The 56,934-nt window shown below is 58.5% G+C and carries 50 protein-coding genes and 1 pseudogene (1 of these 51 running past the window's edge); 16 read left to right on the top strand and 35 right to left on the bottom strand.

Translation table 11 applies throughout. The features are described 5' to 3' along the window. Positions 1 to 44: 44 nt before the first annotated feature. Positions 45 to 1,601 carry an alkyl hydroperoxide reductase subunit F gene (ahpF, locus tag VCA57_RS22000; RefSeq protein WP_411187648.1) on the top strand — a complete coding sequence of 519 codons (1,557 nt, stop codon included), beginning with the start codon at positions 45 to 47 and terminating at the stop codon, positions 1,599 to 1,601. Between the two features lie 292 nt (positions 1,602 to 1,893). Further along, positions 1,894 to 2,688: an SDR family NAD(P)-dependent oxidoreductase gene (locus VCA57_RS21995; RefSeq protein ID WP_411187646.1), complete on the top strand. Its 795-nt coding sequence runs from the start codon at positions 1,894 to 1,896 to the stop codon at positions 2,686 to 2,688. Positions 2,689 to 2,763: 75 nt separating this feature from the next. Here the strand turns inward: VCA57_RS21995 and VCA57_RS21990 are convergent, their stop codons facing one another. The 3 genes from VCA57_RS21990 to VCA57_RS21980 form a co-directional block, all read right to left on the bottom strand. Then, positions 2,764 to 3,333 carry a TetR/AcrR family transcriptional regulator gene (locus VCA57_RS21990; protein ID WP_411187644.1) on the bottom strand — a complete coding sequence of 190 codons (570 nt, stop codon included), beginning with the start codon at positions 3,331 to 3,333 and terminating at the stop codon, positions 2,764 to 2,766. A 117-nt stretch (positions 3,334 to 3,450) separates the two neighbouring features. After that, positions 3,451 to 4,587, bottom strand: a complete 1,137-nt coding sequence (locus tag VCA57_RS21985; protein ID WP_411187642.1) for a thiolase family protein — start codon at positions 4,585 to 4,587, stop codon at positions 3,451 to 3,453. A gap of 85 nt (positions 4,588 to 4,672) precedes the next feature. Then, on the bottom strand, positions 4,673 to 5,212 hold the full coding sequence (locus tag VCA57_RS21980) for a PaaI family thioesterase (RefSeq protein WP_411187640.1): 540 nt from the start codon (positions 5,210 to 5,212) through the stop codon (positions 4,673 to 4,675). Positions 5,213 to 5,330: 118 nt separating this feature from the next. Here VCA57_RS21980 and VCA57_RS21975 point away from each other — a divergent pair, with 118 nt between their 5' ends. Beyond that, positions 5,331 to 6,539, top strand: a complete 1,209-nt coding sequence (locus VCA57_RS21975; RefSeq protein WP_411187638.1) for an MFS transporter — start codon at positions 5,331 to 5,333, stop codon at positions 6,537 to 6,539. 25 nt (positions 6,540 to 6,564) lie between these two features. After that, the gene (lpdA, locus tag VCA57_RS21970; protein WP_411187636.1) at positions 6,565 to 7,965 is read left to right on the top strand and encodes a dihydrolipoyl dehydrogenase; all 1,401 of its coding nucleotides are present in this window, start codon (positions 6,565 to 6,567) and stop codon (positions 7,963 to 7,965) included. A gap of 130 nt (positions 7,966 to 8,095) precedes the next feature. On the opposite strand, the gene cobA is transcribed toward lpdA, so the two are convergent. The 5 genes from cobA to VCA57_RS21945 form a co-directional block, all read right to left on the bottom strand. Beyond that, positions 8,096 to 8,833 carry a uroporphyrinogen-III C-methyltransferase gene (gene cobA / locus VCA57_RS21965; RefSeq protein WP_411187634.1) on the bottom strand — a complete coding sequence of 246 codons (738 nt, stop codon included), beginning with the start codon at positions 8,831 to 8,833 and terminating at the stop codon, positions 8,096 to 8,098. Positions 8,834 to 8,877: 44 nt separating this feature from the next. Next, positions 8,878 to 11,592 (bottom strand): molybdopterin-dependent oxidoreductase, encoded by a 2,715-nt coding sequence (locus VCA57_RS21960; protein ID WP_411187632.1) that lies wholly within the window; start codon positions 11,590 to 11,592, stop codon positions 8,878 to 8,880. 80 nt (positions 11,593 to 11,672) lie between these two features. Further along, positions 11,673 to 11,981: a nitrite reductase small subunit NirD gene (gene nirD / locus VCA57_RS21955; protein ID WP_411187630.1), complete on the bottom strand. Its 309-nt coding sequence runs from the start codon at positions 11,979 to 11,981 to the stop codon at positions 11,673 to 11,675. Further along, a complete protein-coding gene (nirB, locus tag VCA57_RS21950) occupies positions 11,978 to 14,434 on the bottom strand; it encodes a nitrite reductase large subunit NirB (protein ID WP_411187811.1) in 2,457 nt (818 codons plus the stop codon). Before nirB ends, nirD begins: the two co-directional genes overlap by 4 nt. 340 nt (positions 14,435 to 14,774) lie before the next feature. After that, positions 14,775 to 15,224: a thioesterase family protein gene (locus VCA57_RS21945; protein ID WP_411187628.1), complete on the bottom strand. Its 450-nt coding sequence runs from the start codon at positions 15,222 to 15,224 to the stop codon at positions 14,775 to 14,777. A 130-nt stretch (positions 15,225 to 15,354) separates the two neighbouring features. Here VCA57_RS21945 and VCA57_RS21940 point away from each other — a divergent pair, with 130 nt between their 5' ends. After that, positions 15,355 to 16,242, top strand: a complete 888-nt coding sequence (locus VCA57_RS21940) for an alpha/beta hydrolase (protein WP_411187626.1) — start codon at positions 15,355 to 15,357, stop codon at positions 16,240 to 16,242. Here the strand turns inward: VCA57_RS21940 and VCA57_RS21935 are convergent. The 4 genes from VCA57_RS21935 to VCA57_RS21920 all read right to left on the bottom strand — a co-directional run bounded on the left by VCA57_RS21935 (position 16,239) and on the right by VCA57_RS21920 (position 20,312). Next, a complete protein-coding gene (locus tag VCA57_RS21935; protein ID WP_411187624.1) occupies positions 16,239 to 16,928 on the bottom strand; it encodes a polysaccharide lyase family 7 protein in 690 nt (229 codons plus the stop codon). The genes VCA57_RS21940 and VCA57_RS21935 overlap by 4 nt on opposite strands. A gap of 142 nt (positions 16,929 to 17,070) precedes the next feature. Beyond that, entirely contained in the window at positions 17,071 to 17,865 is a 795-nt protein-coding gene (locus tag VCA57_RS21930; protein ID WP_411187622.1) for an ABC transporter ATP-binding protein, read from the bottom strand. A 14-nt stretch (positions 17,866 to 17,879) separates the two neighbouring features. Beyond that, positions 17,880 to 18,872 (bottom strand): ABC transporter permease, encoded by a 993-nt coding sequence (locus VCA57_RS21925; protein ID WP_411187620.1) that lies wholly within the window; start codon positions 18,870 to 18,872, stop codon positions 17,880 to 17,882. 51 nt (positions 18,873 to 18,923) lie between these two features. After that, entirely contained in the window at positions 18,924 to 20,312 is a 1,389-nt protein-coding gene (locus VCA57_RS21920) for a CmpA/NrtA family ABC transporter substrate-binding protein (RefSeq protein WP_411187618.1), read from the bottom strand. A 224-nt stretch (positions 20,313 to 20,536) separates the two neighbouring features. Between VCA57_RS21920 and VCA57_RS21915 the strand changes: the two genes are divergently transcribed. After that, entirely contained in the window at positions 20,537 to 20,692 is a 156-nt protein-coding gene (locus VCA57_RS21915; protein ID WP_411187616.1) for a hypothetical protein, read from the top strand. A gap of 60 nt (positions 20,693 to 20,752) precedes the next feature. On the opposite strand, the gene VCA57_RS21910 is transcribed toward VCA57_RS21915, so the two are convergent. Then, entirely contained in the window at positions 20,753 to 21,070 is a 318-nt protein-coding gene (locus VCA57_RS21910; RefSeq protein ID WP_411187614.1) for a transcriptional regulator, read from the bottom strand. Positions 21,071 to 21,279: 209 nt separating this feature from the next. Here VCA57_RS21910 and VCA57_RS21905 point away from each other — a divergent pair, with 209 nt between their 5' ends. Further along, positions 21,280 to 21,672 carry a hypothetical protein gene (locus tag VCA57_RS21905; RefSeq protein WP_411187612.1) on the top strand — a complete coding sequence of 131 codons (393 nt, stop codon included), beginning with the start codon at positions 21,280 to 21,282 and terminating at the stop codon, positions 21,670 to 21,672. A gap of 36 nt (positions 21,673 to 21,708) precedes the next feature. On the opposite strand, the gene alaC is transcribed toward VCA57_RS21905, so the two are convergent. The 4 genes from alaC to acnB form a co-directional block, all read right to left on the bottom strand. Further along, entirely contained in the window at positions 21,709 to 22,938 is a 1,230-nt protein-coding gene (alaC, locus tag VCA57_RS21900) for an alanine transaminase (protein WP_411187610.1), read from the bottom strand. A 222-nt stretch (positions 22,939 to 23,160) separates the two neighbouring features. Further along, positions 23,161 to 23,739 (bottom strand): ANTAR domain-containing response regulator, encoded by a 579-nt coding sequence (locus VCA57_RS21895; protein WP_411187608.1) that lies wholly within the window; start codon positions 23,737 to 23,739, stop codon positions 23,161 to 23,163. 1 nt (position 23,740) lies between these two features. After that, positions 23,741 to 24,925 (bottom strand): CmpA/NrtA family ABC transporter substrate-binding protein, encoded by a 1,185-nt coding sequence (locus tag VCA57_RS21890; protein WP_411187606.1) that lies wholly within the window; start codon positions 24,923 to 24,925, stop codon positions 23,741 to 23,743. Between the two features lie 320 nt (positions 24,926 to 25,245). Beyond that, the gene (acnB, locus tag VCA57_RS21885) at positions 25,246 to 27,855 is read right to left on the bottom strand and encodes a bifunctional aconitate hydratase 2/2-methylisocitrate dehydratase (protein ID WP_411187810.1); all 2,610 of its coding nucleotides are present in this window, start codon (positions 27,853 to 27,855) and stop codon (positions 25,246 to 25,248) included. 406 nt (positions 27,856 to 28,261) lie between these two features. Between acnB and VCA57_RS21880 the strand changes: the two genes are divergently transcribed. Beyond that, on the top strand, positions 28,262 to 28,738 hold the full coding sequence (locus tag VCA57_RS21880; RefSeq protein ID WP_411187604.1) for a DUF1289 domain-containing protein: 477 nt from the start codon (positions 28,262 to 28,264) through the stop codon (positions 28,736 to 28,738). A gap of 60 nt (positions 28,739 to 28,798) precedes the next feature. Here VCA57_RS21880 and VCA57_RS21875 read toward each other — a convergent pair whose 3' ends face one another. Continuing rightward, positions 28,799 to 29,662 carry a universal stress protein gene (locus VCA57_RS21875; RefSeq protein WP_411187602.1) on the bottom strand — a complete coding sequence of 288 codons (864 nt, stop codon included), beginning with the start codon at positions 29,660 to 29,662 and terminating at the stop codon, positions 28,799 to 28,801. A 232-nt stretch (positions 29,663 to 29,894) separates the two neighbouring features. Between VCA57_RS21875 and VCA57_RS21870 the strand changes: the two genes are divergently transcribed. Further along, the gene (locus tag VCA57_RS21870) at positions 29,895 to 30,500 is read left to right on the top strand and encodes a tRNA-(ms[2]io[6]A)-hydroxylase (protein ID WP_411187600.1); all 606 of its coding nucleotides are present in this window, start codon (positions 29,895 to 29,897) and stop codon (positions 30,498 to 30,500) included. Positions 30,501 to 30,549: 49 nt separating this feature from the next. Here VCA57_RS21870 and VCA57_RS21865 read toward each other — a convergent pair whose 3' ends face one another. The 3 genes from VCA57_RS21865 to VCA57_RS21855 form a co-directional block, all read right to left on the bottom strand. After that, on the bottom strand, positions 30,550 to 31,884 hold the full coding sequence (locus VCA57_RS21865) for an SPFH domain-containing protein (protein WP_411187598.1): 1,335 nt from the start codon (positions 31,882 to 31,884) through the stop codon (positions 30,550 to 30,552). Positions 31,885 to 31,983: 99 nt separating this feature from the next. Next, on the bottom strand, positions 31,984 to 32,715 hold the full coding sequence (gene lpxH / locus VCA57_RS21860; RefSeq protein ID WP_411187597.1) for a UDP-2,3-diacylglucosamine diphosphatase: 732 nt from the start codon (positions 32,713 to 32,715) through the stop codon (positions 31,984 to 31,986). Between the two features lie 6 nt (positions 32,716 to 32,721). Further along, entirely contained in the window at positions 32,722 to 33,216 is a 495-nt protein-coding gene (locus tag VCA57_RS21855; RefSeq protein ID WP_411187595.1) for a peptidylprolyl isomerase, read from the bottom strand. Positions 33,217 to 33,523: 307 nt separating this feature from the next. Here VCA57_RS21855 and VCA57_RS21850 point away from each other — a divergent pair, with 307 nt between their 5' ends. Both VCA57_RS21850 and cysS read left to right on the top strand, forming a co-directional pair. Further along, positions 33,524 to 35,188, top strand: coding sequence for a glutamine--tRNA ligase/YqeY domain fusion protein (locus VCA57_RS21850; RefSeq protein WP_411187593.1), 1,665 nt, complete (start codon positions 33,524 to 33,526; stop codon positions 35,186 to 35,188). 144 nt (positions 35,189 to 35,332) lie between these two features. Continuing rightward, entirely contained in the window at positions 35,333 to 36,715 is a 1,383-nt protein-coding gene (gene cysS / locus VCA57_RS21845; RefSeq protein ID WP_411187591.1) for a cysteine--tRNA ligase, read from the top strand. 105 nt (positions 36,716 to 36,820) lie between these two features. Here cysS and VCA57_RS21840 read toward each other — a convergent pair whose 3' ends face one another. The 9 genes from VCA57_RS21840 to VCA57_RS21800 all read right to left on the bottom strand — a co-directional run bounded on the left by VCA57_RS21840 (position 36,821) and on the right by VCA57_RS21800 (position 47,221). After that, complete coding sequence (locus VCA57_RS21840) at positions 36,821 to 39,094, bottom strand: ATP-dependent DNA helicase (RefSeq protein ID WP_411187589.1); 2,274 nt, start codon at positions 39,092 to 39,094, stop codon at positions 36,821 to 36,823. After that, entirely contained in the window at positions 39,091 to 40,731 is a 1,641-nt protein-coding gene (locus tag VCA57_RS21835) for a VRR-NUC domain-containing protein (RefSeq protein WP_411187586.1), read from the bottom strand. Before VCA57_RS21835 ends, VCA57_RS21840 begins: the two co-directional genes overlap by 4 nt. A 100-nt stretch (positions 40,732 to 40,831) precedes the next feature. Then, positions 40,832 to 41,953: a cell division protein ZapE gene (zapE, locus tag VCA57_RS21830; protein WP_411187584.1), complete on the bottom strand. Its 1,122-nt coding sequence runs from the start codon at positions 41,951 to 41,953 to the stop codon at positions 40,832 to 40,834. A gap of 75 nt (positions 41,954 to 42,028) precedes the next feature. Beyond that, positions 42,029 to 42,682, bottom strand: a complete 654-nt coding sequence (locus tag VCA57_RS21825) for an HAD family hydrolase (RefSeq protein ID WP_411187582.1) — start codon at positions 42,680 to 42,682, stop codon at positions 42,029 to 42,031. After that, positions 42,682 to 43,671, bottom strand: a complete 990-nt coding sequence (locus tag VCA57_RS21820) for an ABC transporter ATP-binding protein (protein ID WP_411187580.1) — start codon at positions 43,669 to 43,671, stop codon at positions 42,682 to 42,684. The genes VCA57_RS21825 and VCA57_RS21820 overlap by 1 nt, the downstream gene beginning before the upstream one ends. Then, entirely contained in the window at positions 43,668 to 44,462 is a 795-nt protein-coding gene (locus tag VCA57_RS21815) for an ABC transporter permease (protein ID WP_411187578.1), read from the bottom strand. Before VCA57_RS21815 ends, VCA57_RS21820 begins: the two co-directional genes overlap by 4 nt. Then, entirely contained in the window at positions 44,449 to 45,288 is an 840-nt protein-coding gene (locus VCA57_RS21810; protein WP_411187808.1) for an ABC transporter permease, read from the bottom strand. The genes VCA57_RS21815 and VCA57_RS21810 overlap by 14 nt, the downstream gene beginning before the upstream one ends. After that, the gene (locus VCA57_RS21805; protein WP_411187576.1) at positions 45,288 to 46,094 is read right to left on the bottom strand and encodes an alkaline phosphatase family protein; all 807 of its coding nucleotides are present in this window, start codon (positions 46,092 to 46,094) and stop codon (positions 45,288 to 45,290) included. Before VCA57_RS21805 ends, VCA57_RS21810 begins: the two co-directional genes overlap by 1 nt. A 68-nt stretch (positions 46,095 to 46,162) precedes the next feature. After that, entirely contained in the window at positions 46,163 to 47,221 is a 1,059-nt protein-coding gene (locus VCA57_RS21800; protein ID WP_411187574.1) for an ABC transporter substrate-binding protein, read from the bottom strand. A gap of 330 nt (positions 47,222 to 47,551) precedes the next feature. Here VCA57_RS21800 and VCA57_RS21795 point away from each other — a divergent pair, with 330 nt between their 5' ends. Further along, positions 47,552 to 48,268 (top strand): UTRA domain-containing protein, encoded by a 717-nt coding sequence (locus tag VCA57_RS21795; RefSeq protein WP_411187571.1) that lies wholly within the window; start codon positions 47,552 to 47,554, stop codon positions 48,266 to 48,268. A gap of 132 nt (positions 48,269 to 48,400) precedes the next feature. Here VCA57_RS21795 and VCA57_RS21790 read toward each other — a convergent pair whose 3' ends face one another. Next, positions 48,401 to 49,690: a M18 family aminopeptidase gene (locus VCA57_RS21790; protein WP_411187569.1), complete on the bottom strand. Its 1,290-nt coding sequence runs from the start codon at positions 49,688 to 49,690 to the stop codon at positions 48,401 to 48,403. A gap of 71 nt (positions 49,691 to 49,761) precedes the next feature. Next, positions 49,762 to 50,481: a 4'-phosphopantetheinyl transferase family protein gene (locus tag VCA57_RS21785; protein WP_411187567.1), complete on the bottom strand. Its 720-nt coding sequence runs from the start codon at positions 50,479 to 50,481 to the stop codon at positions 49,762 to 49,764. Positions 50,482 to 50,881: 400 nt separating this feature from the next. Here VCA57_RS21785 and VCA57_RS21780 point away from each other — a divergent pair, with 400 nt between their 5' ends. The 3 genes and pseudogenes from VCA57_RS21780 to VCA57_RS21770 all read left to right on the top strand — a co-directional run bounded on the left by VCA57_RS21780 (position 50,882) and on the right by VCA57_RS21770 (position 53,575). Continuing rightward, on the top strand, positions 50,882 to 52,066 hold the full coding sequence (locus VCA57_RS21780) for an MFS transporter (protein ID WP_411187565.1): 1,185 nt from the start codon (positions 50,882 to 50,884) through the stop codon (positions 52,064 to 52,066). A 198-nt stretch (positions 52,067 to 52,264) separates the two neighbouring features. Further along, positions 52,265 to 53,038, top strand: a pseudogene (locus VCA57_RS21775) (PAS domain-containing protein); the annotation flags it as partial. An 84-nt stretch (positions 53,039 to 53,122) separates the two neighbouring features. After that, positions 53,123 to 53,575 carry a methyl-accepting chemotaxis protein gene (locus VCA57_RS21770; RefSeq protein ID WP_411187806.1) on the top strand — a complete coding sequence of 151 codons (453 nt, stop codon included), beginning with the start codon at positions 53,123 to 53,125 and terminating at the stop codon, positions 53,573 to 53,575. Positions 53,576 to 53,676: 101 nt separating this feature from the next. Here VCA57_RS21770 and VCA57_RS21765 read toward each other — a convergent pair whose 3' ends face one another. The 3 genes from VCA57_RS21765 to VCA57_RS21755 all read right to left on the bottom strand — a co-directional run bounded on the left by VCA57_RS21765 (position 53,677) and on the right by VCA57_RS21755 (position 56,269). Further along, the gene (locus tag VCA57_RS21765; RefSeq protein ID WP_411187804.1) at positions 53,677 to 54,900 is read right to left on the bottom strand and encodes a PrpF domain-containing protein; all 1,224 of its coding nucleotides are present in this window, start codon (positions 54,898 to 54,900) and stop codon (positions 53,677 to 53,679) included. A gap of 64 nt (positions 54,901 to 54,964) precedes the next feature. After that, positions 54,965 to 55,171 (bottom strand): hypothetical protein, encoded by a 207-nt coding sequence (locus tag VCA57_RS21760; protein ID WP_411187563.1) that lies wholly within the window; start codon positions 55,169 to 55,171, stop codon positions 54,965 to 54,967. 99 nt (positions 55,172 to 55,270) lie between these two features. Further along, positions 55,271 to 56,269, bottom strand: coding sequence for an AraC family transcriptional regulator (locus VCA57_RS21755; protein ID WP_411187561.1), 999 nt, complete (start codon positions 56,267 to 56,269; stop codon positions 55,271 to 55,273). 364 nt (positions 56,270 to 56,633) lie between these two features. Here VCA57_RS21755 and VCA57_RS21750 point away from each other — a divergent pair, with 364 nt between their 5' ends. Next, positions 56,634 to 56,934, top strand: partial view of a dicarboxylate/amino acid:cation symporter gene (locus VCA57_RS21750; RefSeq protein ID WP_411187559.1) — the start only. 1,022 nt of this gene lie beyond the right edge of the window; only the first 301 of its 1,323 coding nucleotides appear in the window; it begins with the start codon at positions 56,634 to 56,636; its stop codon lies off the right edge, out of view.

The raw sequence follows: 56,934 nt of genomic DNA, 5'->3' as shown, positions 1-56,934 counted from the left end.
CGGGCGTTTTTGTTCCTGAATTTTGTCAAAGGGATACCTGAATCATGTTGGACGCCACGCTTAAAGCCCAATTGAAGGCCTATCTGGAAAAGGTCACTCAACCGTTCGAGATTGTCGCGTCCATCGATGACAGCGAAAAATCCCGTGAACTGAGTGCTTTGTTACATGACATCGTCAGCCTGACTGACAAGATCACGTTGCGTGAAGATGGCAGCGACAGCCGTGTGCCGTCCTTTGCGCTGAACCGCCCCGGTGCGGACATCGGCCTGACTTTTGCCGGTATTCCGATGGGCCACGAGTTCACCTCGCTGGTGTTAGCGTTGCTGCAGGTGGGCGGTCATCCGTCCAAGTTGGATGCCGAGACCATTGAGCAGATCAAAAGCATCGAAGGCAAGTTCGAGTTCGAGACCTACTTCTCGCTGTCCTGCCAGAACTGCCCTGATGTGGTTCAGGCGCTTAACCTGATGGCCGTGCTCAACCCGAATATTCGCAACGTCTCGATTGACGGCGCGTTGTTCCAGGACGAGGTCGAGCGTCGCCAGGTTATGGCCGTGCCGAGCATCTACCTGAATGGTGAAATATTTGCCTCCGGCCGCATGGACGTGAAGGAAATCCTTGCCAAAATCGACACCGGTGCAGCCAGCCGTGACGCCGAGAAAATGAGCAGCAAAGAAGCTTTCGATGTGCTGGTTATCGGCGGTGGCCCCGCCGGTGCTGCGGCCGCTATCTACGCTGCGCGTAAAGGCATCCGTACCGGTGTCGCGGCCGAGCGTTTCGGCGGCCAGGTGCTGGATACTATGTCCATCGAAAACTTCATCTCGGTACAGGAAACCGAAGGCCCGAAACTGGCTCGCGCCTTGGAAGAGCACGTTAAGCAGTACGAAGTCGATATCATGAATCTGCAGCGTGCCAGCGCGCTTATCCCGGCTGCCAGCGAAGGCGGCCTGCATGAAGTGAAGTTCGAGAGCGGTGCCAGCCTCAAGGCCAAAACCGTGATTCTGTCCACCGGCGCACGCTGGAGAGAGATGAACGTGCCGGGCGAGAAGGAATACCGCAACAAGGGCGTGGCTTACTGCCCGCACTGCGACGGTCCGCTGTTCAAGGGCAAGCGCGTAGCGGTAGTCGGCGGCGGCAACTCCGGTGTGGAAGCGGCCATCGACCTGGCCGGGATTGTTGCTCAGGTCACTCTGCTGGAGTTCGACAGTAAGCTACGTGCCGATGCGGTGTTGCAGAAGAAGCTGTACAGCCTACCGAACGTCAACGTGATCACCAGTGCCCTGACCAGCGAAGTGAAAGGCGATGGCCAGAAAGTGAGTGGCCTGGTCTACAAGGATCGCAACTCCGATGAGTTCGTCTCGGTAGAACTGGAAGGTATTTTCGTACAGATCGGCCTGTTGCCGAACTCTGAGTGGCTTAAAGGCTCGGTAGAGTTGTCGAACCGTGGCGAAATCATTGTCGATGCCCGTGGCGAAACCTCGCTGCCTGGCATCTTCGCCGCCGGTGACGTGACCACCGTGCCGTACAAGCAGATCGTCATCGCGGTGGGTGAGGGGGCCAAGGCATCGCTGAGTGCCTTTGATCACCTGATCCGTACGACCTAATCGCGCAGGCCAGCAGACTGGCCTGAGTTACGGGCGTTAAACGAAGCGGGCAACCTGCAAAGGTTGTCCGCTTTTTTGTGCTCTGTTGACCCTAGCGATCAGCTTCTTGCCCATTGCTGTGCGTTTTTTGAACTGAATTTTGGTGAATTTTCCGCCTGGCGCATGGTAAGGCAGAGCCTTAAAATTTTTTATTATGGTCGACATATGATATTTATATTGTGGTCGTAATATTATTCGCCGCGCTATACCTCCCGACAGCCCAGCGTCCCACACCCCCCCCAGGAGATACGTAATGAGCACAGAAAATGAGAAAGGCACTGCACTGATTACTGGCGCTTCATCAGGCATTGGTGCCACCTATGCCGAGCGCCTGGCACAGCGGGGCTATGACCTGCTGCTGGTTGCTCGCGATTTACCGCGCTTGCAGGCCCTCTCTGTGCGTTTGACCGAGCAATACGGGGTAAAGGCTGACGTTATGAAAGCCGACCTGACCGATAAGGCTGACCTGCAGGCTGTAACCCAACGCCTGCGCACTGACAACGCCATCAGCCTGTTGGTCAACAATGCTGGCATGGCCATGAATGGCCAACTAGCCGAGGCCGATCTCAATACCGTGGATCGGATGATCTTGCTCAATGTTGTCTCACTGACTCATCTGTCCACTGCTGCTGCCGCCAACTTCACGGCTGCTCGGCGCGGCGCAATTATCAACATTGCATCGGTGGTGGCTCTGGCCCCGGAAATGTTCAATGCCGTGTATAGCGCCACCAAGGCTTATGTGCTGAGCCTAACCCAGACGCTCAGCAGCGAGGTCAAGGCGCAGGGTGTGCAAGTGCAGGCTGTATTACCCGGCATCACCCGCACCGAGATCTGGGAGCGTAGCGGCATGGATGACTCGGCATTACCGCCGAGCATGATCATGGACGTGGGCGAGATGGTCGATGCGGCGCTGGCCGGTTTCGACCAAGGCGAACTGATTACCATCCCATCGCTGCCGGACGCTGCCGATTGGCGGGCGTTTACCGACGCTCGCGGCAAGCTCGGGCCGAACCTTTCGCACAGCAGTGCAGCCGCTCGCTATAAGTAAATCACTGACTGCAACGAAAAAGCCCTGAGAGGTAACGCTCAGGGCTTTTGCTTTGGGTTACTTGGATGTTGTGGCTCAGGGTTTTGTCACCGCATCGCCAGTGTTCTGCTCGATCAGCAGGCGGCGGGTGGTTTTCAGCAGGCGGTCGGAAAGTTCTGCGTCGCTGACGCTGCGTGACAGAAGCAGGGCACCGACCATGGCGCTAAGAATCAACACGCTCTGGTCATCGGCATGTTCACTGCCAAGGCCAGTCTCGATGGTTTTTAGACGCTCACGAACCATCTCATCAGTAGTCGGACTTGGTGAGCCGCGTTGGCCAAGTTCGGCGGACATGGTCGGCAGTGGGCAGCCTTCGCCGGGATTAGCACGGTGGGCGGACGACAGGTAAGCGCTGATAAGTTTTGCCAATGGCTTATCGCCGCTGCTGATTTCAGCGTTGAGTTTTTCTACGCTGTGACGCAGCGCGGTCTCCACCAGTTGGTCTTTCGATTTGAAGTGAGCGTAGAAGCCGCCATGGGTCAGCCCGAGGGTTTTCATTAGCGGTTGCAGGCCTGTCGCACCTACACCGGCACTGCGGAACAGGCGCGCAGCTTCTTCGATGATGCGTTGGTGAGTCTGGGCTTTATGGTCTTCAGAGTAACGCATGCACTACCTGGCTGCTGGTTTCAAATGTTGGGTGCCATGTTACTCGCTTCGTCTTGGGCTTTCAGCGCCAGATGCATAGGTGCACCTGGCGGCGAAACTCATGACGACGTGAGCCTGTTAGTTATCGACGGCTTCCAGCAAAGTCGCCACACCCTGGCCGCCGGCGATGCATTGCGTTGCGATGGCATAACGGCGGCCAGTGCGCTGCAGCAGACTGGCCGCCTTGCCAGTGATTCGCGCACCGGTAGCGCCAAGTGGGTGGCCGAGAGCCAATGCACCGCCATCAAGGTTGACCCGGGCCATGTCCAGACCCAACTCGCGTACGCAGGCAATCGACTGGCTGGCAAAGGCTTCGTTGATCTCCAGCAGATCAATATCTTCGATACGCAGCCCGGCACGCTGTAGCACTTTACGTGTTGCCACAACGGGGCCCATGCCCATGATTTCTGGGGCGCAGCCCCCCACGGCCACCGCTTTGATGCGCGCAAATATGTTCAACCCGTGGCGGCGGGCAAAGCTTTCGCTGCATACCAACACTGCCGCGCTGCCGTCTGTCAGAGGGGAAGCCGTACCGGCTGTCACCGTACCGCCGAAGGCTGGCTTGAGTTGCGACAGGGCCTCAAGGTTGGTGCCAGGGCGGATACAACCATCGCTATCAATCGAGCCTTCTGGGGTGGTGATGGCAATAATTTCGTCGTTCAACAGGCCGTTATCACGGGCGAAACTGGCTTTGGCATGGGAGTGAACGGCCATGGTGTCTTGGTCGTTGCGGCTGACCGTGAATCGCTCGGCCACTTGCTCGGCGGTATGTCCCATGCTCATGTAAACCTGCGGGAAGCTCTCGAGTAGGGTGGGGTTGGGGGAAAGATTGAAGCCGCCCATCGGTACACGCGTCATCGACTCGACACCGGCGCAGATAAAAGCCTCGCCGGCCCCGAGCATGATCTGCCCGGCGGCAAAGTGCACCGCTGTCATGGACGAACCGCAGAAACGATTAACCGTGGCCCCGCCGAGGGTCTCCGGAAATCCTGCGCGAAAGCTGGCAATCCGGGCGATGTTCATGCCTTGCTCGGCTTCTGGATAGGCACAACCCATGATCACGTCTTCAATTTCCGCTGGGTCTAGATTGAGTTTGTCTACCAGGCCCCTTAACGTTTGCGCGGCCAGATCATCCGGGCGAATGTTGACCAGGGCGCCTTTCTTGGCGAAGTGGAAAGGTGAGCGAGCAAAACCGGCGATAACAATGGATTGCATGGCGGTGTTCCTACGGATCAAGTAAATGGGCGATGTATGAGGCCTGCTAGGGCAGGGCTACATCCTTGACTGACAGGTGACTGGCTTAGCCCGGCATATTGAGAATCAGGCAGGTGGTTGAGCCCACGGCATACAAGCGGTCGTCGACATCGTAAATACGCCCTTCGGCCAGTGCGGTGGTACGTCCGACATGCACGATGCGGCCTTCGGCACGAATCGGTCCGACCTTGGCGCTAAGGGCGCGAATGTAGCTGATGCGCAGGTCAGTGGTGGTGTAGCCCTGGCCGCGCTGCAACTGGGTATGGATTGCGCAACCCATGCAGGAGTCGAGCAGGGTCGCTGCATAACCGCCGTGCACACTGCCCAGCGGGTTGTAGTGGCGTGCATCGGGTGTGCCTTGAAAGACGAAACGCCCTGATGACCATTCCAGCGGAATGAAATCCAGCAAATGCCCCATCGGCGCAGAGGGCAGCTCACCACGGCCAATGCCATCAAAGAACTCCTGCGGTAACAGTTCACTTACTTGAGCCAGGCTCATGCTGCCGGGCTCGCCAAGGCTGGCTCGCATGGTTTGCTCGGCAGCGATCCAGGCGCTGAGTTTTTCTTCACGGGATTGACTGGTCATGTAGCGGCCTCTGCTGTGTTTGATTAATTAAATTATGGTCGTAATCTAATTTGTTATATTGTGGTCGAAATATCAATAGCTGGCGAGCGACCCAGCCTGAAACCACAGGACTCCGATCATGCACCGCTATCCTTTGCCGTCCCGCAGCTTGCTTTTGCTTCTGGTGGCGCTGACCGCCCTTGGAGAGATTTCCACCCAGCTGATCATCCCTAGCTTGGGTGTTCTCGAGCTGATCATGAACGCGCGTCACGGCAGCAGCCTGGTGGCTTTGTCGGCGTTTGTTGCGGCCTTTGGCTTGGGCCAGTTGTTGCTCGGCCCGTTGTCGGACCGCATTGGGCGACGTCCGGTGCTGATCGCCGGGTTGCTGGTCTATCTGCTCGCCACATCATGGATGTTGATGGCCAGCAGCATGGGTGAATTTATTGCGGCTCGCGTACTGCAAGGGCTTGGTGCTTGCACTGCCTTGGTATTGGCGCGGGCCATCGTCCGCGATGTGTGGCAGGCACAGGCAGGGCCGGCCCTTGCGCTAACGGTGATTGGCATGCTCTGCGCCATTGTTCTGTCGCCGATGCTGGGCGGTGTGCTGACCCTGTATGGCGGTTGGCGTGCGCCGATTGCTTTGGCGCTGCTGATCGGTGTTGGCATTGTGTGTGCGGTAATCGCTTTGTACCGCGAGAGCAATCAGCAACTCGACCCGCAAGCCGGGCAGTTGAGCCGTTTGGCGGGTAACTATGCCGATCTGCTGCGCGCTGCCTCGTTCCGCGCGTTGGCTTTGACGCTGGCCTGTACCTATGGCGCGATGTTCGCCGTGATTGCGGGCTCTTCAGCGGTGTACATCGGCCTGCTCGGGCTGAGCCCGGCGCAATATGGTCTGACCTTTGCGGCGATTGTTTCGGCGCTGATCGCTGGTGCGTTGTTCACCCAGCGGCGCATCACGCAGCTGGGCCCCGAGAAGATCGTCAGCATAGGCGCGGCGCTGGTAGCGACCGGCGCGCTGATCACGCTGGCGATCTACTGGTTGTTTGGGCTTTCGCTGCTCGGCCTGTCGTTACCGCAAGTACTGGTCACTCTGGGCGGCGGCATGCTGTTACCGGCGTCGGTGGCTGGCGCGGTGATCCCTAATGCGCACCGTGCGGGTTTGGCCGCAGGTTTTATGGGCTTTGCGCAAATGGCTGGCGCAACCGCCAGCGGCATATTGCTGAGCGTGCTGGCGGACGGCACCGCCAGGCCGATGGTGTTGCTGAACACGCTATTCGCGGTCGCAGCGTTTAGCGCCTTTTATCTCCTGCGCCCACGGCCAACAGCGAGCGCGGCCCTGGCTCGTTAATCCTCTGCAACTTAGGAGCAATTCCATGAGTAACTATGACGTGCTGATCATCGGTGGCGGCCCCGGCGGCTACAACGCGGCCATTCGCGCCGGACAACTGGGCCTCAAGGTCGCCTGTATCGAAGGTCGTGAGACCCTTGGCGGCACCTGCCTGAATGTTGGTTGTATGCCCTCGAAGGCCTTGCTGCATGCATCGGAATTGTACGAAGCAGCCGCCAGCGGCGAACTTAATAACCTTGGTGTCGAGGTTACGCCGACGCTCAATCTGACACAGATGATGAAGCAGAAGGATGAGAGCGTAACGGCCCTGACCAAGGGCATCGAGTTTTTGTTTCGCAAGAACAAGGTCGAGTGGATCAAAGGTTGGGGCCGGTTGAACGGGCCGGGCAAGGTCACGGTTACCCAGGCCGATGGCAGCGTACGCGAACTGCAAGCCAAGGACATCGTCATCGCCACCGGCTCAGAACCGTCGCCGTTGCCAGGGGTGACAGTTGATAACCAGCGCATTCTTGATTCCACCGGTGCGCTGGCCTTGCCCAAGGTGCCTAAGCATCTGGTAGTGATCGGGGCAGGGGTGATCGGCCTGGAGCTAGGTTCGGTTTGGCGGCGTTTGGGCAGCGAAGTTACGGTGGTGGAGTACCTCGACCGCATTTGCCCCGGCCTGGATGATGAAACCGCGAAAACCTTGCAACGTACCCTGAGCAAGCAGGGCATGCGCTTCAAACTGGCAACCAAGGTAAGTGCCGCCAAGGCGGATGCAGACGGCGTCAGTCTCAGCTTGGAACCTGCGGCCGGTGGCGAAATCGAGCAGCTGCAAGCGGATTATGTGCTGGTGGCCATTGGTCGCCGGCCCTATACCGCCGGTTTGGGCCTGGAAACCGTTGGCCTGACTACCGATAAACGCGGCATGCTGGAAAACCAGCAGCACCGCAGTAGCGTGCCAGACATCTGGATTATTGGTGACGTGACTTCCGGGCCGATGCTCGCGCATAAAGCCGAAGACGAAGCCATCGCCTGTATCGAGCGCATCGCTGGGCATGCGGCTGAGGTTAATTACGGCGCGATTCCTGGGGTGATTTACACCAAGCCGGAAGTCGCCACTGTGGGTAAAACCGAGGAGCAACTGAAAGCAGAAGGGCGCGCCTATAAAGTCGGCAAATTTCCCTTCACCGCCAATAGCCGGGCGAAGATTAACCATGAGGCAGAAGGCTTCGTCAAAGTGCTGGCCGATGAGCGCACCGACCAGATTCTTGGCGTGCATATCATTGGCCCCAGCGCGGGTGAACTGATCGGCGAATACTGCGTTGCTCTGGAGTTCAGCGCCTCGGCCGAAGACATCGCACTAATCTGCCACCCCCATCCCACGCGCTCCGAGGCCCTGCGTCAGGCGGCGATGAATGTGCATGGCTGGGCCATGCAGGCTTAGCACTCACTCAGCGTCTGCTGGCTGTTCTTTGCTGTGTCTTCGCGCGATCAAGTAGCTGGCCCATCGTGTCGCCTGGGTACAGGCGACAAACGTATGGGCAGGGATTGTGCTGGGCTAGGGTACGAAGTGCTTAGGCGCTAAGCGCGGCGAGTTGCATGGTGGCTTGTGCGGCTACTTCGCCGATCACCAGGATGGCCGGGCTTTGCAAGCGGAAGTCCTGCGCGGCGTGTTGCATGCCCGCCAGGCTGCTGCGGCATTCGCGTTGATTGGGCAGTGAGGCGTTTTCGATCAAGGCCACTGGCATGTCGGCGCGCATGCCGCCTGCCAGCAGGCTTTCGCGGATTTCTGCCAGCTTGGCCACACCCATATAAACCACCAGGGTGGTGCCGCTCTGGGCTAGGGCCGGCCAGTTCAGGCTGCTGTCATCCTGGGTGTGGGCGGTGACCAGGGTTACGCCACGGGCTACGCCGCGCAAGGTCAGCGGAATACCGCAATTGGTCGCTCCGGCGAGGCCTGCGGTGATGCCGTTGACCATTTCCACCTCGATACCGTGCTGCTTGAGCCAGTCGGCTTCCTCGCTGCCACGGCCGAAGATGCACGGGTCGCCGCCTTTAAGACGCACCACGCATTTGCCTTGGCGAGCGTAACGCAGCATCAGCCGGTGAATAAACGCCTGTGGCGTGGAGCGGCAGCCACCGCGCTTGCCCACCGACATAACGCGGGCGTTGCTGCAGTGTTCCAGTACGGCCGGGTTGACCAGGTCATCGATCATGACAATTTCGGCCTGTTGCAGGGCTTTTACCGCTTTGAGGGTTAGCAGTTCCGGGTCACCGGGGCCTGCGCCTACCAGCCAGACTTTTGCGCTCATGTGCTTCTCCTCAGGTGGGTTGAACCCACCCTCGCTATGCAAAGTTATACGTTGGTTAACGCCGGTTGTTGGCTCAGCAGTCGTTTGATTTCCGGTACGCAGGAGCCGCAGCTGGTGCCGCATTTGAGTTGCTGTTGCAGGCCGTTGAGGTCCAGGCCACGGGCAATGCCGGCGCAGATCGCGTTTTGACTGACATTCAGGCAGTTGCACAATATTTTGCTAGCCGCGCTGGCAGGGTTGCCACCTGGCGGCGTGGACAGCGGCGCGAGCAACCAGCGACGCAGCTCGGCATCTGCGCTGCCGGTTTCCCAGAGCCCTTTGAGCCAGTCGCGGGCGGCGGTTTCGCCAGCCAGGCGAATCGCGGTAATGCGTTCGTCCTCGATGCGTACGCGCTTGCCAACCGCTTTGCGCGGGTCGTCATAGGCCAGCACGGGGCCTTCGCTCAGGCCGATCAGCTGATCTATCTGCGCCAGCAGTTCGGCCGGCGGTGCTACTGCGCAGGCGGCGTGGATCAGCAGAGCAGGGCGCTCGCGGCCGGTGAGGGTCAGGTTGGCGTAAGCGAACTGTTCAAACAGTGGGCGCAATGCCTCAAAGCGCTGTTGTACTTGGCCTTCGACCAGGGCAAAGAAGCTCCAGGGCAGCTCGATTTTCTCCACCTCAATGGCGGCATGTTTGAGTTCTGGCTGCTTGGACAGCGGGTCAAACGCCGGCTGGGTCAGCACATTGGTGCCCAACCCCTTGAGAAACCGATCACCCCAATGCATGGGCAGATACGCCTGACCGCTGCGCACGCTGTCATCCGCCTGCACGGGCACGATCAGGCTGCCGCGACGGCTGCGAACTTTGAGCAGGTCGCCATTTTCTAGGCGTCGCCGGCGCAGTTCGTCCGGGTGCATGCTTAGTAGCGCTTGCGGGGCATGGCCAAACAAGCGTGCGGCCGAACCAGTGCGGCTCATGCCGTGCCATTGATCGCGCAGGCGGCCGGTGTTGAGGGTCAGCGAATAACGCGTGTCACGCTTCTCTTGGGCGGCGCGAAACGGCTCGGCGAGAAACTGCGCGCGGCGGCTGGCTGTTGGAAATTGCCCATCAGCATACAGGCGCGGTGTGCCCTGGCTTGCGCCGGCCGGGAAGGGCCATTGCTGTGGGCCTTGCTGATCGAGAAGCGCGTAGCTCAGCCCCGACAGGTCAAGGTCACGCTTGGCGGTCAGGTGTTTGTATTCCTCAAACAGCGCGTGCGGGCTGTCGAAGTCGAACAGGCTAGGCAGGCCAGGGCGCAGGTACGTTTCTAAACGACGGGCGAAGTCAGTGGTGATCGCCCAATCCGGCCGAGCTTCAAAGGGTGCTGGCACGGCGCGACGCACATGGCTGATACGGCGCTCGGAGTTGGTGACGCTGCCTTCTTTCTCGCCCCAACTGGCGGCTGGCAACAGTAGGTCGGCGTAGTGGCAGGTTTCAGTGGTGAAGAAGGCTTCTTGCACCACCACAAACGGGCAGGTGGCGAGGGCTTCATGCACCTTGGTCTGGTCCGGCAGGGACTGCGCCGGGTTAGTGCAGGCAATCCACAACGCCTTGATCTTGCCGACGCGTACCGCTTCAAACAGCTCGACAGCGGTTAGGCCAGTGCTGTCGGGCAGCGCGTCGACCTGCCAATACTCGGCGACTTCGGCGCGGTGCTCGGCGTTTGCGGCTTCACGATGGCCAGGCAGCAGGTTACTCAGGCTACCGGTTTCACGGCCGCCCATGGCGTTAGGCTGGCCGGTCAGGGAGAACGGGCCGCTGCCGACTTTGCCGATTTGCCCTGTGGCCAGGTGCAGGTTGATCAGGGCACTGTTTTTGGCGCTGCCGCTGCTTGACTGATTGAGGCCCATGCACCACAGCGAGAGAAAACTGGGGGCCTGGCCAATCAGTTTTGCGCACTGTTGCAGGCTTTCTACGCTGATGCCGCACAGTTCGCTGACCATCTGCGGGTTGTAGGCCTGTACCAGGGTTTTCAGTGCAGCGAAGCCTTCGGTGTGGGCGTCGATATAACGGCGATCAATCCAGCCTTCCCACATCAGGATATGCAGAATGCCGTGGAACAGCGCGACATCGCTGCCTGGCAGAATTGCCAGGTGCAGGTCGGCCAGCTCGCAGGTGTCGGTGCGCCGTGGGTCGATGACGATGACGCGCATCTGTGGGCGCTCGGCTTTAGCTGCTTCCAACCGACGGAACAGTACCGGGTGGGCGTAGGCCATATTGCTGCCGGCGATCAGCACGCAATCGCTCTGCTCGATGTCCTCGTAGTTGCACGGCGGTGCGTCGCTGCCCAGGCTGCGCTTGTAGCCGACCACCGCGCTGGACATGCACAGGCGTGAATTGCTGTCGATGTTATTGGTGCCAACCAGCGCCCGGGCCAGCTTGTTGAAGGCGTAGTAGTCCTCGGTCAATAACTGCCCCGATATGTAGAACGCCACACTGTCTGGGCCGTGTTCGCGGATGGTCTGGGCAAACACGTTGGCGGCGTGCTCCAGGGCGCTGCCCCAGTCCGTGCGGCTGCGCGCCAGGCCTTTGCCTAGGCGCAACTCTGGGTAGGCGGCGCGGGCGTCGAGGTCGCCGGTTAGGTGCAGGCTCGCGCCTTTGCTGCAGAGTTTGCCAAAGTTGGCCGGGTGGCTTGGGTCGCCCGCAACGCCAAGAATCTTCTCGCCGTCGTGTTCGATCAGCACGCCGCAGCCGACGCCGCAGTAACAGCAGGTTGAGGCGGTAATTTGCGTGGAGTCCATGTTCTTGGTTCCTGCAGGGAGGGAGGGGCTTTAGCCGCGACAGTCGCCGCTGAAGCGCCTCCCATAGCGGGCTCGTTGCGTTATGCGAAGGACAGCAGCACGCGACCGTTCTCTACCTTGGCTTCGTGCTTGTGTGCGCAGCCGATATCGGGCGCTACGGCGCTGCCGCTATCGAGCTCGATCTGCCAGTTGTGCAGCGGGCAGGACACGCGTTTGCCGTAGATCAGCCCCTGAGACAGCGGCCCGCCTTTGTGCGGGCAGCGGTCATCGAGGGCGAAGACCTCATCGTCGGAGGTGCGAAAGATCGCAATATCACCCTTCGGACCATTGATGATGCGTGAGCCGAGCACGTTGATTTCTTCCAGGGCGCAGATATCCAGCCAGCTCATACGGTGGCCTCCTCAATGTTTACCACGGCGATTCGCTCGAACTCTTTCTTCAGGTGCGGCGTTTCGATGCGCTGTTTCCACGGGTCTTGCTCGAACGACAGGGCGAACTGCAGGCGCGCGTTCAGTGCTTTGCGGTTTTCTGCACTTTCCAGCACGGCCTTCTTGATGTGCTCCATGCCGACGCGCTGCAGGTAGTGCACGGTGCGTTCGAGGTAGAAGGCTTCTTCGCGGTACAACTGCAGGAACGCGCCGTTGTACTCGCGTACTTCTTCGGCGGTTTTCACCTTGACGAAGAACTCGGCGACTTCTGTTTTGATCCCACCGTTACCGCCGATGTACATCTCAAAGCCCGAGTCCACACCGATGATGCCGACGTCCTTGATGCCCGCCTCGGCGCAGTTGCGCGGGCAGCCGGACACCGCCAACTTGACCTTGTGCGGTGCCCACATGTTGAACAGGTCATGTTCGAGATCAATACCCAGTTGGGTCGAATTCTGTGTGCCGAAACGGCAGAACTCGCTGCCAACACAGGTTTTTACCGTGCGGATGGATTTGCCATAAGCGTGGCCGGAGGGCATGTCCAGCTCCTGCCACACCGCTGGCAGGTCTTCCTTCTTGATGCCCAGCAGGTCGATGCGTTGGCCGCCCGTGACCTTGACCATCGGTACGTTGTACTTGTCGGCCACATCGGCGATGCGGCGCAGTTCGGACGGGTTGGTAACGCCGCCCCACATGCGCGGCACCACTGAATAGGTGCCGTCTTTCTGGATATTGGCGTGGGCACGCTCGTTGATCAGACGCGATTGCGGGTCGTCCTTGGCTTCGCCAGGCCAGGTGGCAATCAGGTAGTAGTTCAGCGCTGGGCGGCAGGTGGCGCAGCCGTTTGGCGAGCTCCAATTCAGCAACTGCATGGTCTGCGCCATGCTGGTCAGGTGCTCCTCGCGGATCGCTTTACGGATCTGCCCGTGGTTCATTTCGCTGCAGCCGCAGATGGCTTTTTCGCTTTTTGGCTTCACATCGGCAGCACCGCCGACGGTGCTGATCAAAATCTGTTCAACCAGGCCCGCGCAGGAGCCGCAGGAGCTGGCAGCCTTGGTGTGCTTTTTCACGTCGTCGACGCTGAACAGGCCGTTTTCCTGAATCGCCTTGACGATGCTGCCTTTGCACACGCCGTTGCAGCCGCACACTTCCATGCTGTCGGGCATATTGGCGGCGCTGCTCTGGCCCTGGTGGCCGACATCGCCGAGGGCGCTTTCACCGAACATCAGGTGATCACGAATCTGGCTGATGTTGGCGTTCTCTTTGACCTGGCGGAAATACCAGCCGCCGTCGGCAGTGTCGCCATACAGGCAGGCACCGACCAGCACGTCGTCCTTTACCACAAGCTTTTTGTACACGCCGCCAATGGGGTCGGAGAGGGTGATGGTCTCGGTGCCGTCGCTGCCCATAAAGTCGCCGGCAGAGAACAGGTCGATGCCGGTGACTTTCAGCTTGGTCGAGGTCACGGAACCTTGATAACGGGCGAAGCCGAGCTGGGCCAGATGATTGGCGCAGACCTTGGCCTGCTCGAACAGCGGCGCGACTAGACCGTAAGCGATGCCTCGGTGGTTGGCGCATTCGCCAATCGAATACACGCGCGGGTCGAAGGTCTGCATGGTGTCGTTGACCAGGATGCCGCGATTACACGGAATGCCGGCCTGTTCAGCCAGTTCGGTGTTGGGGCGGATACCCGCTGCCATCACCACCAGGTCGGCCGGTAGTACGTCAGCATTCTTGAACTGTACGGCGCAAACGCGGCCTTCGCCGTTGTCCATCAACGCTTCGGTCTGCTCGTTGAGGCGGAAGTGGATGCCGCGTGCTTCCAGTGCGCTTTGCAGCAACTTACCGGCGGTTTTGTCCAGCTGGCGATCCAGCAACCAGTCGCCCAGGTGCACCACGGTCACCTCCATGCCGCGCATCTTCAGGCCATTGGCCGCCTCAAGACCGAGCAGGCCGCCGCCGATTACCACCGCATGGCGGTGAGTCTTGGCGGTGGCCATCATCATTTCGGTGTCGGCGATGTCGCGATAGCCGATCACGCCTTCCAGCGTGTTGCCCGGTATCGGCAAGATAAACGGGTTGGAGCCCGTGGCGATCAGCAGGCGGTCGTATTCGGCCGTGCTGCCGTCATCGGCGGTTACCAAGCGCTTCTTGCGGTCAATGCTGAGCACCTTGCGGTTGAGCATCAGCTGGATGTTGTTGTCGGCATACCAGTTGAGGTCGTTGAGGATGATCTCCTCGAAGGTCTGTTCGCCGGCCAACACCGGGGACAGCAGGATGCGGTTGTAATTGGGGTGCGGTTCGGCACCGAACACCGTGATGTCATAAAGGTCGGGGGCGAGCTTGAGCAGCTCTTCAAGGGTGCGTACACCCGCCATGCCGTTACCGATCATTACCAGCTTGAGCTTTTTCATGCCGGCCATCTCCTGAATAAGAGTCACGGAAAACTCACGTGAGTAATTTTTAGCGGCCAGCGCGACGGGCCAATAAAGCTCACCGCCACAAATTGCAGGCCCAAAAAAAAGGCGTCCCGCTAGTCACCTAGCGAGGACGCCTTTGTCCAGTCCCGTTCTCTCGGGAAGTACGGCCCTCGTCGTTGAAGGCCGTGCTTTATTCAATTCTGCAATCGTTCATGCAGAGCTTGTGCCAACTGCGGTTACCTTGATTGGCGTGGCTTGTAGCGCTGTGCGCGTGAGGTCCGGCGCTATTGCTGCACCTTTTCAAGACGCTGCGCGCTGCATTGGTGCGCGACTTTTAGTCAGGGCTGAGCCAATTGACCTTGCTGAATTTGTCGCTAAAGCTGGCCGACATCGGCACCACTTTGCCTAGTTTGTAGTTGAAGAATACAAAGCCGGATTTGGCCATGGCCACCAAGGTGCCGTCAGCCGGGCGGCTGATACGGAAGGTGATGTCGCCGCCGTAGCGGTTGAAGTCCATGACGCCAACCTCAAACAACAAGTGGTCGCGCGCATGGGCTTCGGCGCGGTAAGTGGTGGCCAGGTCAGTGACGATAATCCCGGTGCCGTCTTCCTGGGTTTCTTCGATGCCGAACTCGAAAAGAAAGCGCGCGCGGGCCTCGGAGATCATCGAAATCATCGAGTCATTACCCAGGTGATTGGCCGCGTTGATGTCGGTCACGCGCACCGTCAGTTGGGTGCTGTAGCAGAACTGGTCTTCGGGAAATTCAAGGGTTAGGCGGGCCATGCCAGCTCCGGTGGTGATTAACGAGGGCGAATCTTAAACCTGTTGGTGATTACACGGCAGCCGCTGGTGCAAGCGGCTGGCAAAACGACGATGATCTGGCGATCTTCCCCGTACATGAGGTCTGGCACGCATGAAACTCATGAGGTTATATGTTGGTGTTTTGCTGGCGCTGATGTTGTTAGGCAATGTTCAGGCGCAGGGCCTGCGTGATGCCCTGAGTGATCGGCGCAGCGCGAAGAGCACCGCGCGGCTCGGTGGTGAGCTGCTGGCGGATTTGCCTTACGGCACTCATGAGCTGCAACGCCTGGATGTTTACCGGCCGCTCAAGGCGAATGCGGCGCCGATTCTGCTGATGGTGCATGGCGGTGCCTGGGATATAGGTGATAAGCGCATGGGCCGGGTTGTTGATAACAAACTGGCGCGCTGGCTGCCCCAGGGTTACCTGTTCGTCTCGGTGAACTATCGACTGTTACCTGACGCCGAGCCTTTGCAGCAGGCCGAGGATATCGCCCAGGCGCTGAGCTATGTGCAGCTGCATGCGCAGAGCTGGGGCGGTGACCCGCAACGGGTTGTGCTGCTTGGCCATTCTGCCGGCGCACATCTGATCAGCCTGCTCGCCTCTGATAGTGCTATTAGCAAACGCCACGGGGCTCAGCCCTGGCTGGGCACCGTGGCGCTGGACAGCGCGGCTTTCGATGTGGCCAGCATCATGCGCGGCAAACATTACCGCCTGTATGACAAGGCCTTTGGCAAAGACCCGGCGAACTGGCGCGCCGCTTCGCCACTCTGGCGTCTACAGCAGGCTGGTGCACCGCTGCTGGCAGTGTGTTCCAGCAAACGTGAGGAGGCTTGTCCGCAGGCAGAAGGCTTCGCCGAACGGGGTAAGAGCCTGGGCATGCAAGTGGATGTCTTGCCGCTGGCGCTTTCACACGGAGAGATCAACGAGCAACTGGGCGAAGCGGGGGCATACACCACTGCGGTTGAGGCCTTTTTCAAACGCATCGGCGCCGTACCCTAGCGGTGCAGGCTGTTAAGCGAATAGAAGGTTACCCGCGCGCCTTCGGTGCTGGGGCCTTCATTATCCTGAACATAAGCCCCCGCTTTGAAGTAGAGCAACTGCGTGCCCCAGTATCCGCTCAGTTGCTGATAGAGCGAGCCGTTATCACCGTGAGTGCTGGTGACTTTAACGCCGAGCTTGCCGCTGGGGGTGATGCGCAGCTCATAGCTGAAACGCTGATTAAGCTGGATGTTTTCGGCCAGCAGAATGTTCTGCACGCTGGCGTCGCCCGGACGTTTGCGCAACAGCAGCTCAAGGCGGCCGACACCGCGTAGATAGTGGTATTGCAACTTCAGCAGGGGATCGTTTTGGCTGCCCGGTTCGTCCTTGCTGTGTATCTGGGCGACTACGACCTTGTTCTTGCTCGGCACCTGATTAACGGTAAGCACTGCGGTCAGGTAGTTGTCGGCACTGGCGTAGTACCAGTTGTTCAACTTGCCATCGGTCTTGGTCTCGCGCAACTCGCTGCGTGGATAGCTGGCATCGGCTGTGCGTGAGCCATTGACCGGTACCCAAAAGGTGATGCTGTCGTCGCTGTTACGGCGGAAATACTGGCTGCTGTAGCCATTGTTTATGCGGGTGGTGCTGATGTCGACGGGAGTTGGTGCGACGGGAACAGAGAGGTTCCAAGTGGTTAGGTCAAGCACGGCTTATCCTTAGGTCGTTGCGTTGGTTGATGCTCCTGTTCGGTGGTGATTGCTGCGCTAAGTTCAGTTGGACTGATCGGCGGGGGGCTATTCGCGATAGAACAGCCAAGCCTGCACCTGGCTATCCAACGCGGGTTCGCCCTCAGGCCGCAGGACGAACCTGCTTCTCGTAGAGAAACTCCAGCACGGCAGCGCGGTAAGCGTGGTACTGCGGGTCATTGGCCATGGCAAGGCGCTCGCGTGGGCGCGCCAGTTCGACCTTGAGGATCTCGCCTACGCTGGCTGCCGGACCGTTGCTCATCATGACGATGCGATCCGAGAGCAGCACGGCTTCGTCGACATCGTGGGTAATCATGATCACGGTGTTACCCAGATCGGCGTGAATCTCCATCAGCGAATCCTGCAAATGGGCGCGGGTCAGGGCGTCCAGTGCGCCAAATGGCTCGTCCATCAGCAGCACTTTAGGCTGCATGGCCAGGGCGCGGGCAATGCCAATGCGCTGCTTCATGCCGCCGGATATCTCGCTCGGGCGTTTGTGCATGGCGTGTGTCATGTGCACCAGCGCGAGGTTGTGTTCGATCCAGTCGCGCATTTCAGTGCGTGATTTCTTACCCTTAAACACCTGGCGTACGGCCAGTTCGACATTCTGGTAACAGCTTAGCCAGGGCAGCAGGCTGTGGTTCTGGAATACCACCGCGCGCTCTGGCCCAGGCTCGTCGACCTCGCGGCCATCAAGGATGACGCCGCCCGTGGTGGCCTTGTGCAGACCGGCGACGATGTTCAGGACAGTGGATTTACCGCAGCCGGAGTGGCCGATCAGCGATACAAACTCGCCTTTATCGATGCGCAGGTTGACGTTCTGCAAGGCGCGGTAAAGCCCTTTGTCGGTGGGGAAGTCGATGCCGACGCCTGTGAGTTCGAGGTGTGAGTGGCTCATGGGAAGTCTCCTGATTAGCGCAATACGGCGTTCTTGTCCCAGCTGAACTGGCGTTGCAGCAGGAGCATGAGGCGGTCAAGGGCGAAACCGATCAAACCGATGACGACTACAGCCACCATGATTCGGGCGAGGGAGTTGGAGCTGCCGTTCTGGAATTCATCCCAGATGAACTTACCCAGCCCCGGGTTTTGCGCGAGCATCTCAGCGGCGATCAAGACCATCCAGCCAGTGCCCAGCGACATGCGCAGGCCGGTGAAAATCATCGGCACGGCAGCCGGCAGGACGATGCGCCTGACGTGCGACAGGGGCGAGAGGCTGAGTACCTTGCTGACGTTGTTCAGGTCTTGCTCAATGCCGGCGACGCCGACCGTGGTGTTGATCACGGTTGGCCATAAGCAGCACAGCGCGACGGTAATCGCCGAGGTGACAAACGACTTGGCGAACATCGGATCATCACTGACGTACAGCGCGCTGACCAGCATGGTCACCAGCGGCAGCCACGCCAGTGGCGAAACCGGTTTGAAGACCTGGATCAACGGGTTGATGGCGGTATAGAAACTCTTGCTCAGGCCACAGATGATGCCCAGCGGAATGGCAATCAGTGAGGCGATGACAAAGCCGGTGATTACCGTGATAAGGCTGGTGTAAATCTGCTGAATAAAGGTTGGTTTACCGGTGTAAGTGCGCACTTTTATTTCGGCCTGCGGGTTTTTCTCCAGCAGGGCGGCATTGCGAGTGTCTTGGCGCTCGTAGAAACGTTGGGCCTTTTCGCGCTCTTTGAAGTGGGCGCTGACCAAGCCGGAAAACTGCTCGGAAACCTGCAGCGGCCCGGGGAATTGGCCAAGGCTGGTCTGGATATTATTGGCCAGCAGTTGCCAGCAGAGCAGAAAGCCGAGAATGCCCAGCGCCGGCAAAATCATGGCCGGTGCCCAGCGTTTGATCAACGCACTGCTGCGCGCCGACTTAATAGTTACCGTGATCGGGGTGGCGACGCTCGGGTTGCTCATCGTCATGTCCTCAGTGTGGGAGGGAGCCGGTGTACCGGCTCCGCAAGCCAATTAGATTTGCGTGTCGCCCTTGAGGCCGATCTTGAATTGCTCAAGGTAGGCGTTGGGTTTATGACCGTCATAAGGAATGCCGTCGATGGTGTCGGTCAGTGGTGCACGGAAGCCATCTTCGCTTTCTGGCGGGAAATCACTGGCCTTGAGTTTGCCTTCGGCGATCAGCTCGGCCGCGGCTTCGCGGTAGATCGCTGGCAAGTAAACCTTCTTGGCTGTCTCCAGGTACCAACTATCCGGCTTGCCCTCGGCGATCTGCCCCCAGCGGCGCATTTGCGTCAGGTACCACACAGCATCGGAGTAATAGGGGTAGGTGGCGTGGTGGCGGAAGAACACGTTGAAGTCCGGCACCTCGCGCTTGTCGCCTTTCTCATACTCGAACGTGCCGGTCATGGAGTTGGCGATTACCTTCGCGTCGGCTCCCACATATTCGGGGCGGGAAAGGATCTGTACCGCTTCTGCACGGTTAGCATTGTTGTCCGCATCGAGCCACTGTCCGGCACGAATCAGCGCCTTGATGACGCGTTTATGGGTTTCCGGGTTGGCATCGGCCCAGCTTTTCGACACGCCGAAGACTTTCTCCGACATGTTTTTGCGGATGTCGTAGTCAGCAATCACCGGGACGCCAATGCCCTTGAATACCGCCGCTTGATTCCACGGCTCGCCAACGCTGTAGCCCTGGATGGTGCCAGCCTCCATCGTCGCAGGCATCTGCGGTGGAGGGGTTACCGAGAGCAACGCTTGAGCATCTATCTGGCCGCTGGTATCGCCCTTGTGCGGCGCGTAATAACCCGGGTTGATCCCGCCGGCAGCGAGCCAGTAGCGCAACTCGTAGTTATGCGTGGATACCGGAAACACCATGCCCAGGTTGAAGCTCTTGCCGCTAGCGTTGAACTTATCGATCACCGGTTTCAGGGCGTCTGCCTTGATCGGATGCACGGGCTTGCCGTCAGCCATAGGTACATGCGTCTTCATCTCATCCCAGACCGCATTGGAAACGGTGATGGCGTTGCCATTGAGGTCCATGGTGAAGGCGGTGACCACGTCGGCCTTGGTGCCAAAACCGATTGTCGCGCCTATCGGTTGCCCAGAAAGCATGTGCGCGCCATCTAGTTCGCCATCAATCACTCGATCCAACAGTACCTTCCAGTTGGCCTGGGCTTCGAGGGTTACGTAGAGCCCCTCATCCTCGAAGAAGCCTTTTTCATAGGCGATGGCTAGCGGTGCCATATCCGTCAGTTTGATAAAACCGAACTTCAGCTCGTCCTTCTCGGGCTCTGCAGCGCTGGCGATTTGCAGGTAAAGCGGCGACAGCAGCAGAACTGCGGCACAGCCAAGGCTAGATAGGGTTTTGTGTAGTAGCGAACGGCGAGTGGTGGCGTTGCGCATGATGCTTCCTCAGGTCCCAGAAACGAAAAAAGACGTCGCAGACAGTTCGGCCACGTATGGCTGAGTGTCTTTGACGTCTTTGTCAATTTCGTCCCGATCACCGCCGTTGGCGATCTGAAGACGTGTGTTTGTGTCTGGTGGGATCCAAGCAAGGAACTTGCCAGTTTTCCGAAATGGCCTTGTACGTACCGAAATTGCTTTTCGGATCGGCTAGAGCAGCTTTTATGGCTATTTATTTCTTTTTAAATCAAATGCTTACTTTTAAGTTTGGGGCTGAGGGTCGACATTTTTTACTGACCATCGAGTTTTCTTACGTCAACGCAATGGTGTTTGAATCCGGCAAACGGGCTAATGCTGTGCACGGGCGCAGCGCTGTGTGAGGTTTTTGCTTCGATATGGTGCTGTGCGGGTTATTGCCGCCCCCGTAATAGCGGTAATTCCTAACGTGTCAGCGATTTGCTTTGCGCTTCTTCTACAAACTCCTTGAGCCAGCGCAATACGTCCACGGCCGCCCAGCGTGAAGGGTCGAACATGGCATAAGCCAGGCCTTGGTAGCCGACGACATCCAGTTGCCGGTGATAGCCGGCGCGTTGCAGTAAGGCTTCGATCTCGGCAAAGCAGGTATTGAAGTGCACCCGGGAAAACGGTGTTTTTCCTTCGGTGACGATGCCTTCAAGCTGCAATTCATTGACGGTGGCCCGGACTTTTTCCAGGGACATGCGGTTTACGCTGTGTTTCAGCTGCAGTACGTCGAGCATCTGGCTACTCCTGTTAACGCCTAAACGGGCCCGTTTTCCGGGCGACATGGTTGGCTGGATGACGTGACCAAGGGTAATCGAAAAATACTGTACAAATAAACAGTATTCGATAATAGTAAGCCCAAGGCCCCAACCGCCACTTACTCGATCACTCGCGCCATCTGCCCGCAAAGCCAATGGCGACAGGCACTGCAGAGGAGTCACTAACAATGCAACAGATGCTTATGACAATTATGCTGTTGGGTCTTTTGACCGGTTGTGCGCAACCGTCGCTTGATTCGCCCAGGGCCAATGGCACTTATCTGGTGATTGAGAACGGCCATGCCTGGGCCGTGTTGGTGTCCGACGGTAAGCGTGTGGAAGAGCAGGGCACAGTGGTGGATGTGATCAAGCAGCCCAGCGCGGGTGCTGCTGTGGCGGCCAGTTACGTGGTTGAGACGGCCAATTGTGGCCGCATACAGTGGCTGAGCGAGCGCTCGGATGCGGCGGATGGCATGACTACCCTGATGTCACTGCACAGCAGTAATCAACTTGGGCAGAGTGGTTGTGTGATTACTGATGGGCTTAGCCGGGTTTGGACGGTACTGGATTACTCCAGCTGAAACGCCAGAGGGCACCCTACGGTGCCCTCTATATGCTTACTCGATGCTGGACTTAGCCTTCAACGCGGGTATCAGGCCATCTGCACGGAACATCGCTTTGATACCGCGAATCGCCTGGCGTGTGCGGTCCTGGTTTTCGATCAGGGCGAAGCGCACATGATCATCGCCGTAATCGCCGAAGCCGATGCCTGGCGAGACGCAGACCTTGGCCTCCAGGAGCAGTTTCTTGGCAAATTCCAGTGAGCCGAGATGGGCGTACTTCTCGGGAATCTTGGCCCAGACATACATCGAGGCTTTCGGGTTCTGCACCATCCAGCCCAGCTCGTGCAGGCCTTTGACCAGCAGGTTGCGGCGCTGGCGGTATTGCTCGGCGATATCGCGCACACACTGTTGATCGCCCTCTAATGCGGCAATGGCGGCGACTTGTAGCGGGGTGAAGGTGCCGTAGTCGTGGTAGCTTTTGATCCGCGCCAGCGCGTTGACCAGTTCCTTGTTGCCCACCATAAAGCCGATGCGCCAGCCGGCCATGTTGTAGCTCTTGGACAGGGTGAAGAACTCCACGGCGATGTCCTTGGCACCCGGCACCTGCATGATCGAAGGGGCTTTCCAGCCGTCATAGACAATATCGGCGTACGCCAGGTCGTGGATTACCAGCACGTCATATTGCTTGGCCAGGGCCACCACGCGCTCGAAGAAGTCCAACTCGACGCACTGCGCGGTGGGGTTGGACGGGAAGCCGAGGATCATCATCTTTGGCTTGGGGATCGACTCGCGGATCGCCCGCTCCAGTTCGGCGAAGAAATCTACGCCGGGAATCAATGGCACCGAGCGCACCTGGGCACCGGCAATCACTGCGCCGTAGATGTGGATCGGGTAGCTCGGGTTGGGTACCAGCACCGTATCGCCATGGTCCAGGGTGGCCAGCATCAAGTGCGCCAGGCCTTCCTTGGAGCCAATGGTGACAATGGCTTCGCTTTCTGGGTCGATCTCGACTTCGTAGCGGTCTTTGTACCAGCGCGAAATGGCCCGGCGCAGGCGCGGAATGCCGCGAGAGGTGGAGTAGCCGTGGGTATCTTCACGCTGGGCGACCTGCACCAGCTTTTCGACGATATGCGGCGGCGTGGGGCCGTCGGGGTTACCCATGCTGAAGTCGATGATGTCTTCGCCACGGCGACGCGCGGCCATCTTCAGTTCAGCGGTAATGTTGAAAACGTAGGGGGGGAGTCGATCGATGCGCGCAAAGCGGCGCGAAGCTTGGTCAGCCATGCTTTCCTCGGATACGTAAGCGCCCGGAACCGTCCGAGCGACGTTGGCCAGTGCGCTGGCCAGGCGGCGAAGATAAACGTGCTGCAGCTCCAGTGTCTAGAGCAGTTTTGCTGAATTTTAGACGTACAGTTTTAGTCCCGTCAGGCGCACGCGAGCAACATCACCTGTGCTCAATGCTCAGCAGCCGCGCGCGTCGATGGCGCGTGCTGATAAGTGGCTGGATCAAGTCCCCAGCATGTCGTGCATGGCGATGATCTGTTCGGCAACCTGAACTAGCTTTTGCTGACGGCTCATGGCCTGGCGGCGCATCAGGGTGTAGGCCTCTTCCTCGTTACAGCTTTTCATCTTCATCAGTAGGCCTTTGGCGAGTTCGATGCGCTTGCGCTCGGCCAACTGGATGTCGCGGGCTTGCAACTGGGCGCGCAGCGCCTGGTCACTCTCGAAACGCGCCATGGCGACATCGAGGATCGGTTGCAGGCGTTGGGCATGGATGCCTTCGACGATGTAGGCGCTGACGCCACTCTGGATCGCCTGACGCATCACGCTGGGGTCATGCTCGTCGGTGAACATGACGATCGGACGCGGCTGGTCGCGGCTGACCAGCACCACCTGTTCCATCACATCGCGGCTGGGCGATTCGGTATCGATCAGAATCACGTCCGGGCGCACCGCCTCGACGCGCTCGGGCAGGTCGATAGTCAGGCCCGACTCGTCGATAACCTCGAAACCCGCCTCAATCAATGCGGCTCTTAGGCGGCCGACTTTCTTCGCGGTGTCATTGATCAGCAGAATGCGCAGCATGTTAGCGGCTCTCCAGCGAGTCGCCGCTCAGGGCATGTAGGGCAAAGCCGCGGGCATAGGCCGCCGGATCGCTGCCATCCCAACGGGTGCCATCAGCAAGCTGGCTGCTACGCATCGGTTCTGGAGTCGCCATGCCTAACTCTTGCGCTGCTTCACGGTAGAGGTCTATTTGCTGCACTTGGCGGGCGACGGCCAGGTAGTCGGGGTCACTGCGTAACAGGCCCCAGCGGCGAAATTGGGTCATAAACCACATACCGTCTGACAGGTAGGGCATGTTTACCGCGCCAGCTGCATGGAAACGCAGTGGATGAGCGTCCTGCCAGGCATGGCCAAGGCCGTCCTCATACTGGCCGAGGAAGCGCGGCAGAATGGCGGAGAGTGGCGCATTGACGTATTCGTGGCTGCTTAGCAGTTGCGCGGTGCTGCGTTTGTTTTCCTCGTCTTCATCAATAAAACGGCTGGCTTCCAGCACTGCCATAACCAGTGCGCGTGCGCTGTTGGGGTACTGCTGGACAAACGCCTGGGTGCAGCCCAGGACTTTCTCCGGGTGATCAGGCCAGATGGCTTGGATGGTGGTCAGGGTGCAGCCGAGGCTTTCTTCCACGGCCTTGGCTGTCCAGGGTTCGCCCACACAGAAACCGTCGATACGCTGGGCTTTTAAGTGCTCAATCATCTGCGGTGGCGGCACCACTACACTGTCGACGTCGCGCAGCGGATGAATACCTTGGCTGGCGAGCCAGTAGTACAGCCACATAGCGTGTGTGCCGGTGGGGAAGGTCTGGGCGAAGGTTAGGCGTGATTCATTTTGGTGCACGTAACGGCTCAGTGCTTCGCCGCTGGTCACGCCGGCCGCTTGCAGAGGTTGCGACAGATTGATGCTTTGGCCGTTCTGGTTGAGGCCCATGAGCACGGCCATATCCGTAGCCGGTGCACCACCCAAGCCGAGTTGAACGCCATAGATCAGCCCGTATAGGCTGTGCGCGGCGTCCAATTCACCGTTGAGCAACTTGTCCCGTAAACCTGCCCAGGAGGTTTGTCGATGCAGGTTTAGGGTCAGCCCATGTTTCTCGGCAAAGCCTTGGGTCGCGGCGACAATGACTGAGGCCGAGTCACTCAGGGCCATAAAGCCGATATTCAGTACCGGCTTTTCCGGTGCATTACTGCGGCTGATCTCGTGCTCGTTCATGGTGCTTTTCCTGTGCCCACACAAAAAGGTGCCGTGCCACTCGTTGCTACAGCCTGCGAGTGATACGACACCGTTGTCTAGTTGAAGTCTTTCCGCCGTTGGAAAGCTGAATTAAGCAAAGCAATGCATGTGCCAGTCAGTTCTGGTCTGCTTTAGATAGATCACATCCAGTTGCAGCAGAGGGTGCGCTGTTTGCTCTGGCGTTGCAGTCGTACACACAACATACGGCAATAGCGCTGGGTCTATGAATGGCGGCCTTAGACGAACGTAGGCACAAAAAAAGCCCCGCACTAGGCGGGGCTTTCTGGTGCGGCTAGCGCTTAGACCTGAACAGCAGGAATGTTAGCGTTTGCAGCGGCTTCACGGAACTCGGCGATCTGGTCGAAACTCAGGTAGCGGTATACGTCCGCTGCCATGGTGTCGATTTCTTTCGCGTAGACCATGTATTCCTCAACAGTCGGCAGTTTGCCTATGATCGAGGCAACAGCGGCCAGTTCGGCCGAAGCCAAGTAGACGTTGGCACCATCGCCCAGGCGGTTGGGGAAGTTACGCGTCGAGGTCGACACCACGGTGGAGTTCGGCTCAACGCGTGCCTGGTTACCCATGCACAGCGAGCAGCCCGGCATTTCCATGCGCGCGCCAGCTTTACCGTAGATACCGTAGTAGCCTTCTTCGGTCAGTTGATGCTGGTCCATCTTGGTCGGCGGCGACAGCCACAGACGAGTTGGCAGTTGACCTTTGACCTTGTCCAGCAGCTTACCGGCAGCGCGGAAGTGACCGATGTTGGTCATGCACGAACCGATAAATACTTCGTCGATCTTCTCGCCTTGCACGCTGGACAACAGACGAGCGTCGTCTGGGTCGTTTGGTGCGCATAGCACAGGCTCGTTGATTTCGGCCAGATCGATTTCGATGATCTCGGCGTACTCAGCGTCCTTGTCAGCTTCCATCAGCTTAGGATCAGCTAACCAAGCTTCCATCGCTTGGGCGCGGCGTTCCATGGTGCGGGCATCGCCGTAGCCTTCGCTGATCATCCAGCGCAGCAGGGTGATGTTCGAACGCAGGTACTCGGCAATGGCTTTTTCCGGCAGCTTGATGGTGCAACCGGCAGCGGAGCGCTCGGCAGAGGCGTCGGACAGCTCGAAAGCTTGTTCAACAGTCAGCTCGTCCAGGCCTTCGATTTCGAGGATGCGGCCAGAGAATATGTTCTTCTTGCCTTTCTTCTCGACGGTCAGCAGGCCTTTCTGGATGGCGGCATAAGGAATGGCATGCACAAGGTCACGCAGGGTGATACCCGGTTGCAGCTTACCTTTGAAACGCACCAATACCGACTCCGGCATGTCCAGCGGCATAACGCCAGTGGCAGCGGCGAAGGCCACCAGGCCGGAACCGGCCGGGAACGAGATACCGATTGGGAAGCGGGTGTGCGAGTCGCCACCAGTGCCGACGGTATCCGGCAGCAGCATGCGGTTCAGCCAGCTGTGGATGATGCCGTCGCCAGGACGCAGAGATACGCCGCCACGGGTGCGGATGAAATCCGGCAGGGTGTGGTGGGTGGTCACGTCGATCGGTTTTGGGTAGGCCGCGGTGTGGCAGAACGACTGCATAACCAGATCAGCGGAGAAGCCCAGGCAAGCCAGGTCTTTCAGCTCGTCACGGGTCATCGGGCCAGTGGTGTCCTGGGAACCGACGGTGGTCATCTTCGGTTCGCAGTAAGTGCCAGGGCGCACGCCTTGACCTTCTGCTAGACCGCAAGCCTTGCCGACCATTTTTTGCGCCAGGGTGAAACCCTTGGTGCTAGCCGCAGGCGGCTCAGGCAGCTTGAACAGATCGGTTGGGCCCAGGCCGAGTTCAGCGCGAGCTTTATCGGTCAAGCCGCGACCAATGATCAGCGGGATACGGCCGCCAGCGCGGACTTCGTCGAGCAGTACTGGGGTCTTCATTTCGAAGGTGGTCAGTACTTCGTCGGTGCCGTGCTTGCAGACTTTGCCAGCATGCGGGTACAGGTCGATCACGTCGCCCATGTGCATGTTGGACACGTCGAATTCGATTGGCAGTGCGCCGGCATCTTCCATGGTGTTGTAGAAGATTGGAGCGATTTTGCTGCCGAAGCAGAAGCCGCCTGCACGCTTGTTCGGTACGTTCGGGATGTCGTCGCCGAAGAACCACAGTACCGAGTTGGTCGCGGATTTGCGCGAGGAACCAGTACCGACAACGTCACCGACGTAGGCGATCGGGAAGCCGTCGCCACGCATGGCTTCGATTTGCTTCATCGGACCAGTTACGCCTTGCTCGTCCGGCACGATGCCTTCACGAGCCATTTTCAGCATGGCCAGGGCGTGCAGCGGGATGTCTGGACGCGACCAGGCATCAGGAGCAGGGGACAGGTCGTCGGTATTGGTTTCGCCGGTGACCTTGAATACGCGCAGGCTGATCTTGTCGGCCAGAGTCGGGCGGTTCTTGAACCACTCGCCGTCAGCCCAGGATTGCAGCACGCCTTTGGCGTGAGCGTTGCCATTTTTGGCTTTTTCAGCGACGTCGTGGAAGGCGTCGAACATCAGCAGGGTGTGCTTCAGTTGCTCAGCAGTCACGCTAGCCAATTCACTGTCGTCAAGCAGTTCAACCATAGTGGCGATGTTGTAACCGCCCTGCATGGTGCCCAGCAGTTCAACAGCGTGTTGCTTGCTGATCAGCGGGGAAGTGGCTTCGCCTTTGGCGATGGCAGAGAGGAAACCAGCCTTAACGTAGGCGGCTTCATCGACGCCTGGCGGCACGCGGTTGGTGATCAGGTCGAGCAGAACGGCTTCTTCGCCGGCTGGCGGGTTTTTCAGCAGCTCAATCAGGCTTGCGGTTTGTTCGGCGTTCAGCGGCTGGGGCACGATACCCTGAGCGGCACGCTCTGCTACATGTTTGCGATAGGCTTCAAGCACAGTTTTTACCCTCATCAGTGGTCCCAAAGGGTTATCCGGGACGCGATCCAGAAAGCATCGAGCCAGGCGCTTCGTGGCTTTATGGGCCGCTCAGCCGAGGTTTCGCTGCTTTCTTGCAGAAGCTGTTTTCAAAGTTTTACGCCGGCAGGACGGTTGGGATGAGGGCTGGTGTCGGCTCTTGGCGGGTAGCTCAAGGGTCGACACCAACATCGAACCTGCAGGGTTGACTGTGCTCGTGACGCTTTGAAAACAGCTTCCAACGGACGTTGCTGCCTTTAAAAGGCCGGCCGATTCTACTGGAAAGCTTTCATAAAGTTAAGCCAAAGGCCCCGCTTATCTGGGGGTGATCTGCCTTAGACAAAGGGCTAAGATGCCACCCTGTCCGCCAGTGCCCATGCCTCTCGTTATGTCCAACCAGCGTATCAAAACCCCTTGTGTCGGCCTGTGCTCCACTGTTTACGGTGATGTGGTGTGTCGTGGCTGCAAGCGATTTCATCATGAGGTGATCAATTGGAACGGCTATGACGACGAGGCCAAGCATGCTGTCTGGCTGCGTCTAGAAGTACTGCTGGTTCAAGTAATGGCGGCCAAGGTCGAGGTTTTTGATGTCGATCGTCTGCGCATGCAGCTTGAGCAGCGGCAGATTCGTTTCGTGCCCCAGCAGTCGCCATATTGTTGGGCGTATCAACTAATCGCCCGTGGCGCGCGGGTGATCAGTCAGCTGGAGGCTTACGGTATGGTGCTACTGCCGGAGTTTCGCGAGTGGAGCCTGCCCGAATTACGCGATGCGATAGATCGCGAATTCTTTCTACTGTCCGAAGCGCATTACGAGCGCTATATCGCACCACGCTTTCTCCGTGATGGTTTGGATGTCGGGGAGTGATGCTGGCGATTAACCAACAAAGCCGCCCGAGGGCGGCTTTGTTGTCGTTGCGGTCGCTGTTTAGTGCTGGGTAACCAGCTCTTCCAGGTGGGCAATGATGTCGTCTGGCTTGAGCACCAGGATGTCGCTTTCCAGTGAGTCGAGAATGACCTCTGCGGTGTTGCCGATCAGTGCGCCTGAAAGCCCGGTACGCGCGACAGTGCCGATCACCGTGACCCCTGCATTAAGCAGGCGTGCCGTGTGCGGGATGACTGCATCAGCTGGGCCTTCAGTGATGTGCAGGTGCGCATCGCTTATGCCGTATTCGGCCTGGAAGGTTTTGCATTGGTCGCGGTAGCGCGTTTCTATGGTCTCCTTGAGCTGAAAGGTCGGGTCGGCAGCGGAGAGCATCGGTGTCGGGTAGGAGCTGATTACATGCAGCTGGGCGTTGGCCAAACCGGCAATATCGTAGCCGTGGCTGACAATGCTGCGGTGCAAGGTGCGATGTTCGCCATCGGCGTTGCCCACATCGACGGCGGCCAGGATCACGCTGCCGGCCCAAGGTTTGTCGGTCTTCACCATTAATACCGGAGCAGGGCAGTAGCGCAGCAGCTTCCAGTCATCGGGCGTCAGCAGCGCCTTTTTCAACGGGTTGTCGGGGAAGTGTTGTTTGATCACTAAGCCGCAGCCCTCAGCCTGTTGCACATTGATGATGGTCTGATGCTGATTGTCATTCCAGGCTTGCTGGCTCGTGGTATTGAAGCCTTCACTGTTGAGCATGCCAGTCAGATCACGCAGGTAACTGGTGTGGTCCCCTTTTTTGTCGCACACCAGCAGGTGCAGCTGTGATTGGGTCACGCCGGCAATCATCTTGGCGCGTTTTAAGGCCAGGCTTTCTGCATGGTTAGGCTCAATTACCACCAGGATGCTGCGTATAGCTTGCATGATCGTCTCCATGTGCGCTCAGTTGGACTGCGTACCACTATAGATCGCGGCGAGTTGCTCTGTGTTTGATCGATATCAATCGGGTGGCTGTTCGCGTGCTCATTCGTATAATGGCGGCCCTGTTAGCCACACCACTCAAGCCCGCCCATTTTTGTGAATTTATGTATCTGCTAGCCGAAAACGACTGTTTTAGTGTAGAGCCCAGCTTTCCCTTGGTGTTGAAGGTGGGTCTGTGAACCTGCCGGAGATTCATCAGTTTCTTGGTTGTCGCACGCCGGCTGCCTGGATTACAGCCGCTCTGGCTGACCAGCAGACCTTGCTGATTGATCACAAGAACTGCGAATTCAAGGCGGCCAGCACAGCCCTGAGTCTGATGGCCAAATACAGCACCTATGTTGACTTGCTCAATGCCATGTCGCGCTTGGCGCGTGAAGAGTTGGTGCACCATGAGCAGGTGCTGCGCATCATGAAACGCCGCAAGATTGGCCTGCGTCCGGTATCGGCGGCGCGCTACGCCTCAGGCTTGCGCAAGGTGGTGCGTACTCATGAGCCGCACAAGCTGGTGGATACCCTGGTGGTCGGTGCGTTTATCGAGGCACGCAGTTGCGAGCGTTTCGAAGCGTTAGTGCCGCACTTGGATGAGGAGCTGGGCAAGTTCTACTTCGGGTTACTGAAAAGCGAAGCGCGGCATTTCCAAAATTACCTGAAGCTGGCTTATCAGTACGGCGATGAGCGTGACGTCAACCAGGCCATTGAGCGGGTGAGGGCGGCGGAGCGTGAGTTGATTGAGTCGCCAGACACTGAGTTTCGGTTTCACAGCGGCATTCCGCCGCTGTGAAACCAAAAAAGCGCCCAGGAGGGCGCTTTTTTCTAGGATCGCCGCGCTGCTATTGCTGCACTTTCAGGTCCAGTGACAAGTCACGTGCGGCTTTAGTGGCCAATACGCCCATCAGTTGGCTGATTTCATCCTGACGGCTGCTGGCACCTTCGTTACCACCGCCCATCATCACGCTGGGAACTGGTGCCTGGGCAGCGGCTTCGGCCCAAACTTTGTTGATGGCAACCAGTGCATCGAGCTTGGGTTGTAGCGCGCCGTCAGCCTTGATCACCGCTTCACGCGCATAGGCATCGGCGTCGGCGGTGATTTTTGTTGCATCGGCAGTGATAGCTGCTTTGTCGCGCAGTAACTCGGCGGTTTGTTTCTCGATCTCGGCGCGGCCTTTTTCCCGTTCGGCATTGATTCGTGCCAGTTGCTTTTCGGTTTCCGCTTGGGTGGTGCGTTCAATCTGATCGCGCAGGGTTTCCTGGCGGCGCGCTTCTACTTCTTTTTCACCGCGAGCGGTGACCAGTAGCTTTTCTTCCTCTTCCTTCAAGCGGTTTTGCCTTGCCACGGCGAGTTCAGCGAGTGCTTGTTGCACCTTGACCATGCGCTGCTTGTATTGCGGGTTGGGGTCGACGTTGGTGATGCGCGCTTCAACAACTTCTACGCCATATTTACGGAACTGCTGCTGCTTGCGCACCGGGATGCCTTTGCTGTCCATGACCTTCTCGGTGACGAATTGGCTGACATTGTTGTCACCGAACGCACCTTGCTCAGTACCGGCCTGCAGAATAGCCGTCTGGCTAGGTTGATGACCACGTGGGCCACGGATTTCCTTACGTTTGATCAGGTACAGACCATCGTTGAGCTGGTTTTCGAACTCGGCGGCGAACTCGCTACGTGCGCCGGCATAGAAGTCGTCAGCGCTCATCAGCGAGGCCGTAGCTTGCAGGGTTTCTTTGATGGCCGGAACTAGGGCGGTTTTGATGAAGTTTTCCGGGTTGCGGTATTCCTGGGCGATTTTCAGGAATGGCTCGCCTGCAGGCAGGCGAAAGCGGGCGGAGGATTCAACTTTGGCATCGACGTTGCCAAGAAACACGATGGGGAAGGCTTCGATGGTGGCGCCAAGCGAATCGTTGTCGCTGCTGTCGTCGATGGCCAGGGCTTCGGTGAGCACCGATTGCACGCTTAGGGCCTTTTTCCAGGCAGTGGCGCGGCCGAACCACTTGGTAGCGTAGCCGACGTCATCGACCACTTTTTCTTCGCCAAAGATGGTGCGCACGTGAGTGGCAAAACCGGATTCGTTGTAGAAAAACACGCCGTTGAATATCACGAAGCTCGCCGCAACCAGTACGGCGGGGGCAATGGCGTATTTTAGGATGTGTTCCTTGTTGATCAGCATGATCGGTCCCTGATGGCGTTTTGAGGTCGCCGATGCTGATGATCGACGAATCGTCCGTCAAGAGGAGCCGTTCAGTGCTTTGTGCGCGCCGTCAAAGTTTCAAGCAGGAGCCAGTTCGAAGGCGCTTTGTTGCAGTCCCTGGCGGTCAACTTGCAGCGCCCAGCCCTGTTTATCCCAGTCACCGAGGACGATGCGTTGGGCAGGCTGGCCATTGACCTGCAGCTGATGGGTTGCCGGTCGATGGGTGTGGCCGTGGATCAGGGTGCGCACGCGGTGAGCTGCCATGATGAGTGGTACTTCACCTGGGGTGACGTCGACTATTTCGCTGGCTTTCATGCGGGTTTGCGTGCGGCTTTCATTGCGCAGCTTGCGCGCCAGCTTTTGCCGTGTGCTCAGCGGCAGGTTGCGCAAGACAAACTTGGAAATAGGGTTGCGCAGCCAGCGGCGCAACTTCATATAGCTGATGTCCTGGGTGCACAAGCTGTCGCCGTGCATCAGTAGCGTGCGCTCGCCGTTAAGTTCGATCACGCACGGGTCAGGTAATAAGGTGCAACCCGCTTCCTGGCAAAAGGCTTTGCCGATCAGGAAGTCACGATTGCCATGCATCAGATAGATGCGCGTGCCGCGTTCGCTGAGGTTGCGCAGCGCTTGGGCAATCGTGCGTTGAAATGGCGTGATGGCATCGTCGCCGATCCACACTTCGAAGAAGTCGCCGAGGATGTACAGGGCGTCGGCGTGAATTGCGCGAGTTTCGAGAAAATGCAGAAACGCCCGGCTGATATCCGGGCGCTCCTGTTCTAAATGCAAATCTGAGATCAGTAGAATACTCATTAAAATCTATTCGACGATCTCGGCGCGCTCGATGATTACGTCTTCAACCGGTACATCCTGGTGGCCAGATTTGCTGGTGGTGTCCACGGCTTTGATTGCCTCAACCACGTCCATGCCTTCAACCACTTCACCAAATACCGCATAGCCCCAGCCTTGAACGGTCGGCGCGCTGTGGTTGAGGAAGCTGTTGTCACCCACGTTGATAAAGAATTGTGCGGAGGCTGAATGCGGCTCCATGGTGCGGGCCATGGCTACGGTGCCGATTTTGTTGGCTACGCCGTTGTTAGCTTCGTTCTTGATTGGTGCGCGGGTAGTTTTCTGCTTCATGCCCGGCTCAAAGCCACCGCCCTGGATCATGAAGTTACTGATTACCCGGTGGAAAACGGTGTTGTCGTAATGACCTTCTTTGACGTATTGCTTGAAGTTGGCCACGGTTTCCGGCGCTTTGTCTTCAAACAGGTTAAGGGTGATAACGCCGTGGTTGGTGTGCAGCTTGATCATGTAGGTAATCGCTCTGTCGATAAATCCGTACGCCGGTTCAATTTCCAGTAAAGGCAGTTGAAGCGGTTCGTGGGCCTGTCAGGGGGTTGACAGCTTCGGCTATGATAAGCGCTTTGTATAAGTCGGCCTACCCTGACGAGCCAGTCAACAAGTTGCTGCATATTGGCTATACGGCATTGAAAGCGTCCCCTGAATGCTCGTTTACCTCAGTAAACGCTGCTTTTTGGTCAGATTCGCCACCGTTTAGCTAGCACTGACACCTGTTTGAATTGGCTCTGAACAGCGCCCCGTACTCGCCAAGGACCCCATGAGCAAGCCAGAAACTGTCGCCGCCGCTAACTTTCTTCGTCCTATCGTTCAGGCTGATCTGGACGCCGGCAAACACGCGAAAATTATCACCCGCTTTCCTCCGGAGCCCAACGGCTACCTGCATATCGGCCATGCCAAATCGATCTGCTTGAACTTCGGCCTGGCCAAGGAGTTTGGTGGCGAGTGCAATTTGCGCTTTGATGACACCAATCCGGCCAAGGAAGATCAGGAGTACATCGACGCGATCAAGAGTGATGTGCAATGGCTGGGGTTTCAGTGGGCCGGTGAGGAGCGTTATGCCTCTAACTACTTCGACCAACTGCATGATTGGGCCATTGAGCTGATCAAAGCGGGCAAGGCATTTGTCTGTGACCTTAATGGCGAAGAAATGCGCGCTTACCGCGGTAGCTTGACTGAGCCGGGTAAGAACAGCCCGTTCCGTGAGCGCTCCGTCGAAGAGAACCTTGATCTGTTCGCCCGCATGAAGGCCGGCGAATTCGCTGATGGCGTGCGTTCGCTGCGCGCGAAGATCGACATGGCCTCGCCGAACATCAACCTGCGCGACCCGATCCTCTATCGCATTCGCCATGCCCATCACCACCAGACGGGTGACAAGTGGTGCATCTACCCGAGCTATGACTTCACCCACGGCCAGTCGGACGCCATCGAAGGCGTGACGCACTCTATCTGCACCTTGGAGTTTGAAGACCATCGCCCGCTGTACGAATGGTTCCTGGCGCAATTGCCGGTGCCGGCGCAGCCGCGTCAGTACGAATTTGCGCGCCTTAACTTGAATTACACCATCACCAGCAAGCGCAAGCTCAAGCAGCTTGTTGATGAGAAGCACGTCAATGGCTGGGATGACCCGCGTATGTCGACCCTCTCGGGTTTCCGCCGTCGTGGTTACACCCCTGCGTCGATCCGCACCTTCTGCGACATGATCGGCGTCAACCGCGCGGGCGGCGTGGTGGATGTGGGCATGCTTGAATTTGCCATCCGTGACGACCTCGACGCCAACGCCGCGCGCGCCATGTGCGTGCTCAAACCGCTGAAAGTCGTGATCACCAACTACCCAGAAGGTCAGATCGAGAACCTGGAGCTGGCGCGCCATCCGAAACAGGATATGGGCGTGCGCGTGTTGCCGTTCAGTCGTGAAATCTATATCGATGCAGGCGACTTTGAAGAAGTCCCGCCGGCCGGCTTCAAGCGTCTGATCCCTGGTGGCGAAGCCCGTCTGCGCGGCAGCTACGTGATTCGCGCTGACGAAGCGATCAAGGATGCTGACGGCAACATCGTCGAACTGCGTTGCAGCTATGACGAAAACACCCTGGGCAAGAACCCCGAAGGTCGCAAGGTCAAGGGCGTGATCCACTGGGTGCCGGCGGCTGAAAGCGTTGAGTGTGAAGTGCGCCTGTACGACCGTTTATTCCGCTCCGCCAACCCGGAGAAGGACGAAGAGGGCGGCAGCTTCCTCGATAACATCAACCCGGACTCGCTGGTGGTGCTCAAGGGCTGTCGCGCCGAGCCGTCGCTGGCCAATGCCGTACCGGAAGAACGCTTCCAGTTCGAGCGAGAAGGCTACTTCTGTGCCGATATCAAAGACAGCCAGCCGGGTGCGCCGGTGTTTAACCGCACTGTGACCCTACGCGACTCCTGGGCTTAAACCTGGCCGGATCTGCGGCGCATTAGCGAGGCGGCGTTAAAGCCGCCGCGCTTCAGCTCGCAATATCCGCAATAGGCGCGATGCTCACAGGCTTTGATTAGAACCGGGTCGGTATGCTGGCCCGTGGTTTTCCAAGGAATCCCGATGCTCTCGATCTACAACACGCTGACCAAAAGCAAAGATGTCTTGAAACCGCTGGTGGGTAACCAGGTGCGCATGTACGTGTGCGGCATGACGGTTTATGACTTCTGTCATATCGGTCATGCGCGGGTGATGGTGGCGTTCGATGTGGTGACTCGCTGGCTGCGCCATCGCGGCTATGAGGTGACCTACGTACGCAATATCACCGACATCGACGACAAGATCATCAAGCGCGCCAATGACAATGGCGAGCCGTTCGAGGCACTGGTCGAGCGCATGATCGCGGCCATGCATGAAGACGAAGCGCGCCTGAATGTGCTGCGACCCGATCAGGAGCCTCGCGCCACTGATCATATCGCCGGCATGCATCAGATGATTCAAACCCTGATCGACAAAGGCTTTGCCTATGCCCCCGGCAATGGTGATGTGTATTACCGCGTCGGCAAATTCGTCGGCTACGGCAAGCTGTCGCGCAAGAAAATCGAAGACCTGAAAATCGGTGCGCGCATCGAGGTTGATGAAGCCAAACAGGACCCACTGGATTTTGTCTTGTGGAAGGGCGTCAAGCCGGGCGAGCCGAGCTGGCAGTCGCCGTGGGGCGCAGGTCGCCCAGGCTGGCATATCGAGTGCTCGGTGATGTCGACCTGCTGCTTGGGTGAGACCTTCGACATTCACGGCGGTGGCCCGGACCTGGTGTTCCCGCACCACGAGAACGAAATCGCGCAGAGCGAGGCGGCCACCGGCAAGCTTTACGCCAATGCCTGGATGCACGCCGGCGCGGTACGCGTGGATGGCGAGAAGATGTCCAAGAGCCTGGGCAATTTCTTCACCATTCGTGAGGTGCTGGAGAAGTATCACCCAGAGGTGGTGCGCTACTTGCTGGTGTCCAGCCACTACCGCAGCGCGATCAACTACTCCGAAGACAGCCTGCGCGAAGCCAAGGGCGCGCTTGAGCGCTTCTACAACGCACTCAAAGGCTTGCCTAAAGTCGCTGCGGCGGGCGGTGAGGCCTTTGTTGAGCGCTTTGCTGCGGCCATGGACGATGACTTCAACTCGCCAGAAGCCTGCGCCGTGCTGTTCGAGTTGGCGCGTGAGATCAACCGTCTGCGTGACAGCGATGTGCACGCGGCTGCTGGTCTTGCTGCACGTTTGCAGGAACTGGCGGGTGTGCTGGGTGTGCTGCAGCTTGAGCCTGAGGCGTTTCTGCAGGCAGGTGCTGCTGGCAAGGTTGATGCGGCTGAGGTTGAAGCCTTGATCGCGGCGCGTCTGCAAGCTCGCGCCGAGAAGAACTGGGCTGAGTCTGACCGCATCCGCGACCAGATAACCGCCATGGGCGTGGTGCTGGAAGACAGCAAGGGCGCTACGACTTGGCGTTTGGCTGACTAGCGTTGTTGCTGGATTGAAAAGGCCGCTTTCGAGCGGCCTTTTTATTGCATGTGGTTTGCTCGGTTTATATCTCCGGTTGTGGACGCCGAGAGGCGTTTTAGCGCATCACAGGCGGTATGGCTCGACCTTCCACCAGGCCGGTAGCAGGTCTTTGATTTTGCTCTGGCCGAAGCGATCGTCGAGCAGGTAGACCACGCCGCGATCATCGGTGGTGCGGATCACGCGGCCGGCGGCTTGCACGACCTTTTGGATGCCGGGATAGAGGTACGCGTAATCGTAGCCATGCGCCTCGCCGAACATCTGTTGCATGCGCGCTTTGACTTCTTCATTAACCTCGTTGACCTGCGGCAGGCCGAGGGTGGCGATAAACGCACCGATCAAGCGTTTGCCAGGCAGGTCGATACCTTCACCGAACGCGCCGCCGAGCACGGCAAAGCCAATGCCCTCGGAGTGCAGGGTGAAGTTATCGAGGAAACTCTGGCGCTCGCCCTCGTTCATGCTGCGGGTTTGCACGCTGGTGGGAATCTCTGGGTGCAGTGACCGGAACAACTCGCGCACCTGCTCCAGGTAGGCGTAGCTGCTGAAGAACGCCAAGTAATTACCGGGTTGCTGTCGGTACTGTTGCGCCATCAGGCGGCAGATCGGGGCCAGACTGGAAGCGCGATGTTGGTAGCGGGTCGACAGGTTGCGCACTACGCGCACGCTGAGCTGTTCGGCGGCGAAGGGCGAGGCCACGTCCAGCCATTGTGCTTCTTCGGGCAGGCCCAGCAGGTCGCGGTAATAGTTGTCTGGCCGCAGGGTGGCGGAAAACAGCGTGGAGGTATGTGCGTCGCTAAAGCGACTGGCCAGAAACGGCGCGGGAACGACGTTGCGTAGGCACAAGGTGGTGTCGATGCTCAGCGCCTGGGCTGTTTGCCGGCTGATGTCGAACAGTGAGTGCGGGCCGTAGGCTTCGCTCAGGCGGCAGAACAGCATGGCATCCAGGTAGAACTGCAGCAGGATGGGCTCGTTGCCGTTGGGTTGTTCGGTCAGGTGGTCGGTGATCGCGCTGACGGCCTTTTGCAGCGCGGCAACAAATAGATCAGGGATCAGCGGATAAATCTGGTAGTCGCCTTCCTGCATCCGGTTGAGTTGTTCCCAGTGTCGGCTGACCCGTTGCAGGGCGCTGCGCAAGCCGCCTGGTGCACGCTGGCAGAGTTGGTGAAACAAGGCTTGATCAAGCTCGGCGGTGTACATGCCTCGGGCGCGGTCGACCAGGTTGTGCGCCTCGTCCACCAGCACGGCGACGCGCCATTCATTGAGCAGCGTCAGGCCATAGAGCAGGGCGCTCATGTCGAAGTAATAGTTGTAATCGCACACCACCACATCGGCCCAGCGGCAGAGTTCCTGGCTGAGGTAGTAGGGGCACACCTGATGTTGCAGGGCGATGCGCCGAACCTGCTCATGGGTTAGCCAGCCATGCTCCAAGGCGGCGAGGCGGGCGGCGGGTAGTCGATCATAAAAGCCCTTGGCCAGCGGGCAGGATTCACCATGGCAGCTTTTGTCCGGGTGCTCGCAGGCTTTATCACGCGCGACGTGCTCGAGTACGCGTAACGGTGTCGCAAGCTCGGGTTCGCGCAGGCTGTGCAAGGCATCGAGGGCCAAGCGCCGGCCGGGGGTTTTGGCCGTGAGGAAGAACAGCCGATCCAGTTGCTGGCCGGGCATGGCCTTGAGCTGCGGGAACAGCGTGCCGAGGGTTTTGCCGATGCCCGTGGTGGCTTGTGCCAGCAGGGTGTGGCCGTCACGGGCGCTGCGATACACCGCTTCGGCGAGCTGGCGTTGGCCGTGGCGAAACTGCGGGTAGGGGAAGCTCAAGGTATTCAGGTAATCGTCACGCTGTTCGCGGTGGGCTTCCTGCTGTTGCGCCCAGAACAGAAAGCGCCGGCACTGTTGTTCGAAGAAGAGTTGCAATTGGCCGGCGCTGAGTTCTTCAACAAACGCATGCTCGGCGTGGCTCATGACGTCGAAATACACCACCGCCAGCTCCAGCTTTGGCAAACCCAGTTGCTGGCAGAGCAGCCAGCCATACACCTTGACCTGTGCCCAGTGCAGCAAGCGATGGTTGGCGGGGATACGGCTAATGTCGCCACGGTGGGTTTTGATTTCTTCCAGGCGATTGGCCACCGGGTCATAGCCGTCCGCTCGGCCACTGACCAGCAGCCCTTGATAGCTGCCGCTCAAGGGGTATTCGGCGAGGTAGTGCTCACCTCGTCGGCCGACCACGGTTTGATGGCCGGCCATGCCTTCCTGGGCGGTGGGCGACGGGGTGAAGCGCAGGTCGAGGTCGCCTTCTTTGGCAGTGAACTCACACAGCGCGCGTACTGCGACCCGATAACTCATGCTTCAAGCCAGCTCACGTAACACACATCGACGGCAATGCTGTGTTGCGCGGCGAACGCTAGCCAGCGTTTCTGGTTGTCTTGCAGGCGGTCGCCGGGGCCTTTTACTTCGATCATGCGGTAGCGCTGTTGCTGCGGGTAAAACTGAATGAGGTCAGGCATGCCCGCGCGGTTAGCTCTGAGGTCTAGCAGCATGCGCTTGAAGCAGGCTTGTAGGTGCTGCGCGGGAATGCACTGCAGGGCCATTTGCAGCAAGGGTTCATCAAGCAGCGTCCAGAATACGAACGGTGACTGGATGCCGAATTTGGCCTGGTAACGCTCAAGCAGCAGCTGCGGGTAGTCGGGTTGTTCAAGCCGCGCCAAGCACGCATCAAACAGTGCTTGGCGTCTCGGGTAAAACTCCGCGCTGTGAAGATCTACCGGGCCATTGTGAAAGGGATGAAAGAACGCGCCGGGCAATGGCGCGAAGATGGCATCCCAACAGAGCAGGCCGAACAAGCTGCAGAGCAGGGTGTTCTCCACGTAGTACACCGGCGCGTCATCCTCCTGCAGGTGATCGCGCACAGCGATTTCCACGCTGCCATGCGCCGGTGCTGGCAAGTTCAGGTCGAGCCGTGACGGGGCAGGTGTTTTGGGTCGTGGGTTTGCTGGCAAGCCGAGTTTGCGCTTCAAGCGTGTTAGCGCGCGCTCAAGGCGTTGGCTTTCTTCATCACTGCCAGGCTGTTGGCTGAAAGTCAGCGCGTGCTCATGGGCCTGGGCATCGTGCCCCAGTTGTTCGAGCACCCGAATCTGCCGCCAGCGTGCTTGCTCATGGGCGCTGCGCTGATAGAGGGGCAGGGCCGCATCCAGCTCGCCCTGCTTTTCCAGTTGCTGGGCGATTTGAAACAACAGGCGGGATTGCCGGCTGCACAGATAAGGGTTGGCTGATGTGAAGGTCAGCAGGGTTGGCAACAGCGTCTCGACGGCTTCGCCTTCGGCAAAGCGCAGCCTTAGTTCGCGTAGGTGCAGGTAGTCGTCGACATCTTGCCGACACTGAAAACCACGCGACTGCGGGCTGATGTCCACGGCCTCGTAGCGATAAATGCCGAGATCGGCCAGGACAAACTCGGACCAGTCCTGCGCCAAATTGCCAAAGAACAGTAAGCGCAGGCGGTCGCAGAGTTCACTGACCTGCAGGCTCAGCAGTCGATCATCCAGGCCCGGGCACCAGTCGGCAAAGGCTTGCGCGGGTAACGCCTGAGCCAGCAATTGCTCGATCAACTCGCTCTTTTTCTGCGCGGCGCGCCGGTCCGTTACGGGCAGGTGCTGCAGCAGTTCATCCTTGCGCAGCAAGTCGGTAATTTCAGTGGTACTCAGCGCGGCCTGTTCGCTCACCCAGTCCAATTTGAGTAAGGCTTTGGCAGCGCTTAGGCAGTCGCCAATTTCCGCGTAGTCGAGTTTGCTCAGGCGGAAATGACAGCCTCGGCGCATGATCATCCGCACCAATAGCGCCTGTGCCTGCCATTCCAGCTGATGGAAGGCTGTAATAAAGACCTGCTCTTCAGCTGTCAGCAAATCGGCATAGCGCTCGGCCACCCAGGCGAGTGCAGTGCGGAAGTTGTTGAGGTAATAGAGTTCGGGAGGCAGCAAGGCGGGCATGGCGTTGATCACTGTATTCTTGTACAGGATTGTCCGCGTTGCAGCGTGATTGAGCAACCGCCAGCAGTGCTGGCTTTTGTTTGCCGGCTAAGCGGCCGGTTTAGGCACCGAAGCGTTGCAGTTGCATTTCCTGCAGGCGGCTCAGGGTGCGGCGAAAGGCGAAACTCAGGTAACCCTCGGTATAGAGTTCAGCCAAGGGCACTTGGGCTTCGAGATACAGCGGCACTTTGCGGTCGTAGCACTCATCCACCAGGGCGATAAAGCGTCGCACGCTGTCATCCTTGACTGACAGCGCCGGCAATTGCCGATCACCCGCGTGTACGCGCTCCACACCGTCTTCGGTGCCACGGGCGATTTTCGCCTCGCGTTGTGCGCTGCTCAGGTTCGGCACTTCGCTCAGCAAGATGGCGCGGAAACGGTCGCACAAGGCGATAAAGTCCTGCGCGGCCAGCGGCTGATCGCATAGATCGGTAAAACGGCACCAGAGTACGTCGGCGCAGCTGCGCACTATTGCGACAGTTCGCGTGCCCACGCTCAAGGGTTGATCGCTGCTGGGCTTGCCGGCGGCCAGTTCGCTGAACTGCCTGCTCAGCACACTGGGCAAGCCCGGCGTGGCGACCCAGTAGCGGATTTGCGCAGTGCCGGGGTGCAGGCGATGGTCTTGCTCGCCATCGATGCTCACCACCTGCATATGCCGCTGCAAGGCTGCCACTGCCGGTAGAAAGCGCTCGCGGTTGAACCCTTCGGCGTAGAGCAGTTCCGGTGGTTGATTCGAGGTGGCGACCAGCACCACACCTTGCTCGAACATCACCTGAAACAAGCGTCCGAGAATGATCGCGTCGCCGATATCGTTGACGAACAGCTCGTCGAAACACAGCACGCGGACCTCGTGACTCAGCTCCACCGCCAGCGCCTGCAAAGGGTCAGGCGTGCCCGTGAGCTGGAACAGGCGCATATGCACCCAGCGCATAAAGTGGTGAAAGTGCTGACGCCGCGCCGGGACTTGCAGACCTTTGTAGAAAATGTCCATCAGCCAGGTTTTGCCACGGCCAACCGGCCCCCACAGGTACACGCCATGCACGGCTTGGTTTGTGGGATTCTGCTGCAAGGCTTGTTGGCAGTCGTGCAGGGCTTGGGCTGCCAGCCACTGCGCGGGGTCGGATTTAAAACCGTCGTGGTCGATGGCGTGTTGGTAGGCGGTCAAGGGGGAATCGTTGGGCATAAAGGCGCACGCACTACTGGGAACGTGGCGCTTTATAGCCTGTGCTTATGCACTTGCGCCACTTTCTGCGGTAAATCAGCGCCAGCTCAGCACCGGCCAGCCAGCCTGTTGCGCATGCTCCAGCAACGTTGGATCGGGATTGACCACATGGGGGTTTTCCACCACTTGCAGCAGCGGCAGGTCGTTGCGTGAGTCGGAGTAGAAATAGGCGCCATCGAGCACTTCGCCTTGTTCCTGCAGCCAATCACGCAGGCGGCTGACCTTGCCTTCGCGGTAGGTCAGTACGCCCTGGGTACGGCCGCTGTACTGGCCATGTTGCTCTTCCAGGTTGATGGCCAGCACTTCCTCGATTTTCAGGCGCGCGGCAATGGCGCTGACCAGGAAATGCGCCGAGGCGGAAATCACCAGCAGCCGGTCGCCGGCGGCGCGGTGGTTGGCCAGGCAGCGGGTGGCGTCGCTGTAGAAAATCGGCTCGATCACGTCTTCAACAAACGGCTCGACCACATGCGCAACTTCTTCCGGCGTGCGGCCAACCAGGGGCGAGAGGGTGAAGGCCATGTAGTCTTCCATGGCCAGTTCGCCGGCAGCATACAGGCGCATCAGCTCCTGCTCACGGGCGATAAAGCTGTCAGCGTCGGCCCAGCCGAGTTTGACCATTTCCTGGGTCCAGAGGCTGGCGCAGTCGCCGCCGATCAGGGTTTCGTCCAGGTCGAAAATTGCCAGGGCCATCAGGCCACCTCACAAATAGCGTTGTCTTCAATGTTCAGGTTGATCTGCTGACCACGGGCGTGCAGGTCAGCGGGGGAGCGATTGAGTACATCCACCAGCAGTTCGACGCCGCGGGCTTCGACGCTGTAACGGATTACGTTGCCGAGCAGGCGATGGCTGCGGATTTGCCCTTCGATGCTGCCCTGTGCGCCGATCTGGATAGCCTCCGGGCGAATCGCCACGCGGCTATGAATTGGGCGCAGTAACAGGCGGCTGGCGGCATCGGCGTCGAGCAGGTTGTAGTTGCCGATAAAACCGGCGGCAAAGGCATCGGCCGGCGCGGTGTAGAGGGTTTCGGCGTCGCCGCTCTGGACGATTTTGCCGCCGTTCATCAGGAAGATGCGGTCGCTCATGACCAGCGCTTCTTCTTGGTCATGGGTGACGAAGATGGTGGTCAGGCCCAGCTCCTGCTGGATGTTGCGGATCTGCTCACGCAGGTGCTTGCGAATCCGTGCATCCAGCGCCGACAAGGGTTCGTCAAGCAGCAGCAGGCGTGGGCGGGTAACCAGCGAACGCGCCAGGGCGACACGTTGGCACTGACCGCCGGACAATTGCTGCGGGTAGCGGTTGGCGAAGTCATTCAGTTCGACTAACTCCAGCACTTCCTTGACTCGTTGTTCAGCCTCGCTGCCTTTGACTTTCTGCATGCGCAAGCCAAAGGCGACGTTCTGCTGCACCGTCATGTTGGGGAACAGCGCGTAGCTCTGGAACACCATGCCGATGCCACGCTTTTGCGGGGCAACCGGCACCAGGTCTTCGCCGTCGAGGAGGATCTGCCCGCCATTGACGCCGGTTAACCCTGCGATGCAGCGCAGCAGGGTGGATTTGCCGCAGCCAGATGGGCCGAGCAGGGTGATGAATTCGCCTTTGTCGATCTCGCAGTTGATATCGCTGAAAATCGATGTGGTGCCGTAGCTTTTATGCAGGCCTTGAATACTCAGATAACTCATGACTTGTCCTTATTCAGGCGGTTAGCCGCCCAGGTCATCAGCAGCACGAACATAAAGTAGGAAATCACCAGGGCGCTGGTGAAGTGACCACTGCCGTTGCGCATGTTGTAGAGGTACACCTGCAGCGTTTCGTAGCGACTGCCGACCAGCAGGTTGGCAAAAACGAACTCACCGAACAGGAAGCTAAAGGAGAGGAATACCGAAACCATCAGGCCTTTGCGCAGGTTGGGCAGCACCACCATAAAGGCCGCGCGCCAGGTGCTGGCACCCAGCAAGTGGGCGGCGTCCATCAGATCGCGCAGGTTGATCGCCTGCAGGTTGTTGCTGATCGCGCGGTACATAAACGGCAGGGCGATGGTGAAGTAACAGCCAATCAGGATCCACGGTGTGCCAAGGATCGGCAGCGGACCACCGGCAAATAGCTGCATCAAACCCACCGAGGAGACCACCGGCGGAATGGCGAATGGCAGCAGGATCAGCACATTCATCACGGCATCGAGCTTGGGGAAGTGATAACTGACCACGAACAGCAGCGGCAGAATCAATACCAACGACAAAGCCAGTGCGGCAAAGCACACCAGCAAAGAGCGACCGAACGCCGACAGAAAGCGCATATCGCTCCACAACTCCACGTACCACTTGAAGGTCAGCCCGCTGGGCAGAATGCTCGCCGACCAGCTGGTTGCCAGTGAATAGAGCAGGGTGCCGAGCAGCGGCATAAGCAAAATCAACATCAGCGTGTAAACCACCAACTGGTGGAACAGCGGCGAGCGTTTTTCAGCGTGAGACATGGTAGCTCCGGCGCAGCAGCCATTGGTGAACCAGGGTAATCAGGGTCATCAGCCCGACCAGAATCATTGCCAGGGCGCTGGCCATATTCGGATCAAGGAAGATGTCGCCCGAAACCATGGCTGCAATACGAATCGGCAGGATGTTGAAGTTGCCGGTGGTCAGCGCATACACCGTGGCGTAAGCCCCCAGGGCGTTGGCCAGCAGAATCACAAAGGTGCCGAGCAGAGCTGGGGTGAGTACCGGCAGGCCGACATAACGCCAGAACTGCCAGTTGCTCGCGCCGAGCAGTTCGGCAGACTCGCGCCAGTCTTCACGCAGGGCATCGAAGGCCGGATACAGCAGCAACACACCCAGGGGGATCTGGAAGTAGCTGTAGAGCACGATCAGCCCGGTTTTCGAGTAGAGGTTGAAGTCCTCAATGATCCCCGCCTGCTTGAGCAGAATGGTCAGCGCGCCGTTAAAACCGAGCAGAATGACAAAGGCAAACGCCAGCGGTACACCGGAGAAGTTGCTGGTCATGCTGGAAAACGCCATGACGAAATCACGCAACTTGCTGTCGACCTGGCGCAGCGAGTAACTGCCGAGAATGGCGATACTGATGCCGATCAAGCTCGACCAGAACGCTACTTCCAGGCTGTGGCGCATAGCTTGGCGGTAAAAGGGCGAGGCAAAGGCTTCGCTGAAGTTCCCCAGGCCCCAACCCTCGCTGGTGTGCAGGCTGTTACTGGCCACCCAGATGAGCGGGGCGATCTGAAAGGCGATAAAGAACAAGGCAAATGGTAGCAGGCAGAGCAAGGCCAGCCATTTGCCGCGCAGGGCAGATATCACGATAAAAGCTCCCGGCAGACAGGTTTGTCGTGGGCTACGCCGAGCAGCTCACAGACCGTACCGCACAACTCCAACTGTTTGGGCTGGGCGTTGGGGTCAAGGCTGAACGCATTACCGAGCACCAGCAATGGCACTTCGCGTTCTTCCGGCAGCAGGCCATTGTGCGAGCGGTCGTTGTTCATGCCGTGGTCGGCGGTCACCAGAATCTGATAGCCGGCATCCAACCAGGGCTGGATATATTCGGCCAAGTGCACATCGGCCATGCGTGCGCTGTTGCGGTATTGCGCGCTGTCCAGACCATGTTTGTGGCCGGCATCGTCGATATTCATCGGGTGCACCAGCAGCAAGTTGGGTGCATGGCGTTGACGCAGGCTGTCGGCATCGGCGAACAGGTGCGAGTCCGGGTAGTGGTCGGCGTAGTAAAAGTGGCCGTACTGGATAGGCAGTTCGGTATCGCTGGTATGGCGATCACGGGCGGCCTGGAAAGGGGAACGGTTATACAGCTCGCTGACCCAGTGATAGGCCGCTGCAGCGGTAATCAGGCCAGCGTCGCGGGCGTAGTGGAACATGCTGCGCTGGGTCGACAGGCGCGATACAGCGTTATTGACGATGCCGCTCTCGATGGGTGCAACACCGGTCAAAATCGTTTCATACAGTGGGCGGGATAAGGCTGGGAGTTCACAATCAAGCTTATACAGTGCGGCGCGTCCGGCTTGGCAATAAGCCTGCAGATGACCCAGCGCATGCTGAGCCACCTGATAGCTCAGGCCATCCAGAACCACGAGGATGACGTTGTGTTTCATTGACTGATCTCGTGTCGGTCGTAGCCCGGATTACATCCGGGCTACGGTTTAATGGCATCGCAGCGGCATCAGTTCATGTTGATGATGACGTGTTCCTGCCACAGGCGCGGCAGTGCTTTGGACGTGGCCTCCCAGGCAGCTGGATCCTTGATCGGCTGGACCTTGGCGTACTGTTCTTGCGGCAGCAGCTTGGCTTGTACGTCGGCCGGCAGGGTCAGGTGCTCAGCGCGAATCGGCCGGGCATTGCCTTTGGCCAGGTTGATCTGGCCGGCGTCACTGAGGATATATTCACGCGCCAACTTGGCGGCGTTGGGGTTTTTTGCCCATTTGTTGATGATGGTGCTGTAGCCGGAAATAACCGAACCATCAGATGGGATCAGCACTTCAAAACGCTCTGGGTCGATCTGGTCGCGGTAAGACAGGCCGTTGAAGTCCCACACTACGCCGACTTCCACTTCACCTTTTTCCAGGGTCTGGATGGTTGGGTTAGCCAGCGACAGGCGGCCCTGCTTGGCCAGCTCACCGTAGAATTCCAGCGCCGGTTTAACGTTGCTTTCATTACCGCCCATGGCGATAGCGGCAGCCAATACGCCGTTAACTGCTTGTGCAGCGGTGCTGACATCGCCAGCGCTGACTTTGTAGGTGCCTTTTTTCAGGTCAGCCCAGGAGTGCGGAATATCCTTTACCAGTTGCTTGTTGACGATAAAGGCGATGGAGCCGGTGTAGGCGAGCATCCAGTGGCCGTCTGCATCCTTGGCCCAGGCAGGAATCTGCTCCCAGTTGCTGGGTTTGAACGGTTGGGTGACGCCCTGTTGCACAGCAATAGGACCGAAGGCTGCGCCCACATCACCGATATCGGCGGTGGCGTTGTCTTTTTCAGCGGCGAACTTGGCAATTTCCTGGGCCGAGCTCATGTCGGTATCCATGTGCTTGAGGCCGTAGGTTTTCTCCAGGTCAACCCAGGTGTCTTTCCAGTTGGCCCAGGAGTCCGGCATGCCCACGCTATTCACCGCGCCTTCCGCACGTGCAGCTTTTTCCAGTGCCTGCATATCCATGTCGGCGGCCATGGCCGAGGTTGCCAGGGCAATGGCCGAGCCCATCAGTGAAGCCATCAGCAGTTGTTTCATTGGAAACTCCTTTGCGATATGAATGGTCTGGTCTAGATCAGCAAAACTTGAGCCAATTTAGGCTTGTTTAATGACGGTTTTATGTCCGTTGGTGATTGGTCAGCTGTGCGCTGATATTTCTGGTTAGTGATCTGCAAGCGTAGACCATCGTCAAATAGGCGATTAATGCCTCTTAAAACCGGACTTTACTGATTTCTGGATGTGTTGAAAGATTATTGTCATAGCCTGTTCATCAAGACTGCTTAAACTTGAAACATGCTTTTAAGTCCGCTGAAGGCAGTGGTTATTGCCCTTAAATGGGGCTGGACTAGTCCAATAATGGAGGTCTTGATGCGTGATGAAGCGCCGCGGGCAGTCACTGCTATATGCCGGGCATTGGAAGAGCAGATTGAACACGGCCTGTTGCAGTCGGGCTGTCAGCTGCCGGCAGAGCGCAAGCTCAGCGAAGTATTCGATACCACACGGATCACCTTGCGTGAGGCCTTGGGCCAGCTTGAAGCGCAGGGCTTGATCTACCGTGAGGAACGGCGCGGCTGGTTTGTTTCGCCTCCCCGCGTGGCTTACAACCCGCTGGTACGTAGCCACTTTCACGCGATGGTCGGTGAGCAAGGCCGAGTGCCGGCCACTGAAGTGTTGAGTGCCAAGCTGATTCCGGCCAGCGCCGAGATTTGCCTGCTATTGGCCTTGCCGGCGCTGTCCAGCGTGTATCAGATCCGTCGTGCGCGGCGTATCGACGGACGACTGGTGCTGTACGTCGAGCATTACCTCAATCCCAACTACTTTGCCGGCATTCTGGATTACGACCTGACCCGCTCGCTGACCGAGTTGTACGCCAGCGAGTACGGCATTCATTACGGCCGGGTGCGTTTCGATATGGTGCCCACTGCGTTGCACAGCGAAGCGGCGTCGGCGTTAAAGGTGGCTGTTGGCAGTCCGGCGCTGCGCATCGTGCGGATCAACCGTGATCAACACGGCCGGCTGATTGATTGCGACCTGGAATTCTGGCGCCACGACGCCCTGCATGTGAGCGTCGAGGTGCCGGAGTAGCAGGCCCGTAGCCCGGATGAAATCCGGGAGCGGTTGTTACGCTAATAGTCTGTCCCGGATTGCATCCGGGCTACGAATCTGGCGAGCAGATGGCGGACAAGCCTTCGGCATGTCCGCTCTATGGGGCATCGATCAGGGCAACTCAGCACTGGCGTAAAACGCAGTAAGCACTTTCACCAGATGCGCCAGGTCATGGCTGCCGGCCAGTTCGCGGATCGAGTGCATAGCGAAGGTCGGCAGGCCGATGTCTACGGTACGCACGCCCAGTTGGCTGGCGGTGATCGGGCCGATAGTCGAGCCGCAACCCATGTCGCTGCGGGTGACGAAACTTTGCACCGGCACTTCGTTTTCCAGGCAAAGGTGACGGAAGAACCCGGCGGTTTCGCTGTTGGTGGCGTAGCGCTGGTTGCTGTTGATCTTGATCACCGGACCGGCGTTGAGCTTTGGGCCGTGGTTGGCGTCATGCTTGTCGGCGTAGTTGGGGTGCACGCCGTGGGCGTTGTCAGCCGAGACCAGCAGCGAGCGCTGCAGGGTACGCACGAAGGCATCGCCGTCCGGCAGTACGCGACGCAGCACCTGTTCGAGCATCGGGCCGTCGGCACCGCAGGCTGAGCAAGAGCCGACTTCCTCGTGGTCGGTGCACACCAGTACGCAGCTTTCTTCATCCGGCGCCGCCAGTAGCGCTTGCAGCCCGGCGTAGCAGGACAGCAGGTTGTCCAGTCGCGCGCCGGCGATAAAGTCGCTGTTCAGACCAATCACCGCGGCGCTCTGGGTGTCGTAGAAGCTCAGCTCGTAATCAAGCACCGCATCAGCGCTGAAGTCGTGTTCACGGGCCAGTTGATCGGTGATCAGGGCACGGAAGTCGGCCGGTTCATCGCCGGCGATCTGCGCGAGGATCGGTGGCAGCTCGTTTTGTGGGTTGATCGCCCAGCCCTGGTTGGCTTCACGATTAAGGTGAATGGCCAAGTTGGGGATCACGGCAATCGGGCTCTGGAAATCAATCAGCTGGCTTTCCACCTTGCCATCGCGGCGGTAGGTGACGCGCCCAGCGAGCGACAAGTCGCGGTCGAACCACGGGGCCAGCAGTGCGCCGCCATATACTTCGACACCGAGCTGGAAAAAGCCTTGGCGCTGCAGTTCCGGCTGCGGTTTGACCCGCAGGCATGGGCTGTCGGTATGGGCGCCAACCAGGCGGATACCGCCTTCAAGTGGCGAACGTTTGCCGAGTTTGAAGGCGATGATCGAGGAGTCGTTGCGCGTCACGTAGTAACGGCCACCGGCTTCGGTGTGCCAGCTGGCGCGTTCGTCCAAATGCTGAAAACCAGCCACTTCAAGGTGCTGAACGAGGCTGGCGGTGGCATGAAAGGGGGTGGGTGAGGCCTTGAGGAAATCGATCAGGCCTTGATTTAAATCTTCGCGCATAGGGCACTCCAGGCGGCAATCGGCCGAGTTTAGCGGATTTGCCCCTGGCATTGGGCGCTACGGCGAACAGATCAGCGTGGGATGCTGATCAGGCTGAGTAGAAAACCATCGAATTCAGCAAACTGGCCAGCCACTTCACTGCCTGCGGGCCAGTCGCTGTGTAGGTCGATCAGTAAGCGCATACAGGCTTTATTGTCGGCGGTAGCGCTGAGCAGCTCGGCATCCTGAAAATAGAAGTGTTGCAGTACTTGCGGGTAGAGCGCCTTGAACAGGCTCTCCTTGAGCGAGAACGTCAGGCTGATGCGCAGGGCTCGTTGCTCATCACTCATGCCTTGCAGGCGCTGCAGCTCGGCTGGGGTGAGGATTTCTCCGGCCAATCGCTCAGCCCGGCTGGCCGGTATGATGCGTTCAACATCCAGGCCTAGTCCGCGCCACTGCGTGCAATGGCCCACCACTGCCCCGGCCCAATTGCTACCGTGGGTGATTGAACCGAGCGTGCCGCTTGGCCAATGCGGGGCTCGGTCTGCGCCAATACCTGGCGTAGACGCTGTGCCGGTGAGCTGGCGCAAGGCTTCGCGGGCACAGAGCCTGCCAGCGAGGTGTTCGCTTTGGCGCTTGGCAACGCCCTTGACCGGCGAGATTGCACAACGGCTGAAGTCATCGACATGCAAGAGCGCGGGGTCAAAGTGGGTGCTAATAAGGCGCAGCGACGGCAGTGGATGCGCCAATGGCCAGTGCTCTCTTAGCGGCGTGCAACATGCAGGGAGGTAGTTTTCATTCATGGGCGGCATTTTGCCGTGTGCTTGCCGCGCCGACCACTCATCTGTGCTGTTTACAATTCGTTGCAGAGCGGCAACAAAGCTAAACGGAGTGCCGTGGTTTTTTTTGCCACACTTGGCCATGCGTTTCTTTGGAGATGCAGGTGAGGTTGTAGCTGGTGCATGCGTGAGGTTTGTACCGGCATTTCTCTGAGAATGAGTACGGGAGCCCGTTTGGGCTCCCGTTTTTTTTGGCTACTGATCCGGTGGCCACTCTTTCGCCAATAACTGTGTGAAACAAGCATTTTTACCCGGAGCTGGGTGCATTGTTCGTCATCGGCATAATGGCTATGCGGCTAACGCACAGCCCCTAAGGCAGGCTGCATGCTAACCTGCCAAATGGCCGATTTAGAGCCGTTTTGTGAGCCTGCCAATGCCTGTTACTGATTCATCTGCGCACCTGATGCGCGGCACTGCCGCTTACCGGCGTGCCACTCTGGCGCTGTTCTGTGCCGGTTTTGCCACCTTTGCCTTGCTCTACTGTGTGCAGCCGCTGTTACCGCTATTGGCCGCACATTTTGCCGTGTCAGCGGCGACTAGCAGCCTGGCGTTATCACTGACGACTTTGAGTTTGGCGGTCTGCCTGCTGGTGTCCGGCGCACTGGCGGAAAGCTGGGGACGCAAGCCAGTGATGGCCGCCGCTCTGGGGTTGGCATCGCTTCTGGGAATTGCCTGCGCGTTGGTTGATAGCTGGGATCACCTGCTCTGGTTGCGTGCTTTGCTCGGCCTGGCTCTGAGCGGATTGCCTGCCTTGGCCATGGCCTATGTCGGCGAGGAATTTGACCCCGAGGCGCTGCCGGCTGCGATGGGGCTGTATATCGGCGGGACCGCCTTAGGTGGTTTGCTTGGGCGTTTGCTGGCTGGTTTGCTCAGTGATCTGGGTGGCTGGCCGTTGGCCTTGGCAGGTATTGCCGGGATGGGGCTATTAGCCTTGGTGTTGTTTATTTGGTTATTGCCACCGTCGCGGCATTTTCAAGCGCAATCGCTTTCGCTGCGCGGTTTGCTGCGCAACTTTGCCGTGCACTTGGCTAACGGCCAGCTGCGACGGTTGTTTCTGCTGGCGTTTCTGTTGATGGGCGGTTTCGTCGCTTTGTTCAACTATGTTGGCTTCCGTTTGGCGGCCGCGCCGTTCAACCTGTCGTCCAGCCTGATTGGCCTGCTGTTTACGGTCTATCTGGTGGGGATTTTCAGCGCGGGCTGGGCGGGGCGGCTGGTGCCACGGCTTGGTGCGCGTCGCGTGCTACTGGGTGGCATCGGTATCATGTTGTTAGGTGTGGCGTTCTGTGCCACGCCCTGGCTGAGCGCTGCCGTAGTCGGCCTGGCCTTGTTCACCCTCGGCTTCTTTGCTGCCCATGCGGTCGCCAGTGGGCAGGTAGGGCAGCGCGCTCCAGTGGCAAAGGCGCAAGCGTCGGCGTTGTACCTGTGCGCGTACTACCTGGGTTCCAGTGTGATTGGTTACAGTGCAGGGTACATCTGGGAGCATGCTGGCTGGTTGCCGATGCTGGCCGTATTGGCCGCTTTGTTCGTCGCCGCTGGAGTCAGCGCACGCAGGTTGTGAGGGGGTAAAAAGTGACGTGCATGACTTGCGTTAACCTCCCCGGATATCGGCAAGAATAGTCGCCGCAATTCTCAATTATTACGTCTTATTTCGTTCCCAAAAATGTGACAAAAATAAATCGCATTTCATGCGTATAGGCCTAACGCCAACGGTGTCTGTGCCGATACTAAGACCATCTCTATTCGTTTCGGTGCTGTCATGTTTAATACGCGTCTGAAAAATGAAATACAGGCATTACAGGCCGAGCTGGCGATCTGCCGGCAGATGCAAAACGGGATGGACGCACGCATGGTATCCGTAACGCTGTATGCCAATTTCAGCATTAAACAGGTTAACGATAATTTTGCCCGAATGCTGGGTTATACGGCGCAGCAGCTTGAGGGGCGTGGCATGGATCAACTGGTCCCGGAGTACGTCAAGCAACTCGACTGCTACCGCAACCTCAGAAATGCGGTGCAAAAAGGCGAGTCAGTCATTGATAAATACCGATTCATAAAGGCGGACGGCAAGCTGGCGTGGATGCGCGCCATGTGGCAGCCACTGCGTGATGAAAGTGGCAAGCTTTTCAGCATCCAATGCTACGGCACGGATATTACCGAGGCTGTCGATGTCGCCGCTGAAAACGCTGCATTTATTCAGGCGTTGTTGCGCTCTACGGCGGTAATCGAATTCGATTTGGGCGGGCATGTACTCACCGCCAATGAGCAGTTCCTGCGCGGTATGGGTTACAGCCTCGGGCAGATCAAGGGTAAACACCACAGTATGTTCTGCGAGCCGCATGAAGCTTCTTCGGAGTACAAGGCGTTTTGGGAGAGGCTCAACCGCGGTGAGTTTATCGCCAGTCGCTTCAAGCGTATCGATAGTGGCGGTAGGGTGGTGTGGTTGGAGGCAACCTACAACCCGGTGCGTGATGCTCAAGATAAGCTTTATAAGGTGGTTAAATTCGCCACACTGGTTACCGAGCAGGTTGAACGCGAGGCTGAAGTCAGTCAGGCCGCGAGCGTTGCCTTCGAGATTTCACAGCAAACCGATCTCAGCGCTCAGCGTGGCGCAGCCGTGGTGCAGGACACTGTTCTGACCATGCGCAAGATTTCTGAAGAGATGCAGTCAGCCTCGACAGGTATCGAGGCGCTGGGCAAGCAATCGCTGCTTATCAGCTCCATTGTGCAAACCATCGGCGGGATCGCCCAGCAGACCAATCTGCTGGCGCTGAACGCCGCTATCGAAGCCGCGCGGGCGGGCGAGCAAGGGCGGGGATTTGCGGTGGTGGCTGATGAGGTTCGGCAACTGGCTGGCCGCACCAGCACTGCGACCGAAGAAATCGTCAGTGTGGTGCAGCAGAACCAGGCACTGGTTGATGAAACTGTGCGCGACATGGCTAGCAGCCGCGGCCAGGCTGAACAAGGCTTGCAGCTTGCCAATGAAGCAGGCGCGGTGATTGTTGAGATTCAAGATGGTGCCAGACAAGTGGTGGCGGCTGTTGAGCGGTTTGCCAATCAATTGAAGTAAGCATGATGTAGTTACACACACGCCGGAAGCTACATACGTAAATTGGCCGCTCTCTTCAGCTCTTATTCGCCAGATGCAGAGCTGGAGGAGGGGGGCGCTGTTTAGAGCTGCTGGCACAGGGCATCCACCAGCTCGTTCGACGCTCTATACAGCGGCACATAACCACGCATCAAAATTTGCGCACTGCGCCGATAGGCTGCGGCTTGAATCTCAAGTTCGCTACCGCCAAATTTTGCACTGATTGTTGTGTCCAGCTTGCCTGCCGGGTTTTCAATGCTCACCTCGATATCTGCAAACACAGACGTCGGTTTGGCAATGCCTCTTGCCACATTGTGTGCCGTGGTTCCCGGCAGCAGGCACGCCGCCGCTAGGCAGCAACCGCCGGACACCGCCATCGAAGCATGGCCGGTTTGTGGGGTGAAATAGCGCACGGCAATGTTGCCGCCATGGCGCGGGGTGCCAACGATACACACCTTGGGCATGGTTTCGCTTCGTTCCAGGTCTGCGCGGGTCATAAGCTCACCATCACGGCGGCGAAGCCGCATTTTCAGCCCCGCCTCAATCCACACGTGCCTGAGCTGCGCCATAAATATCGGGTCTGCCTCTAGCTCGGCTATTGGCTCGTGGGCCGTTTTGCCAAAGCTGGCTGCATCAGCAATCACCATGGGTACCGCGACATCGATACAGGAGACGTCGTGCCCGGCGGCGATGCTCTCCAGCGCCAAGCCTGTTGGCAACAGCGCGCCAGTCTTATTCCCTACAGGGGATTGCAGAAATAAGTCAACGCGCGGGAAAGCGCCATTAACCCCAGGAATTTCGGCGTCTACAAACCGACCACGTTCATCGCGCAACATCCGGGCGATCGTCACTACGCCGGTATTGGTGTTCTTTATTTTTATTTCGCAGGTGCCGCTGGCGGGTGTTTCGATCAAGCCCGTATCGATGCCCCAAAGTGGCAATGCAGACGACATATTCCCGCAATTTACGCTCCAATCTATATCGCTGTGATCACTGGCCAGTTGGGCGAGCGTGCTCACAATCTGGCGACCTGTCGGCGTCTCTTCAACGTGCGCCAAAAACACTTTATTACTGGTGGCAGGACCACGGCCAAGGCCGCTGATCTGACGATTACCCGGCTGATGACCCGACAGCGGAACGCCCATCAAGTGGCGTAGTAATTCGGCGCGAAGATGCTCCGCGTGAGGTAACAGCGCTTGCCAAATCACCACGCCCGTTGAGGTGCCGCCTCTCATGTAATGCAGTGGGATTTCAACAATGCCGGCATTCAGTCGCAGGCTAAGAGCGTTTTGTTTGGTGTCTGGCATAGCAGAATTGTGCATAGGTTATTCCAGGGCAACCAAGCGAGCGTGAGGAGGGAGCCATAGCCGGCTAGCGTCTGATTATTTTGGGCAGCGCCAGCAATACAACACCAATTGCCAGTACCGCGTATTTGTTCTCGATAAAGTAGGGATACACCATTAAGGCGATACCACTGTACTTCGCCACAACATTCTCTTGCTTCTTTCCGTACATAAAGTAGCCAAGCCCAATTGAGCTAAATACGAGGCCGAGAAGTAGCGATGCGGTATCAAACATTGGGTGATCTCCGGGCAATTCCATTCTCCATTAGGGCGAGAAAACCTAATGAGGGCGCTTTTTCGGCGTTGGTATTTTCGATCGTCGACTGAGCCCTAGTCATACTTCCTGCGCTCGATAAGCTCCGGGCGTTAGCCCTGTCCATTTCTTAAAGGCTCGATGAAACGCTGAGGGTTCGGAGAAGCCCAGTTGTTCGGCAATGTCCTGAATCGCCAGGTCGTCGCGGCCCAGGTGGTAGATGGCCAGGTCGCGACGCAGGTGGTCTTTGAGTTCTTGAAAGCTGGAGCCTTCTTCGCGCAAATGCCGGCGCAGGGTTTGTGGGCTGATGTGCAGGTGTTGCGCTACGGCATCCAGGTCTGGCCAGTTGCTGCAGTCACGGCCGAGCAGGCGGCGGATTTGGCTGATCAGGCTGTCGCCGCCGTCCGGGCGGGCCAGCAGGTCGGCGGGGGAGTGTTGGAGGAATTGCTTGAGGGTGCGTTCGTCCTGCAGCAGTGGCATGGCCAGGTAGCGGGCCTGGAACAGCAGGCTGGTGCACCCAGCCGAGAAGCGTCGGGCGCAGGGGAACAGCAATTCATATTCGCTGGCGTGGGCGGGTTGGCTGTAGGTGAAGGTGGCTTCTTCGAGGCGGATGCGCTGGCCGATTAGCCAGCTGCCGAGGCGATGCCAGATGACCAGCAGGCTTTCCAGTAGGAAATGGTCGGGATCGCAGAGGCTTGAGTCGTCCACGCTTAGCCGCGCCCAGTCGCCTTCGCGCTGAATACTGATGGTCGGTGCTTCGGGAAACAAGCTGTAGAACAGTGTGCCTCGGCCCAGGGCTTTTTCCAGCGAATGGCAGTGGATGATGGCGTAACACATCATGGCAAAGGTGCCGCGCTTACTACGCAGGCGGCCAAAGCCAAGGTATTCGTCGTCGAGGCTTTCCCACAGCAGCTGTACCAGGCGAGCGAATTGCTCGGGGGCGATGCGTGCGCGTGGTTCATCAAGCAAGGCTGGTTGGATACCCAATTGGCGCAGCAGCGGCGTGCAGTCGTGGCCTTGGCGCTCGGCCCCGCGCAAGGCGGCGCGGACAAAGTGGCTGGCGATGGTGCGTTCGCGCATGGGGGTCGCTCGTCGATGAAGGCGCGTCGATCTTAGCCACCTGTTGGGCTGTGCAACAAGTTGTGCTGGTCTAGCCATTGCGGGCTGGTGCGGTTGTTGAACGCGGGATATCCGCCAGCGCCAGGGTGATGGCCGTGCGGGAATCCGCCAGATTAGCCAGTCGCTAGCCATTAATATGGCTATAAATCACTGATTTATAGGGGTTTAAGCGTAATTATTAAAGTGGCAAGGAGCTTGCTATAGCCCGGGCAAGGTTGCGCTGTGCGCGCCTATAACAAACCCCCATAGCTAAGGGGATAGCGTTTATTCGGGTGTTGCCGGTGTCGATGGACGATGCCGCGTAGCATCGCTTAGGACCTCTGCCATGACCGATACGCCGCTTGCTGCGCCACGTCAACCGTTCTACAAGATGCTCTATGTGCAGGTAATTTTTGCCATCACCGTCGGCATCTTGCTCGGCCATTTTTACCCGGAAACCGGCGTGGCGCTTAAGCCGCTCGGCGATGGTTTCGTCAAACTGATCAAGATGGTGATTGCTCCGATCATCTTCTGCACCGTGGTCAGTGGCATTGCAGGGATGCAGGACATGAAGGCCGTCGGCAAGACCGGTGGTTTGGCGCTGCTGTACTTCGAAATTGTTTCCAGCATTGCCTTGGTAATTGGCC

Source organism: Pseudomonas sp. (genome assembly GCF_046581935.1).
In the GTDB taxonomy this organism is placed as follows: domain Bacteria; phylum Pseudomonadota; class Gammaproteobacteria; order Pseudomonadales; family Pseudomonadaceae; genus Aquipseudomonas.
The sequence above is the reverse complement of the archived record's forward strand: the minus strand, read 5'-3'. Positions and strand labels throughout refer to the sequence as shown.

Coding starts and splice junctions, on each gene's coding strand:
- ahpF (WP_411187648.1), top strand. CDS start 45: ATGTTGGACGCCACGCTTAAAGCCCAATTGAAGGCCTATCTGGAAAAG.
- VCA57_RS21995 (WP_411187646.1), top strand. CDS start 1,894: ATGAGCACAGAAAATGAGAAAGGCACTGCACTGATTACTGGCGCTTCA.
- VCA57_RS21990 (WP_411187644.1), bottom strand. CDS start 3,333: ATGCGTTACTCTGAAGACCATAAAGCCCAGACTCACCAACGCATCATC.
- VCA57_RS21985 (WP_411187642.1), bottom strand. CDS start 4,587: ATGCAATCCATTGTTATCGCCGGTTTTGCTCGCTCACCTTTCCACTTC.
- VCA57_RS21980 (WP_411187640.1), bottom strand. CDS start 5,212: ATGACCAGTCAATCCCGTGAAGAAAAACTCAGCGCCTGGATCGCTGCC.
- VCA57_RS21975 (WP_411187638.1), top strand. CDS start 5,331: ATGCACCGCTATCCTTTGCCGTCCCGCAGCTTGCTTTTGCTTCTGGTG.
- lpdA (WP_411187636.1), top strand. CDS start 6,565: ATGAGTAACTATGACGTGCTGATCATCGGTGGCGGCCCCGGCGGCTAC.
- cobA (WP_411187634.1), bottom strand. CDS start 8,833: ATGAGCGCAAAAGTCTGGCTGGTAGGCGCAGGCCCCGGTGACCCGGAA.
- VCA57_RS21960 (WP_411187632.1), bottom strand. CDS start 11,592: ATGGACTCCACGCAAATTACCGCCTCAACCTGCTGTTACTGCGGCGTC.
- nirD (WP_411187630.1), bottom strand. CDS start 11,981: ATGAGCTGGCTGGATATCTGCGCCCTGGAAGAAATCAACGTGCTCGGC.
- nirB (WP_411187811.1), bottom strand. CDS start 14,434: ATGAAAAAGCTCAAGCTGGTAATGATCGGTAACGGCATGGCGGGTGTA.
- VCA57_RS21945 (WP_411187628.1), bottom strand. CDS start 15,224: ATGGCCCGCCTAACCCTTGAATTTCCCGAAGACCAGTTCTGCTACAGC.
- VCA57_RS21940 (WP_411187626.1), top strand. CDS start 15,355: ATGAAACTCATGAGGTTATATGTTGGTGTTTTGCTGGCGCTGATGTTG.
- VCA57_RS21930 (WP_411187622.1), bottom strand. CDS start 17,865: ATGAGCCACTCACACCTCGAACTCACAGGCGTCGGCATCGACTTCCCC.
- VCA57_RS21925 (WP_411187620.1), bottom strand. CDS start 18,872: ATGAGCAACCCGAGCGTCGCCACCCCGATCACGGTAACTATTAAGTCG.
- VCA57_RS21920 (WP_411187618.1), bottom strand. CDS start 20,312: ATGCGCAACGCCACCACTCGCCGTTCGCTACTACACAAAACCCTATCT.
- VCA57_RS21915 (WP_411187616.1), top strand. CDS start 20,537: ATGGCTATTTATTTCTTTTTAAATCAAATGCTTACTTTTAAGTTTGGG.
- VCA57_RS21910 (WP_411187614.1), bottom strand. CDS start 21,070: ATGCTCGACGTACTGCAGCTGAAACACAGCGTAAACCGCATGTCCCTG.
- VCA57_RS21905 (WP_411187612.1), top strand. CDS start 21,280: ATGCAACAGATGCTTATGACAATTATGCTGTTGGGTCTTTTGACCGGT.
- alaC (WP_411187610.1), bottom strand. CDS start 22,938: ATGGCTGACCAAGCTTCGCGCCGCTTTGCGCGCATCGATCGACTCCCC.
- VCA57_RS21895 (WP_411187608.1), bottom strand. CDS start 23,739: ATGCTGCGCATTCTGCTGATCAATGACACCGCGAAGAAAGTCGGCCGC.
- VCA57_RS21890 (WP_411187606.1), bottom strand. CDS start 24,925: ATGAACGAGCACGAGATCAGCCGCAGTAATGCACCGGAAAAGCCGGTA.
- VCA57_RS21880 (WP_411187604.1), top strand. CDS start 28,262: ATGTCCAACCAGCGTATCAAAACCCCTTGTGTCGGCCTGTGCTCCACT.
- VCA57_RS21875 (WP_411187602.1), bottom strand. CDS start 29,662: ATGCAAGCTATACGCAGCATCCTGGTGGTAATTGAGCCTAACCATGCA.
- VCA57_RS21865 (WP_411187598.1), bottom strand. CDS start 31,884: ATGCTGATCAACAAGGAACACATCCTAAAATACGCCATTGCCCCCGCC.
- lpxH (WP_411187597.1), bottom strand. CDS start 32,715: ATGAGTATTCTACTGATCTCAGATTTGCATTTAGAACAGGAGCGCCCG.
- VCA57_RS21855 (WP_411187595.1), bottom strand. CDS start 33,216: ATGATCAAGCTGCACACCAACCACGGCGTTATCACCCTTAACCTGTTT.
- VCA57_RS21850 (WP_411187593.1), top strand. CDS start 33,524: ATGAGCAAGCCAGAAACTGTCGCCGCCGCTAACTTTCTTCGTCCTATC.
- cysS (WP_411187591.1), top strand. CDS start 35,333: ATGCTCTCGATCTACAACACGCTGACCAAAAGCAAAGATGTCTTGAAA.
- VCA57_RS21840 (WP_411187589.1), bottom strand. CDS start 39,094: ATGAGTTATCGGGTCGCAGTACGCGCGCTGTGTGAGTTCACTGCCAAA.
- VCA57_RS21835 (WP_411187586.1), bottom strand. CDS start 40,731: ATGCCCGCCTTGCTGCCTCCCGAACTCTATTACCTCAACAACTTCCGC.
- zapE (WP_411187584.1), bottom strand. CDS start 41,953: ATGCCCAACGATTCCCCCTTGACCGCCTACCAACACGCCATCGACCAC.
- VCA57_RS21825 (WP_411187582.1), bottom strand. CDS start 42,682: ATGGCCCTGGCAATTTTCGACCTGGACGAAACCCTGATCGGCGGCGAC.
- VCA57_RS21820 (WP_411187580.1), bottom strand. CDS start 43,671: ATGAGTTATCTGAGTATTCAAGGCCTGCATAAAAGCTACGGCACCACA.
- VCA57_RS21815 (WP_411187578.1), bottom strand. CDS start 44,462: ATGTCTCACGCTGAAAAACGCTCGCCGCTGTTCCACCAGTTGGTGGTT.
- VCA57_RS21805 (WP_411187576.1), bottom strand. CDS start 46,094: ATGAAACACAACGTCATCCTCGTGGTTCTGGATGGCCTGAGCTATCAG.
- VCA57_RS21800 (WP_411187574.1), bottom strand. CDS start 47,221: ATGAAACAACTGCTGATGGCTTCACTGATGGGCTCGGCCATTGCCCTG.
- VCA57_RS21795 (WP_411187571.1), top strand. CDS start 47,552: ATGCGTGATGAAGCGCCGCGGGCAGTCACTGCTATATGCCGGGCATTG.
- VCA57_RS21790 (WP_411187569.1), bottom strand. CDS start 49,690: ATGCGCGAAGATTTAAATCAAGGCCTGATCGATTTCCTCAAGGCCTCA.
- VCA57_RS21785 (WP_411187567.1), bottom strand. CDS start 50,481: ATGCCGCCCATGAATGAAAACTACCTCCCTGCATGTTGCACGCCGCTA.
- VCA57_RS21780 (WP_411187565.1), top strand. CDS start 50,882: ATGCCTGTTACTGATTCATCTGCGCACCTGATGCGCGGCACTGCCGCT.
- VCA57_RS21765 (WP_411187804.1), bottom strand. CDS start 54,900: ATGCCAGACACCAAACAAAACGCTCTTAGCCTGCGACTGAATGCCGGC.
- VCA57_RS21760 (WP_411187563.1), bottom strand. CDS start 55,171: ATGTTTGATACCGCATCGCTACTTCTCGGCCTCGTATTTAGCTCAATT.
- VCA57_RS21755 (WP_411187561.1), bottom strand. CDS start 56,269: ATGCGCGAACGCACCATCGCCAGCCACTTTGTCCGCGCCGCCTTGCGC.